The sequence below is a fragment of the Minwuia sp. genome (assembly GCF_048263705.1).
Lineage (GTDB): Bacteria > Pseudomonadota > Alphaproteobacteria > Minwuiales > Minwuiaceae > Minwuia.
Genome location: NZ_JBLXDV010000004.1, coordinates 1 through 56,630, shown reverse-complemented (window position 1 = coordinate 56,630; position 56,630 = coordinate 1). Strand labels below are relative to the sequence as shown.

The 56,630-nt window shown below is 66.0% G+C and carries 54 protein-coding genes and 1 tRNA gene (1 of these 55 running past the window's edge); 19 read left to right on the top strand and 36 right to left on the bottom strand.

The window, feature by feature from the left end; all coding sequences use genetic code 11:
• The 13 genes from tolB to ykgO all read right to left on the bottom strand — a co-directional run.
• A protein-coding gene (tolB, locus tag ACN0X7_RS07400) for a Tol-Pal system beta propeller repeat protein TolB (protein ID WP_417515692.1) crosses the window boundary here: on the bottom strand, positions 1–105 show its 5' portion. It extends 1,263 nt beyond the left edge of the window; 105 of the gene's 1,368 nt are visible here — the first part of the coding sequence; it begins with the start codon at positions 103–105; the stop codon falls past the left edge of the window.
• Positions 106–116: 11 nt separating this feature from the next.
• Positions 117–1,184 (bottom strand): TonB C-terminal domain-containing protein, encoded by a 1,068-nt coding sequence (locus tag ACN0X7_RS07395; RefSeq protein ID WP_417515690.1) that lies wholly within the window; start codon positions 1,182–1,184, stop codon positions 117–119.
• An 18-nt stretch (positions 1,185–1,202) separates the two neighbouring features.
• Complete coding sequence (locus ACN0X7_RS07390) at positions 1,203–1,637, bottom strand: biopolymer transporter ExbD (protein ID WP_417515688.1); 435 nt, start codon at positions 1,635–1,637, stop codon at positions 1,203–1,205.
• On the bottom strand, positions 1,637–2,368 hold the full coding sequence (tolQ, locus tag ACN0X7_RS07385; protein WP_417515686.1) for a protein TolQ: 732 nt from the start codon (positions 2,366–2,368) through the stop codon (positions 1,637–1,639). Before tolQ ends, ACN0X7_RS07390 begins: the two co-directional genes overlap by 1 nt.
• The gene (gene ybgC / locus ACN0X7_RS07380) at positions 2,365–2,820 is read right to left on the bottom strand and encodes a tol-pal system-associated acyl-CoA thioesterase (RefSeq protein ID WP_417515684.1); all 456 of its coding nucleotides are present in this window, start codon (positions 2,818–2,820) and stop codon (positions 2,365–2,367) included. The genes tolQ and ybgC overlap by 4 nt, the downstream gene beginning before the upstream one ends.
• The gene (gene ruvB, locus ACN0X7_RS07375; protein ID WP_417515682.1) at positions 2,813–3,880 is read right to left on the bottom strand and encodes a Holliday junction branch migration DNA helicase RuvB; all 1,068 of its coding nucleotides are present in this window, start codon (positions 3,878–3,880) and stop codon (positions 2,813–2,815) included. The genes ybgC and ruvB overlap by 8 nt, the downstream gene beginning before the upstream one ends.
• On the bottom strand, positions 3,877–4,482 hold the full coding sequence (ruvA, locus tag ACN0X7_RS07370) for a Holliday junction branch migration protein RuvA (protein WP_417515680.1): 606 nt from the start codon (positions 4,480–4,482) through the stop codon (positions 3,877–3,879). Before ruvA ends, ruvB begins: the two co-directional genes overlap by 4 nt.
• 87 nt (positions 4,483–4,569) lie before the next feature.
• Positions 4,570–5,880 carry a glycolate oxidase subunit GlcF gene (gene glcF, locus ACN0X7_RS07365; RefSeq protein ID WP_417515678.1) on the bottom strand — a complete coding sequence of 437 codons (1,311 nt, stop codon included), beginning with the start codon at positions 5,878–5,880 and terminating at the stop codon, positions 4,570–4,572.
• 145 nt (positions 5,881–6,025) lie between these two features.
• A complete protein-coding gene (locus ACN0X7_RS07360) occupies positions 6,026–7,240 on the bottom strand; it encodes an FAD-binding protein (RefSeq protein WP_417515676.1) in 1,215 nt (404 codons plus the stop codon).
• 238 nt (positions 7,241–7,478) lie between these two features.
• Positions 7,479–7,838, bottom strand: coding sequence for an endonuclease domain-containing protein (locus ACN0X7_RS07355; protein WP_417515674.1), 360 nt, complete (start codon positions 7,836–7,838; stop codon positions 7,479–7,481).
• 12 nt (positions 7,839–7,850) lie between these two features.
• Complete coding sequence (locus ACN0X7_RS07350; protein ID WP_417515672.1) at positions 7,851–9,338, bottom strand: FAD-linked oxidase C-terminal domain-containing protein; 1,488 nt, start codon at positions 9,336–9,338, stop codon at positions 7,851–7,853.
• 34 nt (positions 9,339–9,372) lie between these two features.
• On the bottom strand, positions 9,373–9,984 hold the full coding sequence (locus tag ACN0X7_RS07345; RefSeq protein ID WP_417515670.1) for an HAD family hydrolase: 612 nt from the start codon (positions 9,982–9,984) through the stop codon (positions 9,373–9,375).
• 43 nt (positions 9,985–10,027) lie between these two features.
• Positions 10,028–10,153 carry a type B 50S ribosomal protein L36 gene (gene ykgO / locus ACN0X7_RS07340; RefSeq protein ID WP_416898323.1) on the bottom strand — a complete coding sequence of 42 codons (126 nt, stop codon included), beginning with the start codon at positions 10,151–10,153 and terminating at the stop codon, positions 10,028–10,030.
• A gap of 211 nt (positions 10,154–10,364) precedes the next feature.
• Between ykgO and ACN0X7_RS07335 the strand changes: the two genes are divergently transcribed.
• A tRNA-Val gene (locus tag ACN0X7_RS07335) sits at positions 10,365–10,439 on the top strand.
• Between the two features lie 164 nt (positions 10,440–10,603).
• Here ACN0X7_RS07335 and ACN0X7_RS07330 read toward each other — a convergent pair.
• From ACN0X7_RS07330 to ACN0X7_RS07280, 11 genes are all read right to left on the bottom strand, one after another.
• On the bottom strand, positions 10,604–11,704 hold the full coding sequence (locus tag ACN0X7_RS07330; RefSeq protein ID WP_417515668.1) for a TonB family protein: 1,101 nt from the start codon (positions 11,702–11,704) through the stop codon (positions 10,604–10,606).
• Positions 11,701–12,048, bottom strand: a complete 348-nt coding sequence (locus tag ACN0X7_RS07325) for an ExbD/TolR family protein (RefSeq protein WP_417515666.1) — start codon at positions 12,046–12,048, stop codon at positions 11,701–11,703. Before ACN0X7_RS07325 ends, ACN0X7_RS07330 begins: the two co-directional genes overlap by 4 nt.
• A gap of 53 nt (positions 12,049–12,101) precedes the next feature.
• Complete coding sequence (locus ACN0X7_RS07320) at positions 12,102–12,530, bottom strand: ExbD/TolR family protein (RefSeq protein WP_417515664.1); 429 nt, start codon at positions 12,528–12,530, stop codon at positions 12,102–12,104.
• Positions 12,484–13,152 (bottom strand): MotA/TolQ/ExbB proton channel family protein, encoded by a 669-nt coding sequence (locus ACN0X7_RS07315; protein WP_417516130.1) that lies wholly within the window; start codon positions 13,150–13,152, stop codon positions 12,484–12,486. Before ACN0X7_RS07315 ends, ACN0X7_RS07320 begins: the two co-directional genes overlap by 47 nt.
• A gap of 111 nt (positions 13,153–13,263) precedes the next feature.
• A complete protein-coding gene (locus tag ACN0X7_RS07310; protein ID WP_417515662.1) occupies positions 13,264–13,686 on the bottom strand; it encodes a Tat pathway signal sequence domain protein in 423 nt (140 codons plus the stop codon).
• Positions 13,687–13,832: 146 nt separating this feature from the next.
• Positions 13,833–14,621: a heme ABC transporter ATP-binding protein gene (locus tag ACN0X7_RS07305; RefSeq protein WP_417515660.1), complete on the bottom strand. Its 789-nt coding sequence runs from the start codon at positions 14,619–14,621 to the stop codon at positions 13,833–13,835.
• On the bottom strand, positions 14,612–15,712 hold the full coding sequence (locus ACN0X7_RS07300; protein ID WP_417515658.1) for a FecCD family ABC transporter permease: 1,101 nt from the start codon (positions 15,710–15,712) through the stop codon (positions 14,612–14,614). The genes ACN0X7_RS07305 and ACN0X7_RS07300 overlap by 10 nt, the downstream gene beginning before the upstream one ends.
• A complete protein-coding gene (locus ACN0X7_RS07295) occupies positions 15,699–16,604 on the bottom strand; it encodes a heme/hemin ABC transporter substrate-binding protein (protein ID WP_417515656.1) in 906 nt (301 codons plus the stop codon). The genes ACN0X7_RS07300 and ACN0X7_RS07295 overlap by 14 nt, the downstream gene beginning before the upstream one ends.
• Before the next feature lie 55 nt (positions 16,605–16,659).
• Complete coding sequence (locus tag ACN0X7_RS07290) at positions 16,660–18,789, bottom strand: TonB-dependent receptor domain-containing protein (RefSeq protein ID WP_417515654.1); 2,130 nt, start codon at positions 18,787–18,789, stop codon at positions 16,660–16,662.
• A gap of 145 nt (positions 18,790–18,934) precedes the next feature.
• Positions 18,935–19,114, bottom strand: coding sequence for a hemin uptake protein HemP (gene hemP, locus ACN0X7_RS07285; protein WP_417515652.1), 180 nt, complete (start codon positions 19,112–19,114; stop codon positions 18,935–18,937).
• Between the two features lie 4 nt (positions 19,115–19,118).
• Positions 19,119–19,427, bottom strand: coding sequence for an antibiotic biosynthesis monooxygenase family protein (locus ACN0X7_RS07280; RefSeq protein ID WP_417515650.1), 309 nt, complete (start codon positions 19,425–19,427; stop codon positions 19,119–19,121).
• Positions 19,428–19,794: 367 nt separating this feature from the next.
• On the opposite strand from ACN0X7_RS07280, the gene ACN0X7_RS07275 reads away from it, so the two are divergent.
• From ACN0X7_RS07275 to murJ, 7 genes are all read left to right on the top strand, one after another.
• Positions 19,795–27,459, top strand: coding sequence for a S8 family serine peptidase (locus ACN0X7_RS07275; RefSeq protein ID WP_417515648.1), 7,665 nt, complete (start codon positions 19,795–19,797; stop codon positions 27,457–27,459).
• Positions 27,460–27,607: 148 nt separating this feature from the next.
• Positions 27,608–28,816: a CaiB/BaiF CoA transferase family protein gene (locus ACN0X7_RS07270; RefSeq protein WP_417515646.1), complete on the top strand. Its 1,209-nt coding sequence runs from the start codon at positions 27,608–27,610 to the stop codon at positions 28,814–28,816.
• 27 nt (positions 28,817–28,843) lie between these two features.
• Positions 28,844–29,923 carry a DUF2855 family protein gene (locus ACN0X7_RS07265; protein WP_417515644.1) on the top strand — a complete coding sequence of 360 codons (1,080 nt, stop codon included), beginning with the start codon at positions 28,844–28,846 and terminating at the stop codon, positions 29,921–29,923.
• 118 nt (positions 29,924–30,041) lie between these two features.
• Complete coding sequence (locus ACN0X7_RS07260) at positions 30,042–30,839, top strand: hypothetical protein (protein WP_417515642.1); 798 nt, start codon at positions 30,042–30,044, stop codon at positions 30,837–30,839.
• Positions 30,840–30,902: 63 nt separating this feature from the next.
• Positions 30,903–31,136, top strand: coding sequence for a glycine zipper domain-containing protein (locus tag ACN0X7_RS07255; protein ID WP_417515640.1), 234 nt, complete (start codon positions 30,903–30,905; stop codon positions 31,134–31,136).
• 108 nt (positions 31,137–31,244) lie between these two features.
• Complete coding sequence (locus ACN0X7_RS07250) at positions 31,245–31,478, top strand: YMGG-like glycine zipper-containing protein (RefSeq protein ID WP_417515638.1); 234 nt, start codon at positions 31,245–31,247, stop codon at positions 31,476–31,478.
• A 206-nt stretch (positions 31,479–31,684) separates the two neighbouring features.
• Positions 31,685–33,259 carry a murein biosynthesis integral membrane protein MurJ gene (gene murJ / locus ACN0X7_RS07245; protein WP_417515636.1) on the top strand — a complete coding sequence of 525 codons (1,575 nt, stop codon included), beginning with the start codon at positions 31,685–31,687 and terminating at the stop codon, positions 33,257–33,259.
• 6 nt (positions 33,260–33,265) lie between these two features.
• Here the strand turns inward: murJ and ACN0X7_RS07240 are convergent, their stop codons facing one another.
• The 3 genes from ACN0X7_RS07240 to ACN0X7_RS07230 form a co-directional block, all read right to left on the bottom strand.
• A complete protein-coding gene (locus ACN0X7_RS07240) occupies positions 33,266–33,697 on the bottom strand; it encodes a DUF4399 domain-containing protein (RefSeq protein ID WP_417515634.1) in 432 nt (143 codons plus the stop codon).
• 60 nt (positions 33,698–33,757) lie between these two features.
• Positions 33,758–34,768 carry a DUF2125 domain-containing protein gene (locus tag ACN0X7_RS07235; RefSeq protein WP_417515632.1) on the bottom strand — a complete coding sequence of 337 codons (1,011 nt, stop codon included), beginning with the start codon at positions 34,766–34,768 and terminating at the stop codon, positions 33,758–33,760.
• A gap of 102 nt (positions 34,769–34,870) precedes the next feature.
• Positions 34,871–35,515: an NUDIX hydrolase gene (locus ACN0X7_RS07230; protein WP_417515630.1), complete on the bottom strand. Its 645-nt coding sequence runs from the start codon at positions 35,513–35,515 to the stop codon at positions 34,871–34,873.
• Positions 35,516–35,597: 82 nt separating this feature from the next.
• Between ACN0X7_RS07230 and dapB the strand changes: the two genes are divergently transcribed.
• The 6 genes from dapB to ACN0X7_RS07200 all read left to right on the top strand — a co-directional run bounded on the left by dapB (position 35,598) and on the right by ACN0X7_RS07200 (position 44,351).
• Positions 35,598–36,398, top strand: a complete 801-nt coding sequence (gene dapB / locus ACN0X7_RS07225; RefSeq protein WP_417516128.1) for a 4-hydroxy-tetrahydrodipicolinate reductase — start codon at positions 35,598–35,600, stop codon at positions 36,396–36,398.
• A complete protein-coding gene (locus tag ACN0X7_RS07220) occupies positions 36,395–36,745 on the top strand; it encodes a hypothetical protein (protein ID WP_417515628.1) in 351 nt (116 codons plus the stop codon). Before dapB ends, ACN0X7_RS07220 begins: the two co-directional genes overlap by 4 nt.
• Before the next feature lie 480 nt (positions 36,746–37,225).
• Positions 37,226–38,101: a glycine--tRNA ligase subunit alpha gene (locus ACN0X7_RS07215; RefSeq protein ID WP_417515626.1), complete on the top strand. Its 876-nt coding sequence runs from the start codon at positions 37,226–37,228 to the stop codon at positions 38,099–38,101.
• A 145-nt stretch (positions 38,102–38,246) separates the two neighbouring features.
• The gene (glyS, locus tag ACN0X7_RS07210; protein ID WP_417515624.1) at positions 38,247–40,322 is read left to right on the top strand and encodes a glycine--tRNA ligase subunit beta; all 2,076 of its coding nucleotides are present in this window, start codon (positions 38,247–38,249) and stop codon (positions 40,320–40,322) included.
• A gap of 183 nt (positions 40,323–40,505) precedes the next feature.
• Positions 40,506–43,187 carry a pyruvate, phosphate dikinase gene (ppdK, locus tag ACN0X7_RS07205; RefSeq protein WP_417515622.1) on the top strand — a complete coding sequence of 894 codons (2,682 nt, stop codon included), beginning with the start codon at positions 40,506–40,508 and terminating at the stop codon, positions 43,185–43,187.
• 243 nt (positions 43,188–43,430) lie between these two features.
• On the top strand, positions 43,431–44,351 hold the full coding sequence (locus ACN0X7_RS07200; RefSeq protein WP_417515620.1) for an alpha/beta hydrolase family esterase: 921 nt from the start codon (positions 43,431–43,433) through the stop codon (positions 44,349–44,351).
• Positions 44,352–44,552: 201 nt separating this feature from the next.
• Here ACN0X7_RS07200 and ruvC read toward each other — a convergent pair whose 3' ends face one another.
• The 3 genes from ruvC to ACN0X7_RS07185 all read right to left on the bottom strand — a co-directional run bounded on the left by ruvC (position 44,553) and on the right by ACN0X7_RS07185 (position 47,159).
• Positions 44,553–45,053: a crossover junction endodeoxyribonuclease RuvC gene (gene ruvC, locus ACN0X7_RS07195; protein WP_417515618.1), complete on the bottom strand. Its 501-nt coding sequence runs from the start codon at positions 45,051–45,053 to the stop codon at positions 44,553–44,555.
• Between the two features lie 4 nt (positions 45,054–45,057).
• Positions 45,058–45,807 carry a YebC/PmpR family DNA-binding transcriptional regulator gene (locus tag ACN0X7_RS07190; protein ID WP_417515616.1) on the bottom strand — a complete coding sequence of 250 codons (750 nt, stop codon included), beginning with the start codon at positions 45,805–45,807 and terminating at the stop codon, positions 45,058–45,060.
• A 113-nt stretch (positions 45,808–45,920) separates the two neighbouring features.
• A complete protein-coding gene (locus ACN0X7_RS07185; protein ID WP_417515614.1) occupies positions 45,921–47,159 on the bottom strand; it encodes a Zn-dependent hydrolase in 1,239 nt (412 codons plus the stop codon).
• 298 nt (positions 47,160–47,457) lie between these two features.
• Between ACN0X7_RS07185 and ACN0X7_RS07180 the strand changes: the two genes are divergently transcribed.
• Both ACN0X7_RS07180 and ACN0X7_RS07175 read left to right on the top strand, forming a co-directional pair.
• A complete protein-coding gene (locus ACN0X7_RS07180; RefSeq protein WP_417515612.1) occupies positions 47,458–48,321 on the top strand; it encodes an EamA family transporter in 864 nt (287 codons plus the stop codon).
• 83 nt (positions 48,322–48,404) lie between these two features.
• A complete protein-coding gene (locus tag ACN0X7_RS07175) occupies positions 48,405–49,589 on the top strand; it encodes an aromatic ring-hydroxylating oxygenase subunit alpha (RefSeq protein ID WP_417515610.1) in 1,185 nt (394 codons plus the stop codon).
• Between the two features lie 60 nt (positions 49,590–49,649).
• Here the strand turns inward: ACN0X7_RS07175 and grxD are convergent, their stop codons facing one another.
• The 6 genes from grxD to purC are packed head-to-tail and all read right to left on the bottom strand — an operon-like array spanning position 49,650 to position 54,198.
• Positions 49,650–49,988, bottom strand: a complete 339-nt coding sequence (gene grxD, locus ACN0X7_RS07170; RefSeq protein WP_417515608.1) for a Grx4 family monothiol glutaredoxin — start codon at positions 49,986–49,988, stop codon at positions 49,650–49,652.
• Positions 49,989–50,019: 31 nt separating this feature from the next.
• Positions 50,020–50,253, bottom strand: coding sequence for a BolA family protein (locus tag ACN0X7_RS07165; protein WP_417515606.1), 234 nt, complete (start codon positions 50,251–50,253; stop codon positions 50,020–50,022).
• Between the two features lie 14 nt (positions 50,254–50,267).
• Complete coding sequence (purL, locus tag ACN0X7_RS07160) at positions 50,268–52,493, bottom strand: phosphoribosylformylglycinamidine synthase subunit PurL (protein ID WP_417515604.1); 2,226 nt, start codon at positions 52,491–52,493, stop codon at positions 50,268–50,270.
• Positions 52,490–53,158: a phosphoribosylformylglycinamidine synthase subunit PurQ gene (purQ, locus tag ACN0X7_RS07155; RefSeq protein WP_417515602.1), complete on the bottom strand. Its 669-nt coding sequence runs from the start codon at positions 53,156–53,158 to the stop codon at positions 52,490–52,492. The genes purL and purQ overlap by 4 nt, the downstream gene beginning before the upstream one ends.
• 5 nt (positions 53,159–53,163) lie before the next feature.
• Positions 53,164–53,406, bottom strand: a complete 243-nt coding sequence (gene purS / locus ACN0X7_RS07150) for a phosphoribosylformylglycinamidine synthase subunit PurS (RefSeq protein ID WP_417515600.1) — start codon at positions 53,404–53,406, stop codon at positions 53,164–53,166.
• Between the two features lie 30 nt (positions 53,407–53,436).
• Positions 53,437–54,198 carry a phosphoribosylaminoimidazolesuccinocarboxamide synthase gene (gene purC / locus ACN0X7_RS07145; RefSeq protein ID WP_417515598.1) on the bottom strand — a complete coding sequence of 254 codons (762 nt, stop codon included), beginning with the start codon at positions 54,196–54,198 and terminating at the stop codon, positions 53,437–53,439.
• 262 nt (positions 54,199–54,460) lie between these two features.
• On the opposite strand from purC, the gene ACN0X7_RS07140 reads away from it, so the two are divergent.
• From ACN0X7_RS07140 to ACN0X7_RS07130, 3 genes are all read left to right on the top strand, one after another.
• A complete protein-coding gene (locus ACN0X7_RS07140) occupies positions 54,461–54,781 on the top strand; it encodes a DUF1476 domain-containing protein (RefSeq protein WP_417515596.1) in 321 nt (106 codons plus the stop codon).
• Positions 54,782–54,996: 215 nt separating this feature from the next.
• Positions 54,997–56,394 carry a TolC family protein gene (locus tag ACN0X7_RS07135; protein ID WP_417515594.1) on the top strand — a complete coding sequence of 466 codons (1,398 nt, stop codon included), beginning with the start codon at positions 54,997–54,999 and terminating at the stop codon, positions 56,392–56,394.
• 36 nt (positions 56,395–56,430) lie between these two features.
• The coding region (locus ACN0X7_RS07130; RefSeq protein ID WP_417515592.1) for a hypothetical protein at positions 56,431–56,630 on the top strand (200 nt) is incomplete at its 3' end.

Here is a 56,630-nt window from a genome sequence, read left to right as displayed (position 1 = left end):
CTGCGCGGCGGCAGGTGCCGCCAGCAGGGCACATCCGGCGGCGACCACCAGCAGCAGGCCCGCAAGCCGGCGCGTCGTTCGATAGGCAACACTGTTGTTTTTCATCTCAGATGACCTCACCCGTACATTTCCCTGAGGTTGAAATTGATCTCGATCTCCCGCCAGTCCTGATATTTCTCGGGCGGCAGGGGGAACGGTTGCGACTTCTGCACCGCGCGGATGGCGCTTTCCGAAAACGCCTTGAAGACGCGCCCGGCCTGTCCGGCATCGAATCCGTCGATGATCTCGGGCCGTCGGGCCAGGGTGCCGTCCGGATTGAGATGGATGCGGATGATGACCTGCATGCGCTCGACGCCGGGCGCGCCATGGTTCGGACTCCAGTTGTCGCGCAGCCGTCCGCGCAGAAAATCGACTTCCGTCACCGATAGCTTCTGATTGAGCCGATTTTGTGACACGCCGCCCTCGCCCACGCGAATGTCGCTCAGGGTCCGCTTGTCGGGGTCCCGCTGACGGTTCGGGGTCTTCTCGGCCAGCTTGTCGATCTTCGCCGACAGGCGGGCGAGGTCCAGCGATTTCTTCTTTTCCGGCTCGGGCTTCTGCTTCGGCGGTTCCGGTCTGGGTTCGGGCTTCGGCTCCGGCTCCTTCTTCGCCACCTCCGGCTTGGGCTCCGGTTCCGGCTGCTTTTCCGGCTCGGGCTGTTTCTCGGGTTCGGGTTTCGGCTCGGGCTTGGGCAGCGGTTCCAGCGCGGCCAGCTTCTCGGCCTCCTCGACGACCTTGTCGCGCGGGGTCAGCTTCTCGTCGGCAGTGCGCTGCTCGACCGGGCGCGGGGCCGGCGGCGGGGGCGTGGCCTCGACCTCTTCCGGTTCGGCGGGCGGCTGCGGCGCGGGCTCGTCCTGCACGAGCGTATTGGTCTCGGGCAGCGGCTCGGGGGGCTGTTCGGGCGGTTGAACGGCCTCGGGCGGCGGCACCGGCTCGTCCTTCGCCGTGGCCTCGGGCGGCGGGGGCGTGTCGTCCTTCTCGCCCGCGACGGCCTGATTGGTCTCCTCGCCCAGCACCATCAGCTCGACCGGGATCATGGGCGGGCTTTCCAGCGGTTCCGGACCGCCGAAAAAGGCAAGATCGAGCAGCACCGCCCCGGCGATCAGGGCATGCAGGCTGACCGATAATACGCCGCCCCTGAACATGACTCCCTTTCCGTTATCCTAGCGTTCGACGCGCGGGGCCTGGGCCACCAGCGCGACCCGCGTGAACCCCGCGGCATTGATGGCACCCATCGCCTCGATCACGACGCCATAGGGCACCGACTTGTCGCCGCGCACGAAGATGCGGCGTTCCTGATTGCCCGCCGTGATCGCGATCAGTGCCGGCACCAGATCGCCCAGCGAGACTTCCTTCTCCTGCAGGTAGATGGTGCCTTCCTCATCGACTGTCACGGCCAGCGGTTCATCCAGCCCCTGCAGCGTCGGCGCGACCGCCTTGGGCAGTTCCACCGGCACGCCGACCGATAGCAGAGGCGCCGCGATCATGAAGACCACCAGCAGCACCAGCATCACATCGACGAACGGCGTGACGTTGATCTCCGACATCGGCGTGTAGCGTTTGCGGCGGTAGCGTCCGCCATGCACCTGGATGGCCATCAGTCGCTGCCTCCCTCGTCCAGCTGACGGGACATGATCGCCGAGAACTCGCCCGCGAAGCCTTCCAGCCGGGTCGCATAGCGCGAGATGTCGGAGGCGAACTTGTTGTAGGCGACGGTGGCGGGGATCGCCGCGACCAGGCCAAGCGCGGTCGCGAACAGGGCCTCGGCGATGCCCGGTGCCACCACGGACAGCGAGGTGTTGTTGGTGGCGGCGATGGACTGGAAGCTGTTCATGATGCCCCAAACCGTACCGAACAGGCCCAGGAACGGTGCCGTCGAGCCGACGGTCGCCAGCACGCCCAGATAGCGCTCCAGCCGGTCGACCTCACGGTCGATGGTGATGCGCATGACCTGGCTGATGCGTTCCTGCAGGCCCGCCCGCAGGTTGTCGCGCTTGGCCAGTCCGCGCTCGGCGGTGCGCCGCCATTCCCGCATCGCGCCGGAAAACAGCACGGCCATCGGGTGCGTCGCGTCCGCCCCGATCTCGTCATACAGCGTTTCCAGATTGCCGCCCGACCAGAACTGGCGTTCGAACTCGTCGGCCTGCTTCATGACGCGGCGATAGCGGATCCACTTCTCGAAGATGATCGCCCAGCACCAGATCGACGCAAAAAGCAAGGCGACCATGACAATCTGCACCACGATGTCGGCGCGCAGGAACAGCCCCCACATCGACAGGTCGATGCTGCCCGCATCCGCGAACTGTTGTGCAATGACGTCTTGGTTCATGTTTCTTCTTCCCCATCCCTCGCCGCCAGCCCGGCCATTGCGGTCCGGATATCCGGCGGAATGCGCCTGGGTCCACCCCCAAGGCCAATAAACGCGGCGCGCACGCGCGTGTGAACCAGAACGGTTTCCGCACGCAGAACGTCCTGTTCCAGTGTGATCGTTGCGCCCTTTAACGCGATGAGACGTGTCCGGACAACCAGATCGTCGTCCAGGCGCGCCGGGCTGAGATACTCAACCGTGACATCGCGCACCGCAAACATCGCGCCATCGTCGGCGTCCAGCATGGCCCGCTGGTCGATGCCCAGCAGGCGCAGCATGTCCGATCGCGCCCGTTCGGTGAACTTCAGATAGTTGGCGTAATAGACGATGCCGCCCGCGTCCGTGTCTTCCCAGTAGACCCGGACCGGGAACAGGTGCGCGTCGCCCTGAATGCGCCCGCTCGCCTCACCCATCGCCGGATCCTTCCGGTTCGCCGTCCAGCATGTCCATCTGGCCGGGCACGGCGGCACGCGGCGGGGTCAGGCCCAGGTGGCCCCAGGCGGCCGGCGTCAGCATCCGGCCGCGCGGCGTGCGGATGACCAGCGCCTTCTGCATCAGATAGGGCTCGATGATGTCCTCGATGGCGTCGCGCGGCTCCGACAGGGCGGCGGCCAGATTGTCCACGCCCACCGGTCCGCCGCCATAGTTCTCGGCCAGGCAGGCCAGATAGCGCCGGTCCATGGCGTCCAGCCCGACCTGATCGACCTCCAGCCGGCGCAGCGCCGCATCGGCCTTCACGGCATCGACCACATCCGTGCCCGCCACGTTGGCGAAATCACGGACCCGCCGCAGCAGCCGTCCGGCCACGCGCGGCGTGCCGCGGGACCGCCGGGCGATCTCGGTCGCGCCGTCCTTCGTCAGGTTCAGGCCCAGCACGCCTGCGCCTCGCGCGACGATGCTTTCCAGTTCCTCCGGCGTGTAGAATTCCAGCCGGCAGGGAATCCCGAAGCGGTCGCGCAGCGGCGTGGTCAGCAGGCCCGACCGCGTGGTGGCGGCGACCAGGGTGAACGGCTGCAGGTCGATCTTCACCGACCGCGCCGCGGGGCCTTCGCCAATCACCAGATCCAGCTGAAAGTCTTCCATGGCGGGATATAGGATTTCTTCTACGGCAGGATTAAGGCGGTGAATCTCGTCGATGAACAGAACGTCGCGCGGTTCCAGATTGGTCAGGATCGCGGCCAGGTCGCCGGCCCGCGCGATCACCGGGCCCGATGTGGCGCGGAAGCCGACGCCCAGTTCGCGTGCCACGATCTGCGCCAGCGTGGTCTTGCCCAGTCCGGGCGGGCCGAAGAACAGCGTGTGGTCCATGGCCTCGGCGCGGCCGCGGGCGGCATCGATGAAGACGCGCAGGTTCTCGCGCACCTTGGCCTGCCCGACGAAATCCGACAGTTCCTGCGGGCGCAGGCTCATCTCGCCGCCGTCCTCAGGGCGGCGCTCGCCGGTGATCAGCCTCTCCTCGCCCGCATCGCTCATCGCGCGAGTTCCTTCAGCCCGGCGGTGATCAGCGTCTCGACGGTCGCATCGTCACCGGCACCGTTGGCCGCCCTTGCGACGGCGGCCTCGGCCTCGTGACGGCGGTAGCCCAGATTGACCAGCGCCGAGGTCGCTTCCTCGAAGGTGCCCGCCGCCGTCGGTTTCAGCGCCGACGCCGCCATGCCCGCCGGCAGCGACACCGCACCGACCTTCTCGCGCAGTTCCGTGGTCAGGCGCTGGGCCAGCTTCTTGCCGACGCCCGGTGCGCGGGTGATGGTGGTGACGTCGCTGGCGGCCAGCGCGTTGCGCAGTTCGTCCACCGGAAAGGCCGACAGGATCTGCAATGCCAGCTTCGCCCCGACGCCCTGCACGGTCTGCAGCAGGCTGAAGAATTCCTTCTCGGCGCCGCTGGCAAAGCCGAACAGATGGATGTGGTCCTCGCGGACATGGGTTTCGATCTGCAGGCTGACCGGTTCGCCCGCCTGCCCGATGCCCGACAGGGTGCGCGCCGAACAGAACACCAGATAGCCGACACCGCCGACGTCGATGACGGCGTGGTCGGTGCCGACCGTGTCGACGATACCCTTGAGTCTGGCGATCATGCGTGTTGAGCCTGTTGTGATTCGGTCAACAGCCGTTCTAGCAGATTTGCCCGGTTTGGGCAGTTTCGCTGCAAAGCCGCCGGCGCTTCAACGGCGGACAGGCGACACCTGTTCCAGCGCCGCCGGCTTCGGCCCACCCGTGGCCCAGTCCAGCAGTTCGACCGTGTGCACGACCGGCACATCCATGCCCGATCCGATCTGCGTCATGCAGCCGATATTGCCCGCCGCGATCACGTCCGGCTGCGTGCGGGCGATGTTGGCGATCTTGCGCGCCTTCAGCTGGCCCGCGATTTCCGGTTGCATGATGTTGTAGGTACCGGCGGAACCGCAGCACAGGTGGGGCTCGGCGGCTTCGGCGACGCGGAATCCCGCGCCCTTCAGCAGCAGTTTCGGTGGATCGACGATCTTCTGGCCGTGCCGCAGGGAACAGGCGGAATGGTACGTCACCGCCAGGTCTTCCGGCGCATAGGCGTCGTCGGGCAGGCCCAGATCGGTCAGGAACTCGGTGATGTCCTGGGTCATGGCCGAGACCTTCGCGGCGCGCTCGGCCCAGTCGGGGTCATTGCGCAGCATGAAGCCATAGTCCTTCACCGTCGTCCCGCAGCCCGAGGCGTTGATGACAATCGCGTCCAACCCCTCGTCCGCCATCTCCTGTGACCATGCGGCGACATTGGCCTTCACGCTGGCGAAGGCCTCGTCTTCCAGCCCCATGTGATGGGTCAGTGCGCCGCAGCAGCCCGCGCCTTTCGCCACCACCACCTCGACGCCCAGCCGCGTCAGCAGCCGCACGGTGGATTCATTGATCGCCGGGTTCAGCACCTGCTGCGCACAGCCCGCCAGCATGGCGACGCGTTTGCGCCGCGTGCCCTCGGCCCTGTGCGCCTGCGGGCGGTCCACCGGCGATGGGCCGGGCAGCGATTTCGGTGCCAGTTCCAGCATCGCTTTCATGCGGCCCGAGAACAGGCCCGCGAGCGGTCGCGCCGCCATCGCGCCCAGCAGCGCCAGCCGGAAGCGGTTCGGATGGGGCAGCAGCATCGCCAGCAGCTTGCGCAGCGCGCGGTCCATGAATCCGCGCGTGTGGTGTTCCTGGATGTGCGCCCGCGCGTGATCGACCAGATGCATGTAGTGCACGCTGGCCGGGCAGGTGGTCATGCAGGACAGACAGGACAGACAGCGGTCGATGTGGGTCACGACCTGCGGGGCCGGCGCGCCGCCCGTCTCCAGCATCTCCCGGATCATGTAGATGCGCCCGCGCGGGCTGTCGCGCTCGTCGCCCAGCGTCACATAGGTCGGGCAGGTCGCCGTGCAGAAGCCGCAATGCACGCAGGCCCGCAGGATCTCGTTGGAGCGTTCGATGGCCGGATCGGCAAGCTGCGCGAGGGAGAAGGAGGTCTGCATCAGCGTCCATCCCTGTTCAACGGTGTCATGCCGGGCGTGTCCCGGCATCCGGCCAAGCCCAGATCTTGCGGTAAAGCCGCTTGGGACCCCGGCACAAGGCCGGGGTGACAGGCTCGCGTCTCTGCCGCACGGTCTGACAGCATCATCACCACGCCTCCACCATGCGGCCGGGGTTCAGGATGCCCTTCGGATCGAAGCCTTCCTTCACCCGGCGGCTGAGCGCTGCGATCCCGTCAGGCTGCGGCTGGAAGACCGGCACAGCGGCACGCAGGGAATCGGCACCGCGCATCAGGGTCGCGTGACCGCTCTTCAGGGCACCGCGCACCGCCGCCGCACCGCCGTCGTCGGCCTTGTCCAGCGCCAGCCAGGCCAATCCGCCCGCCCAGTCGAGATAGCCGCTGCCCGGATGGCGCGACAGCACATCGTCCAGATAGGCCCCGCCCTCGGTCGGCGTCAGCGACACGCGCCAGACCGTCAGGTCGCGACCCAGCAGCGGCTGCACATCGCGCACTTCCTGCCAGAAGGTCGTCGAGCGTGTGGAATGCAGTTCCTCGATCGCGCCGTGCTCCTTGAGCGACTCCTTCAGTGCGCCGCAGCGATGCTCGACCGACGGGCCCGGCCCCTCGACCCGCAGGGCGGTCACGGACCGGCCCGCATCTCGGACGAAATCGACGCCCGACTCCGCGGCCACGTCGGGCGGCAGGTGGCAGATGCCGGAGACCTCGTGCGGCGATCCGGCCGCCTCGGCCATGACTTTCGCTGCGCCCGCATTGCTCAGGCCGAAGAGCAGCACCGTCCAGGTCTTCTCCGGTGCGGGCAGCACCTTGAAGGTCACCTCCGACAGCGCGGCGAGCGTGCCATGGCTGCCGCAGACCAGCTTGGACAGGTCATAGCCGGTAACATTCTTCACCACGCGCCCGCCGGACTTGAAGATTTCCGCCCGGCCCGACACACCGCGAAACCCCAGCAGATGGTCGCGCGCCGCACCCGCCTTGAACCGGCGCGGGCCCGCCAGATTGCAGGCGAAGGCCGCGCCGATGGTCCCGCCGAAAGGCTCCGTGCCGTAAAGGCGTCCCAGATGCGGCGGTTCGAACATCAGCATCTGCCCGCGTTCGCGCAGTGCCGCCTCGACCTCTTCCAGCGGCGTTGCTACACCGGCGCTCATGACCAGTTCTTCGGGTTCGTAGAACTTGATTCCCGCAAAGGCCGACATGTCGAGCTGCCCCGCCGCCTGCGACGGCCGCCCCAGCCCGCGCTTGGTGCCCAGCCCGACAATCTCCAGCGGCGCCCCCGCACCCAGCGCATGCGCCACGCACTCGCGCAGATGCTCCTCGTTCAGGGGGCGAAACTGCATGCTCATACCAAAACACCCTCTGGTTGAAATCCGGAGAGGATTGCAAGGTTGCTGGCGGCACTTTTTCCTCCCCCTAGAGGGGGGAGGGTCAGGGAGGGGGTGAATCGGGCAAAGCCCGAGCTGTTGAAGAACCGATGCAGAAAGCCTTCGGCTTGCCCCCCCATCGACCGCTGCGCGGCCACTTTCCCCTCGAGGGGGGAAGAGGATCGAGAGTGACGGTCACCCCGGGACAAGAAGAGACAACTCATCGGTCATATCCTCCCGTCAACCGTGCTTCGATCTCCCGCAACACGGAATCGATATCTTCGAATACCTGCCGGTTCCAGAATCGAACGACGGTGTAGCCCGCACTGTTCAGACGTTCCGTGCGCCGTTTGTCCCGCTCAGTTTGACGTGCGTGTCCGCCGCCATCCAGCTCGACGATCAGCTTCTTTTCCAGGCAACAAAAGTCGGTGACGTACCGATCAATCGGATGCTGACGCCGGAACTTGCACCCCAGCATCTGCCGGGAGCGAAGTCGGTACCAGAGCTTTCTCTCAGCCTCTGTCGCATCAATCCGGAGTCGACGCGCCATGCCGTGAGGACGGGAGGATTTTTCAGGCAATCCGTGCAATGCTCAAAACCGCGGCAGGTCGGGGAAGGGCATCTGGCCGCCGTGGATGTGCATCCGGCCAAGCTCCGCGCAGCGGTGCAGCGTCGGGAACACCTTGCCGGGGTTCAGCAGCATGTCAGGGTCGAAGGCGCATTTCAGGCGCTGCTGCTGCTTCAGGTCGATCTCGGTGAACATGGCGGGCATCAGGTCGCGCTTCTCGACGCCGACGCCGTGTTCGCCGGTCAGCACGCCGCCGACCTCGACGCACAGCTTCAGGATGTCATTGCCGAAATCCTCGGCGCGTTCCAGTTCGCCCGGCACGTTGGCATCGTAGAGGATCAGCGGGTGCAGGTTGCCGTCCCCCGCATGGAACACGTTGGCGACGCGCAGGTCGTATTTCGCGCTCATCTCGGTCATGCGCTTCAGCACCAGCGGCAGCTGGTTGCGCGGAATCGTGCCGTCCATGCAGTAGTAATCCGGCGAGATGCGCCCCACCGCCGGAAAGGCCGCCTTGCGCCCGGCCCAGAAGTTCAGCCGCTCTTCCTCCGACTGGCTGACCTTGACCGAGACTGAATTGCAGCCCGCGCAGATCTCGCGCACCACCTCGGTCAGATGCTCGACCTCCGCTGCCGGACCGTCGAGCTCGATGATCAGCAGCGCCTCGACATCCATCGGATAGCCGGCGTTGCAGAAGGCCTCGGCGGCGTGGATCGCAGGTCTGTCCATCATCTCCATGCCTGCCGGGATGATCCCCGCGCCGATGATCTTGGCGACGCAGGCCCCGCCTTCCTCAACCGTGCTGAAACCCACAAGCAGGCCCCGCGCGATCTCAGGACGGCGCAGGATGCGGACGGTCACCTCGGTCACCACGCCCAGCAGGCCTTCCGATCCCGTCAGCACGCCGATCAGGTCATAGCCTTCCGAATCCTGATGCTTGCCCCCCAGCCGGATGACCTCGCCGTCCATCATCACCAGTTCCAGGCCCAGGATGTTGTTGGTCGTCAGGCCGTACTTCAGGCAATGCACGCCGCCGGAATTCTCGGCCACATTGCCGCCGATGGAACAGGCGATCTGGCTGGACGGGTCGGGCGCGTAATAGAAGCCCTCGTCCTCGACCGCCTGGGAGATCGCCAGATTGGTGACCCCCGGCTGCACCACGGCGGCGCGGTTGGCGTAGTCGACCTCCAGCACGCGGTTGAACTTGCCCAGACCCAGCAGCACCCCGTCGGCCAGCGGCAGCGCGCCCCCGGACAGTGACGTCCCCGACCCGCGCGGCACGACCTTGATGTTGTTCGCCTTGCACAGCTTCAGCACCCGGCTGACCTGTTCGGTCGTCTCGGGCAGGACCGCGATCATGGGCGGCTGGCGATAGGCCGTCAGCCCGTCGCACTCGAACGCCTTCAGCGCTGTCTCGTCCACCACGACGCTGTCATCGGGCAGGAAGCTGCGGAAGGCGGCGATCAGATCGCTGCGCTTCTCGAAGGCGGCGGCATCGGGTTCGGGCATCTTCATCGGTGGCGGCTCCGTTCAGCGGTCACCCGGCACCTTACAGCAGACCGTGCGCTTTCAAACAGGCTTCCAGTCCCGCAGGCTCGCGAAACAGATGGGTGTGGAACCCGAGCCGGTCCGCGGCATCCGTATTCCGCTGCCCGTCGTCGACGAACAGGGTCTTCGCCGGTACCAGGCCGCAGGCCTCGACCGCATGGAGAAAGATCTCGGCGTCCGGCTTCTTCATGCCGATGCGCCCGGACACCACGATATGGCCGAACAGGTCCAGCCAGTCGAATTTCCGTTCGGCAAAGGGGAAGGTCTCGGCGGACCAGTTGGTCAGGGCATGCACCGCCGTGCCCCGGTCGTGCAGCCGCCGCAACAGGGTGACCGTGCCATCGACGGGCCCGTTCATGGTCTCGTGCCAGCGGTCCCAGTAGGCCCTGATCTCGGCGGCATACCAGGGATGCTGCGCCGACAGATGCGCGACATTATCCTGGAACCGCTCGCCCGCATCGTGGCGCTCGTTCCAGGCCTGATTGCAGATGTGGGCGAGGAAATATTCCATCTCGTTCGGACGGCCGTGAAAGACCTTCCGGTACAGATGGCGGGGGTTCCAGTCGACCAGCACGTTGCCGAGATCGAACAGGACCGTGTCGGGGGACGTCATACGATGACCGCGTGCGGATGCGGCGGTCGGACCGGCGGTCCGGTCAGCCCTGGCGTGCCTTCATGCGCGGGTTGCGCTTGTTGATCACATAGACCCGGCCCTTGCGGCGGATGACGCGGCAGTTGCGGTCGCGCGTCTTGGCGGATTTCAGTGAACTCAGGACTTTCATCGTGCTCTCTCCAGGGCGCGCCCGTGCGCAGCCGTCTGATCCATTCCGAAGCGCGGGTTCTAGTGGGGGGCGGGTGGCCTGTCAACCGCTGCGGCGGTCCTGGCGGACGTTCCCGTCAATTCGTCCTTGCGGGCACCTTCCCGCGCGGCTATAGAACCGACCGCGCAGCCCAAATCCCACCGGGCTGCGGCCATGGCCTGACCGCCATCGTGGGCGCGTAGCTCAGTGGGAGAGCACTACGTTGACATCGTAGGGGTCGCTGGTTCAATCCCAGCCGCGCCCACCATCCTCCGCTTGATCCTGAACATGAGGCTCCACCGACCGGTCTGACCGGTGGCGGGGCCATTCCGGGTCGGGTGGTCTGCGATCGGATTCCGCGTTCATGTGATCGGGCATCCGACGGGTCCTGGCTGGTTCACCGTTCCATGCCGATGGCCTGACGCGGATGGCCTAAGGCATGGCGAACACCACCGGGACGATCAGTTCGAGGCGGGCCTGCGGCATGAAGTCGGGCATGGCCGGCAGAGGCTGGGCGCGTTTGATCATGGCCTCGACTTCGCGGTCCAGGGTGGTGTGGCCCGAGCTCTGCTCGATCCGGAAGTACAACACCGTCCCGTCGCGGGCCATGCGGAAGTACAGCATGGCCGTGCCCTCCTGACGGCGGCGTTGCGCGCGTCGCGGATATGCCTTGTGCCGCTCCAGCCAGAGCTGGAGTTGCGTGAGATAGTCCGCCTGCTGACCCGGCGTGCCGCCGCCGCCCTGATCGCCCGTGTCGCTCGCCGTGCCGGTGTCATCGTTCCGGCCCGCCTTGCCGCCCGCCCCCGACGGTGTGGCCCGCGCCGTTTCCCGTTCGTCCGTCGAAGCCGCCTGGTCGGGTGAGCCGCGCGACCGGGCCTGTTCGGTCGCAGGCGCGGTCGCGGGGGCTGGCACGGTTTGCGCCCGAGGCTCTGGTTCAGGCCGGACACGCACGACGCTGCGTGGCGGTGCAGGCGGCGGCGGGGGCGGTGGTGCGGCCGCGGCGACCGGTTCCGCGCGCGCGGCATCCGGTGGCGCGGCTTCCACGGCGACCTCGGGTGGCACTGCTTCGACGATCTCTGGCGGGTGCCCTGTTTCGATCACCGGCTCTGCAGGCGTGACGGGCAGTTCTGTCACGTGAGGTACAATTGCCGTCGGGACAGGCTCTGTCCGGATCACGGAAGGCTCAGGGGGCGTTGCAGCTTCGATAGGCGTTTCAGGCGTCACCTCAGCGGCCGCGATAGGAACGGTCGCGGTATGGGTGACTTCGACGGGAGCCTCGGCGATCGTCTCCGGCTGCACGGTATCGACGGCTTCGGGCGCTTCGGGCACCGCTTCCGTCAGGTCGCCTGACACAGATGCGGCGTCACCCGGCGCGGCACCGGACATTGCAAGTCCGACCTGCAGACCGGCAGCGCCCGGCGCGGCGGCCCCTTCGGCTTCAGGCTGCCACAGCAGGGCGGCCCCGATGCCGATGTGGATCGTCGCGGCGATCGGCAGGGCGAACAGCCATGTGCGCTTGCCGACGGGTCTCATTCGGTGGTCGGCACGGTCAGCAGGTGCAGGTCCCGCAGCCCCGCGTCGCGCAGCCGCTCCATCAGCGCGATCACCGTCGTGGCAGGCACCGCCCCGTCCGCCTTCAGCCGGACGGTCGACAGTCCGGCGTCGCGGAACCGTGCCAGCAGCGTGGCCTCGTCCAGCGCGACGCCATCGAGGGCGAGTCGCCCGTCGCGGCCGATCAGCAGCAGCTTCGGTGCGAGGTCCGGATCGCCGCCGGTTGCCGACCGGAGCGGGGTGATCGGGAACGGATCGGTGGTGGTGAGCTGGCCTGCGATCATGAAGAAGATCAGCAGCAGGAAAACCACGTTGATCAGGGGCATGATGCGGTCATCATCGCTCTGCCGGCGGGGGCGGACATGCCTGAAGCGGACCATCACCGGCCCCCCGCCCGGTTCAGCGACAGGCGCGAAACGCCCGCGGCAGACAGGCGGTCCAGCACCATGACCGTCCGCTGCAACGAGACGTCTTCGGCGGGGCGGACGATGACGGCCTGATCCGGCCTGTTCCGGACGATGCCGCCCAGCCGTCGGGCGATGGCGTCCAGCGACAGTATCTCGCCCGACAGTCTGAAGCTGTCCGGCCGGATGTCGACCAGCATCGACCCGCTCAGCCCGCCGCCGGCATCGGCCGTCGCGGGCGGATCCAGCCGTAGCGACCGCCAGTCCAGGAAGGACGACGCCAGCATGAAGAAGACCAGCAGGATGAAGACGACATCGATCAGCGGGGTCAGGCCGATCAGATGGCGCCGACGACCGTCACGTGCCGCCAGGAGCGGCGGCGGGCCGGGTGTATGCACCGGCATCGCGGACCTCCACTGACGGGCGTGAGGGCAGTTCCCGGGTGAACAGCCGCGTGATGGCGCTGTCCATCTCGTGCGCCAGCCGTTCGATCCGGCGTTCGAGCCAGTTCAGCACGGCGACGGCGGGGATGGCCACGGCGAGGCCGACGGCAGTGGTCAGCAGGGCTTCCCAGATGCCACCGGAAAGGATGGCCGGATTGACCTGATTGCCCGCCGCCTCCAGCTGCCGGAAGGCCTCGATCATGCCCAGCACGGTGCCGAAGAGTCCCAGAAGCGGGGCCAGCGTGGCGATCACCTCCAGCGGGCGCAGCCAGCTCCTCAGGGCTTCGAGGGTATCGCCGCAGGACCGGGTGACCTCCTCGCGCACGACGGCGGCGGGCATGCCCTGGCGCAAGCCGTTCATCGCCGCCATGACGGCATTCGCCAGCGGGCCGCGGCACGCAGCGAGGGCGGCGATGGCAGCGCCCGCGCGTCCGGCCTGCCATTGTGTCAGCGCCGCGCGCGTGGATGCCGTCTCCGTCATGTACAGCTGGCGGAACTGCCACAGTTTTGCGAGCGCGATGGCCAGCGCCGCGATGGACATGGCGATCAGCAGGCCGACCACCGGACCGCCGGCGCGCAGCATCTCCAGCAAGCCGTCGACCGTGCCCCGGGCCGGGTGCACCGCGCCGGATGCGATCGTGTCGATATCCTTCATGTCTTCATGCCAGTCCTGTGGTTTCGAGAGGGGTCATGCCTATCGGATCAGCGGCGTGCCGGTGCGGCTGCCCGGCTCGACGAGCGGCAGGCAGTCCTCGCGCCTGCCGGTACCGTCGGCGCACTCCAGAACGTCATTGATCAGGATCCGCCCGATCCGATCGCAGGGCAGGCCGGCGAGGTCGAACACCTTCAGGCTCGTCTTGCCTGCCGGAAGCGGACCTGTTTCCAGCGCCAGCCGGCGCGAGACAATCCCGTCACTGTCAAAGATCACCAGGTCGTAACGGAAGCGGGTGAATGCGGCCGGCGTCCGGTTCTCGATCACCAGATAGGCGCGGCAGGCGTCATCGGCCGGTTCAAGCCTGTTCAGCTCCAGTTTCATCCCGGCGTCCGTGTCCTGCGCCCGGGCCATGCCGGCGACGGCAAACACCGCCAGACCGATCAATATCCACCATCTGTTCAAGGTCCCGTCCCCTTCTTCACCCCCGCAGGGCGACCGCATTCATCGTTTCGAATTAATAATGCAACTGACTCTCAATCGCAATAACAGCTTCGCGATGCGGCGGAAGCGGCAGACGTGCCGGGAGAATTGCGTGCGAGAGGATGGACCTACCGCGCGAACAGCAGCGGCGTCCCCCGCGCCGCATGTCCGATGGTCTGAAGCGTGATGCCGTAGACCTCTGACAGCAGTTCAGGCGTGAGCACATGGGCGGGGGTGCCCGATGCGGCGATCATGCCGTTGTTCAGGACGGTCACCCGGTCGGCATAGCCCGAGGCGAGATTCGGATCGTGCAGCACGGCGCCGATGGCCAGCCCCTGTGCGGCCAGCGCGCGGGCGTGTTTCAGCAGCCTGTGCTGGTGCGCCAGGTCCAGGTTGTTCGTCGGTTCGTCCAGCAGCAGGATCTTGCTCGCGCCATCGCGTGAGAACGGCCAGAGCTGTGCCAGCGTCCGGGCCAGATGCACGCGCTGCTTCTCCCCGCCGGAGAGGGTGGTGAAATCCCGCTCGGCGAGGTGAAGCAGGCCGGTCGCCCGCATGGCGGCCTCGATCGCGCGCAGGTTCTGCGCCCTGTCGCTCCGGCCCGTATGCGGAATCCGTCCCAGCCCGATGACCTCGATGACCGAGAAGGCGAAACCGAGACGGCTCTCCTGCCCCAGAACGGCGCGGCGGGTGGCGAGAACGGCGCCCGGAACGCCGGCCATCGGTGCGCCGTCCAGCCAGACATGGCCGTCGTCCGGGACCAGCGTGCCCGAGAGGCATCTGAGCAAGGTGGACTTGCCGGCCCCGTTGGGACCCAGGATGACGGTGACCTCGCCGGCGGCCATGCCGAGCGACACCCGGTCCAGCAAATGACGTCCGCCGCGGATCACGCTCAGGTTCTCCGCCCGGATCACGTCCATCCCGACAGCCCCCGCTTGCGGCAGAGCAGCCAGACGAAGAACGGCCCGCCCGTCAGGCTCATCACGACCCCGATGGGCAGATCGGCGGGCACGGCGACGGTGCGCGCCAGCAGGTCCGCGGCCACGATCACGAAAGCACCGGCGAGCGCACTGGCGGGCAGCACGATCCGGTGATCCGGTCCGAACGCCATCCGGACCATGTGCGGCACCATCAGGCCGACGAACGCGATCACCCCGCTCATCGCCACGGCACCGCCCGTCGCCAGGGCGACGAACAGGATGCTCAGCCGTTTGGCCGTCTCGACCCGCAGGCCGAGGTGCTCGGCGGCTTCCTCGCCCAGCAGGATGGCGTTCAGAAAGCGCGCCAGGGTCATCAGGCCGACCAGTGCGACCACGACTCCGGGCAGGATGATGCCGACCCTGTCCCAGGTCGCCCCGGCGAGCGAGCCGAGCAGCCAGAAGTTCAGGTCGCGCAGTTCCTGATCGGTGCTGATGAAGATCATGACACCCACGACGGCGGCGGTGATCGCATTCATTGCGACGCCGGCCAGCAGCAGGATTGCCACATCCGTGCCGCCCTGACGCTGGGCCAGTGCGTAGACCAGCGCCGTGACGACCAGCCCCCCTGCGAAGGCGGCGACCGGTATCAGATAGACACCCAGACCGGCGGGCAGCAGCAGGATCAGCGGCGCGCCGAGCACGATCATCAGAACGGCCCCCACCGCCGCGCCGCTTGACACACCGATCAGTGCCGGGTCGGCGAGCGGGTTGCGAAACAGCCCCTGCAGCACGGCACCGGCAACGCCCAGCGCGCTGCCCACGATCAGGCCCAGCGCCAGCCGGGGCAGCCGGATCGCCATCAGCACCGTTTCCTCGCGCCGGCCATATGGGATCCCGGTCTCCAGGCCGGTCACCTCTTCAAGCAGGATCGCCGCGACCTGTGCCGGCGAGATGGCAACCGCGCCGATGCAGACCGACAGCAGGCAGCCGAAGACCAGAACCAGCCAGAGGGCAACAAGCTGGATCTTTCGCCGGTGCAGGCGGCGGTCTTCGGCTGCACGCAGGTCGATGCTGTCGTCAGCGATGCCCACGATGCCCGGCCTGGTCGACAGGGTTCAGGCCGGGATGCAGCCGCAGCGCCAGCTGCCAGACCGCGTCGGGGGTGCGCGGGCCGAATCCGAGCAGCAGCAGGCCGTCCATGGCGACGATCGCGCTGTTCCGGGCCGCCGGTGTGCCCTGGATGCCCGGCAGGTCCCTGACGCGATCCATGCCGCCGAGCAGCTTCAGCGTTCGTTCGGTGACCAGAATGACGTCCGGCTGTGCATTGATGCCCGCTTCGGGCGTCATGGGCCGGTAGTCCGGAAAGCCGTCGATCGGGTTCTGTCCGCCGGCCATTTCGATGATCGCGGTCGCCGATGTCCCGGTTCCGGCCACCAGGGGCGCGCCCTTCCCCGCCGACAGCACGAACATCACCTTCGGCCGGGCCGCGACGCGCGCGACCCTCTCCCGGACCCCGGCGTATCTGGTGGACACGCGCCGCGCCAGCTCGGCCCCCTTCTCGTGCAGACCGAGCGCGGCGGCGACATGGTCGATCTTGGCCAGAACGCCGCCGATGTCGGGCTCGTCGGGGACGGAAACGATGGCCACGCCCGCCGCCCGCAACTGCGCCAGCGCCTCGGGCGGACCGGCATCGGCTTCGGCGATGATCAAATCGGGCGTCAGCGCCAGGACCGGCTCGGCGGACAGCCGCCGCAGGTAGCCGACGTTAGGCAGGGCCTGCGCTGCTTCGGGAAAGAAGCTTGTCGAGTCCACGCCCACCAGCCGGTCCTGCGCGCCCAGCGCATACACGATCTCCGTGACCGACCCGCCGAGCGACAGCAGCCTTCCGGCTGGCTCATCGGCGGATGTCGCTGGCGGCCAGGCGAAGGCGAGGCCGGTGACCAGACTGGTGGCGAGCACCTGACGGCGGGAGATCGTGAACATGCTTCAGCTTCCTTCCTTGCCGCCCGAACCGGCGGTCACGCGCAGCGCGCTTCGGTTACCAGCGGGCGGTGATGCCGACCCGCCCCTTGAAATTCCGGCCCGGTTCGAACGCGTCATTGAAGACGCGCGCGTAGGCCCGGTCGGTGATGTTGTCGATGCCCAGATCAAGCCGGAAGTTCACGCCCTTCGTGACCGGCTGCTGCCAGGCGAAATAGACGTCGTGCACCACGTAACCGGCACGGACATCCGCCGCGTCGTCGACCTTGTCGAAATCGAATGCGGCCAGCGTCCGGAAGCCGGCGATCATCCCCTGGTCCGGGAACTTCGCGGTCATGTCGAAGGTGACCTGTGCGGGCGTCAGCACGCCCAGCTTGTCCCCGCTGTTCAGATCGTTGCCGTCCAGATTGGAAAAGCCGAACGCGAATCGGGCGCGGCGGCTGTCATAGCTGGCCTCGATCTCGTTGCCTTCCAGCAGGGCCTCGGGGATGTTGACCGCCTGCGTGGTGCCGTCGCAATTGCCCGGAATGAACGGGTTGCAGTCGACGAAGGGTGTCGGCTGGTTGATCTGCAGATCGATGAAATCGTTCGCCCGGGTGCGGAAGCGCGTGGCCTTGAAGAAGACCTGATCGCCCTGCTGCAGCACATTCTGGAAATCCAGGCCGAAGCCCACTTCAACCGTGCCGGTGCGCTGGGATCTCAGGTCGGGGTTGGGCACGAAGCGGTTCGTGATGCCCAGGCCGACCGGAATGACGAAATGCACGCCGTCCAGAAAGGCCTCGTCGAAGCCGGGCGCGCGGAACGCGCGGGCGTAGTTGCCGAACACCATGGCCCAGGGCACCGGATGCCACGTGGCGCCGATGCGCGGCGAGACCGCCGTTTCCGTGATATCGCCGCCGATCGCGCTTTTCGAGGCGAAATAGTCGAACCGCAATCCCGGCAGGATCAGGAAATCGCCCGTTCCCGCGCCGAACGGTTCCGACAGCCGGATTTCCGCCTGCCCGAAAGCGCCGGCGAACTGGTTGCGCGAATCCGGCACGCCGTCGCGTTCGCCGCCATTGAAGGTCCCGTCCTGTATGTCCTGATAGCCCTCCAGGCCGTAGACCAGCGTCGCCGCGCCGTCGCCCAGCCAGTCGACCTTCGAACGGTTGTCCGCACGGAAGCCGACGGTGTTGACCTCCCGCGTCAGGCGTTCGCCCTGCGCGCCCGCACCGTTGTTGTCCAGCCGCGTCTCGTCGACTTCGGAGCGCGTGTAGTAGACCTGTGCATCCAGATCGACCAGCGGATCGCCCGGCCGGTCGTAGCGCCAGTTCAGGCGTGCGGTGTCGTTGGCGATCTGCTTGTCGACGATGTCGTCTTCCGCACCGCCCTGACCGACATTCGGTTCTTTCGCATCGTTGCGGAACGTGAGGAAGGAGAATTCGAACTCGTGTCCGCGTCCCGCGTCGTAGCTGGACTTGAACAGGCCCGACAGGATGTCGTCGTCGGACCGCGTCAGTTCGCTGCCATCGCCAAGCTGGATGGAACCGGGATCGCGGTAGACCACGTTGGCGGCGATATCGACGCTGTCGAGGGGACGCCAGAAACCGGACAGGCTGACCGACTCCTCGCGGTCCACGGTCTGATAGCCGGTCGAGAACCGCAGCGCCGCCGTCTCGTCGCCCTCCAGTACGTCGGCGGCGTCCAGCGTCCTGAAGGCGATGACGCCGCCCGTGCCGCCGGAGCCGTACAGCGCCGAAGCCGGACCGCGCAGCACCTCGACCTCGCGCAGCATGGACGGATCGATGAAGAAGCGGCCGTCGTGACCGGCGTTCAGGTTCTGGCGCGCGCCGTCGACCAGGATCACCAGGTCGCTGCCCGAGAATCCCCGGATGCTGGGCACTTCGCCGGTCCGGCGCGGGCCGCCCGTGAATTCGACGTTGGGAATGTGGCTCAGCACATCGTCGGGGGACGATGCCTGACGCAGTTCGATCTGCTCCCTGTCCAGCACAGTGACCATGCCCGGATAGTCCGCCGCGTTGATCGGCGTGCGGGTGGCGGTGACGGAAATGGGTGCCAGACGCTTCGGCGAAAGCGCGTCTTCGTTCGCGTCGTCCGGTCCGGCGGCCTGCTGCGCCCAGCCGTTTCCGCTCCAGAGTGTGCCGCTGCATAGTGCGATCAGCGCTGCGCGCCGCCAGGTTCCAGCCATGTCATTGCCCTCACATCTGCTGAGAAGGACCCTGGCTGGCTGCCTGTGCCCCATCGGGGCGGGTGGCGGGCTTGGATCGGATTGGTCGTGTCTGTGCGCACCTGCTGTCCGGTCTGCGGGAACCGGGATCAGGTGCCTGGATCGATTACTTCACAAGGATGAGCTTGTTCGCGCCCGTCAGCCGGAGCCGGTAGATCTCGCCCCGGTGCCGGATCAGCATCTCGCGCCCCTCACGGAACAGGTCGGCGCTTTCGATCACGCGGCCCTCGGGACGCGCGGCCACCGGCACGCTCGCCGCAGATCCGGCATGGGGCAGTTCCGGCATGCGATCAGCTCTGCTGGACGACGTCGAAACCTTCGAACACCGGGTGTCCGAGGTAGAGTTGCCTGCGATCACCGGCCCCTTCGTGCGCACGGCGGAAGGCCTCGGACCTGGTCCAGGCTTCGAACGCGTCATGGTTCTGCCAGATCGTGTGCGAGGCATAGAGCGTGTGCGAGTCGGTGGGGGCCCCCTTGAGCAGCTTGAAATCGACGAAGCCGGGAACGCGCTCCAGCTGGCTGTCGCGTTCCTGCCAGACTTTCTCGAATGCGGCTTCCTCGCCGGGGACGATCTGAAAACGGTTCATTGCGATATACATGGCCTCGGGCCTCCAGAGTGGTTCGGGATTTGGACGACTTATATGATATTGCGAGTCATTTGCAATAAGGAAATTGCCTGAACCTCTCGACCCCGGGTCTCCGGCGTCCGGATGATCGCCCCCGCCCCGGCGGCTGAACCGCTCACCTCGCTGAGGTCCACCCGCAGCAGCCCCGCGATGCGCAGCCGGTCCCGGCGGGACGATGGAACACAGGAACCGGTTCGCCAGATGCGATCCTGCTGCATGGCTGCCATGTTCGTTGACCAGTCAAGTATCTCGTTTTGCTGGCTTTTTCGAACATTTCGCTTCCGGTCCGGGATGGCGCAAGGTAGGGTGCCGCCACCACCGCTGGCGTGCAGGACCCCGCGTGACGACCACCGACGATAAAAAGCCCGACAGTTCAGACGGCTCGGTCATCACCGGACCGGTAACGCATCACGTCCCGAGCGACCCGCTTTTCGGGGATCAGGGATATCTTTCGGTCGCCGGCAACTGGACCGTAGACATCAATGTCACAGATGTTTGGGATGACTACCGCGGCCGTGGCGTGGTCGTGGGTGTGGTAGATGATGGAGTCGAGTGGACCCACCCCGACTTGATCGCCAATTATGACACCAACTTGGACTACGATGCCGTCGAGCAGGACGGCGATGCCAACCACGACGCAGACGATGACGGTCACGGCACAGCTGTCGCAGGCATCATTGCCGCTGATGACAATGGCACTGGCACGGTGGGCGTCGCATCGGACGCGACGATTGCCGGTTTTCGCATCGGTTTCGATTCGAGTTCCCCCCTCTCTCAGATTCTCGACGTATTCCAGCGGCAGGTCGATGTGGATGTCTCCAACAATAGTTGGGGGTTCGTCTATCCGTTTCACGACAACTTCGACTCGCCGGGATTTCAGGCAATCGGCGACGCGATAGAGAACGCGGCGGCGAACGGTCGAGATGGTCTTGGTACAGTCTGGGTCTTTGCGGCCGGAAACGGGCGTCAGATCGGCGACAGGGCCGACTATCACAATTTGACCAACTCACGGTTCACGACAGCAGTGGCTGCGGTCGATTATGACGGCACGTCAAATCCCTATTCGGTTGGCGGTTCATCCATCCTGATCTCTGCTCCCACCAACAACAGCAGGTACGGTGCTCAGACCACGACCGACAGAACCGGCAGTGCCGGGTACGCCGATGGTGCCTACACGGATGATTTTGGGTTCACCTCCGGGGCAGCGCCCCAGGTCAGTGGCGTTGTGGCTCTGATGCTGGAGGCCAACCCGGAACTCGGCTATCGCGATGTGCAAGAAATTCTCGCGTACAGCGCCACCCGCGACGGCATTCCGTACAGCCCGCCGAACGCAAACAGTGCGGGAACGTGGAATGGCGGGGGGCTCCATCACGAGCAGCATAGCGGTTTCGGCCTACTAGACGCCCATGCCGCAGTACGTCTGGCAGAGAGCTGGAACCGGCAGTCAGTGACCGACAACGAAGCGTCGCTGTCTTTAACCAACAGCACCAATCATGGCATTCGCGACAAGATGCGGACCTCTTCGGAGATTGAAGTCGAAGGTGCTTTGATCAATCTCCAATGGGTCGAAATCGACATCAAGATTGATCACTCCTGGATCGGTGATCTGGTGATCTATCTGGATCACATCGCCGATGGGCAGAAGTCCACATCCTTGCTCGTTTACCGGCCGTTGAAGTCGTCCGGCAACTTTGGTCTGTCCGATGACGATATTGATTTCACCTTCACCTCGGCGGTGCATTGGGGCGAAGATCCGAACGGTCTCTGGCAGCTTCGGATCTACGATCAGGAATACGGTGATCAGGGCTATCTGGATGAGTGGACCTTAAGGTTCTTCGGCGATGAGGCATCGGCAGATCAGGATTATATTTTTACCGATGACTACGCGATCCATGCCGGGTCTGACCCGGGTCGTCGGACAATTTCGGATGATGACGGGGGTATCGACCGGATCAATGCGGCGGCGCTGACGGGCGACGCGTTCATTGATCTGAACGCAGGACGTTCGGGACTGATCGCCGGAACCGATTTCGGCATCGCAGCGGGCACAGTCATCGAGGATGTCTATTCTGGTGACGGTGACGACACGCTGATCGGCAACGCCGCAGCAAACCACCTCGTCGGCGCGCGTGGTGACGATGATATCTTCGGCGCGGATGGTGACGATACGCTGGCCGGCGGTGCAGGCGATGACACGCTCGCTGGCGGCAATGGCGGCGACCTGTTTGTTTTCACGCCCTTTTCCGGCAACGATGTCATCGCCGATTTCGAAGCTGGAAATGATTTCATTGAGTTTTCAGGATTCGGAATCGACTACACGGACCTCCAGTTCTCCGGCTCGTTGATCGATTTTGGCGGTCTTGGCACCGTTGACTTGCTGGCAGTCGACCCGACAACGCTGGGTCTGGATCGGTTCCGGTTTACCGGCCCCGACGCCGTGGATTTGCCGGAACCTGAGCCAGAACCCGAACCTGAGCCAGAACCCGAACCCGAGCCAGAACCCGAACCTGAGCCAGAACCCGAACCTGAGCCAGAACCCGAGCCTGAGCCAGAACCCGAGCCTGAGCCAGAACCCGAGCCTGAGCCAGAACCCGAGCCTGAGCCAGATGTGAATGCCGGGTCGAATGGCCGAGACACCATCTATGGCACTGACGATGCTGACTTGATTGATGCTCTTGGCGACCGTGACGTCATCAGGGGTCAGGGTGGCGATGACACTCTTTTTGGTGGTGCCGGAACGGATACCGTCTATGGCGGTGCCGGTGACGACGAACTCAGATCCGGGACGGGTGACTTTGATTTTCTGTTCGGGGGAGAAGGCGAAGATACGCAGTTCCATAGCTCCACTGCCGGGCGCAATGACGGCGGCGATGGCGACGATGTGCTTCATACGTCTGGGCCGGATTCCATTTCCTATGGCAGGGCCGGCGACGACCTCATCTTCGTTTCGGGTCCCGTCAGCAACAGCATTCACAAGGGCGGCGATGGCGACGACACAATCGTCACTTCACCCGCGGCTTACATCAACGCTGAAGCTGGCGATGATCTGCTCATCGGTGGCGCGTTGCGGGACACGCTGATCGGCGGTGATGGCGACGATATCCTGTTCACGGGTCATCAGTCCGGTGCGCAGGGCGTATTCGCAGATCACGTGGTCGGCGATGCAGGCGATGATCGGCTGTTCGGCGGAAATGGCCAGGACCGATTGAGAGGTGGTGAAGGCAATGACTACCTCATGGGCGGGGAAGGTAGTGATACGCTCTACGGACACGCGGGCAACGACGTCTATTCAATGCGCGGCGGTGACAATACTGTCGCATATTTCGCGAAAGGCGAAGATCTTGTTGAAATCGGCATTGCCGGCTTCAAGTTCGAAGATCTTCAGATCACCTACGGCGAAGATGCGATCGACATCGTTGCGGATTCAGGCCATTCGGCAAGGCTGCTGCTGCGATTCGATATGGAACCTTTCGAACTGTCGGCGACTGACTTTGTCGACGTTCATGACGGTTTCCGAAACATTATCTCCGGAACGGCTGCTGGCGACATCGTTGTCGGGACCGACGAGGAAGATCTTTTCGTCGGCCTTACCGGGAATGATCGCTTTACGGCCATGGGAAACAGCGACGACGAGATATTCGGCGGTCGCGGATCCGACACGCTGGTGGGCGGGGCCGGTTCGGACACATTGAATGGCGGACGTGGGAACGACGTGCTGATCGGTGGCGAGGGCGATGATCTGTTTGTCTTCGATACAACGTTTGGTACGGACTCGTTGGCTGATTTCGAGATCAACAGTGACCGCATAGACATCTCTGCTTTGGACATTGCCTTCGCAGACCTGCAGATCGAAGCCGACCGCATCGTCGTTGGCGAGTTCGGGAGTATCGTCTTTGCGACGGGTGATCCGCAGTCGATCAGTGCGGACAGTTTCGTTCTATTTGATCCGGATTCTCGCGTTGATCCCAATCCAAAACTGACATCCCAGCCGACAGTCGAATCCGATCCTGATCAATTGCCCGCGCCCGCGCCCGGTCCGGAACCCGATCCGGTCCCTGAACCAACGCCTGGCCCGGATGATATTGTCGGCTCGGGTTTGGGTGAATGGATCAGCGGCAGCAGCGCCGCAGATGTCATGAGGGGGCTCGCGGGCGCAGACACGCTGAGTGCTGGTCATGGCCAGGACGTGATATTCGGGGGTGCCGGTGACGATGTGGTCTACGGCGGGAGGGATACGGACGTCATTTTCGGCGGAAACGGGAACGACCGACTGATTGGTGGCGGTGGCGGTGACAGCATGTACGGCGGTGCCGGCAATGATGTCTTTGTCGTCTCCGGCAGCCGGGTCGTCGTCCATGATTTCGAGATTGGAGAAGATCTCGTCAGTTATGGCGATAATGTCGTGCGTGTCGATGATCTCATTTTCTCGGAAGTGAATGGCAATCTGCGAATTTCCAGCGATGATGATCAATGGGTTGAACTGCGCGGCGTTGCGCAATCAGACCTGAGCTTCGACCTGTTTCTTGACCTAGCCGAAATCGAGACTCGGATCGACGGCACCCAAGGGGATGAAACGCTGCGTGGATCGTCTGGTCGAGACTTCATCGTCGGCGGCGATGGCAACGACGAGCTTTTCGGCGGGGTCTATGGTGACGACCGGCTGTTCGGCGGCGTTGGCAATGACCGTTTGTCGGCCTTGTATGGTTCCGACAGCATGTACGGCGGCGACGGCGATGACACCTTGTACGGGGCAAAAGGTACCAAGCATCTGTTCGGTGGTGCCGGGGCGGACCTCTTGAGCGGTGGCAGCGGCAACGAAATTCTGATCGGCGGCACTGGGACGGACAGTATCCGGGGACGGGATGGCAATGATCATATCTTCGCCGGGCCAGGTGGTGGCGAGATATTCGGTGGCGACGGCTACGACATCGCCTATTTCTATTTCGCGGAAACAGTTGCGATAGATCTGGAAAACGGTGTCGTCGTCGCGGATGGAGAGACCTATACCATTGATTCGATTGAACAGATCGTGACGGATGAGACGGATTCCGACGTCGCTCTGTCTGATCTCGAGCCCGTGCCTGGCCCTGGACCGGCGCCTCAACCCGAACCTGAGCCAGAACCGGAAAATTCCGCAACGCCGGCAAATGACCAGATCACCGGCACGCCCGGCGACGATGTCATCGATGCGCTTGGCGGCGACGATCTGGTCGACGGCGGGGCGGGGGATGACAGTCTGCTGGGCAATGACGGCAACGACACGCTGACCGGCGGGGCCGGGGTGGACAGCCTGTTCGGCGGGGCCGGCGACGATGTGCTGAACGCGGGCACCGGCGGCGGGCGGCTCGATGGCGGCGCAGGCACCGACGCGGCCGATTTCTCTTTCGCGGACGATGCGGTTTTCAATCCCCTCACCGGGCTGGTCACATCAGGCGATCTGGTCTGGCAGGTCGAGGGGATCGAAAACATCACCGGCGTGCGGGCGGCCATCGACGAGGCGGCAAACCTTGTCGCCGGTACCGACGCTGCCGAGGCCATCGACGGGCTGGGCGGCAACGACACGATCGACGGTGGCGCGGGCGACGACACGCTGACCGGCGGCGCCGGCGACGACCTGCTGGGCGGCGGCACGGGCCAGGACCTCGCGGTCTTCTCGGGCGGGCTGGAGAATTACGGGATCACGGCCATCGGCGGCGGCGGCTTCGTGGTGTCCGACACGGTCGGCGGCGACGGCACCGACACGGTCGGCGGCGACATCGAACGCGTCCGCTTCGGCAACTGGACGGGACGCCTCGAATCGACCGGCGACGGGTCGAACCGCCTGGTGCTGGGCGGCGGCGGCGATGAGACGCTGACCGGCGAGGCGGGCAATGACAGCGTCTCCGGCGGTGCCGGCGATGACTGGCTGACCGGCGGCGAAGGTGCGGACACGCTGAACGGCGGTACGGGCATCGACACGGCCGATTACGGGGCGCTGGACGGCGGTCACTTCATCAATCTGCTGGCCGCGCAGGGGGCCGATGGCGACCGGCTGTACGGCATCGAGAACATCAACGCGGCATCGGGCAACGACACCATCTATGGCGGCAGCGATGCCAACCATGTCGCCGGCAACGATGGCTGGGACTACGTGCTGGGCCGGGGCGGCGACGACATTCTGGACGGTGGCGCGGGCCGGGATTCGCTGCTGGGCCAGGATGACAATGACACGCTCTACGGCGGGGCGGATGTCGACATGCTGCGCGGCGATGCGGGCGACGACAGCCTGATCGGCGGGGCCATCCTGGACTACCTCTACGGTGGCGACGGCAACGATACGCTGTACGGCGGCGACGGCAACGACCGCATGCAGGGCGGCGAAGGTGCCGACCTGCTGGACGGCGGCCTCCACAACGACCAGATCACGGGCGAGGCCGGTGCGGACACGCTGTATGGCGGCAGTGGCTACGACCGTCTGGACGGCGGCGCGGATGACGATGTGCTGGACGGCGGCGCGGACGGCGACGTGATCATCGGCGGGGCCGGCCACGACAGCGCTTTCGGCGGTGCCGGACTGGACCTGATCTTCGGCGGCGACGGCGATGACCTGATCGATGCCGGTGCGGGCAATGACTACCTGCGCGGCGGTCTGGGCGACGACACGTTGATCGGCGGGACCGGCGGCGGCTGGTTCAACGGCGAAGACGGCGACGACCTCATCACGGGCGGCGAGGGCATCGACGTGGTCGAAGGCGGCGCGGGTGCCGACAGCATTGACGGGTTCGCAGGGAACGATCGCATCTACAGTGAAGACGGCGACGACACCGTCGACGGCGGCGATGGCGACGACCGGATCGATACCGGTGATGGCGACGATCAGGCCGACGGCGGTCAGGGCGATGACGCCATGCTGGGCAGCTTCGGGAACGATCGGCTGGATGGCGGCGACGGCAATGACCTTCTGTACGGACAGGCGGATCGTGACACCCTGTTCGGCGGTGCCGGCATCGACCGGCTGGACGGCGGGAGCGGCGACGACAGCCTGTTCGGCGGTGACGGCGCCGACGTGATCATCGGGCGCGCCGGTGCCGATATCCTGTCGGGCGACGGCGGCGACGACCGCCTGTACGGTCTTGCGGACGCCGACAGCCTGACCGGCGGCGCGGGCGACGACATCGCGCTGGGCGGTCTGGGAAACGATACGCTCGATGGCGACAACGGCGCGGACCTGCTCTACGGTGAGGCGGGCGACGATTCACTGACCGGCGGCGCAGGTGCGGACCGGCTGGATGGCGGCGATGGCAACGATGCGCTGGACGGCGGTCTGGACAATGACACGCTGATCGGGCGCAACGGCGCGGACACGCTGTCGGGTGGCGACGGCGACGATCTGGTCTACGCGGGCGCGGGCGACGACAGTGCGTCCGGCGGCGCGGGCGATGACTGGATGGTCGGTGAGGCGGGCAATGACACGCTGCACGGCGGCGACGGCGCGGACGGGCTGGAAGGCCGCGACGGCGACGACCGGCTGGACGGCTGGGTCGGCAACGACACGGTCTACGGCGGCGATGGCGCGGATACGCTGATCGGCCGGACCGGGGTCGACGAACTCCGCGGCGGCGACGGCAGCGACCTGATCTATGGCGGCGAGGACGCGGACGTGGCGTTCGGCGGACAGGACCATGACCGGCTGGTCGGCGACGGCGGCCACGATGAACTGTTCGGCGGCGCGGGCAACGACATCCTGGAAGGGCGCGCCGGCAACGACACGCTGAACGGCGGTGCCGGGGCCGACGAGTTCCGTTTCTTCCTGTCGAATGACGGTCCGGACAGCCACGACACCCTGCTGGACTTCGATACCGGGCAGGACCGGATCAATCTCCGCGACGGCCTGACGATTGTCGATCAGACCGCGACGGACGCCGACGGTGACGGTCAGGTCGACGACATGCTGCTGACCCTTTCCAGCGATGCGACCATCACCCTGATCGGGGTCACCGATCTGGCGGATCTGGATATCGTCTGAAGGCGTCAGCCGTCGGCGCGGGCATGCGTCCGGTGAGGCGGCACGGCTATTCACAGCACGACTTCCCTGCGTCACTATGAAGGCGGGGAGGATACATCATCATGGAAAGATCTGACGGGACGGGCGCGCCGGCGCCTGCGGTGAACCTGTGAGCGGGCCGCTGGACGGCATCCGCGTGCTGGACCTGACGCGCTATGTCGCCGGGCCGCACGCGACGCAGATGCTGGGTGATTTCGGCGCCGACGTGGCCAAGCTGGAAGGGCTGGAGGGCGACGGCGCGCGCCTGATCGACGACAAGCTGGGCCCGGGCGACAGCCTGTTCTCGCTGATGTTCAACCGCTCCAAGCGCAGCCTGGCCATCGACCTGCGCACCGAGGGCGGGCGGGAGATGCTGACCGAACTGGCGGGCGTGGCCGATGTGGTGGTCGAGAATTTCCGTCCCGGGGTCATGGAGAGCATGGGCTTTGGCTGGGACCGGCTGCACGCGATCAATCCGCGCCTGGTCATGACCCGGATTTCCGGTTTCGGGCAGGACGGGCCGTGGGCCGGACGCGCCTCCTACGATCCGGTCATCCAGGCGCTCAGCGGCATTCAGGAACTGACCGGACAGGCGGACGGTCCGCCGACGGTCTGCGGCACCATCATCACCGACTATCTGACCGGCCTGTTTGCGGTGATCGGGACGGTCACGGCGCTGCAGGCGCGGGAGCGGACGGGCGAGGGCCAGATGGTCGACGTGTCCATGCTGGAGGGCGCGACCAGCCTGTTGATGACGTCGATCCCCGAGTATCTGCTGCACGGCGTCAAGCGCACCCGGCGGGGCAACAAGAACCCGATTTCGGTGCCTTCGCACAGCTTTCTGTGCGGCGACGGGCGCTATGTGCACATCACCGCCTGGAGCGACCCGGAATTCGCGAAGCTGGCCGTCGCGATGGAGATGCCCGATCTGCCGAAGGATCCGCGCTTCAACTCGATCCTCAACCGGTCGGCCAATGACACCGCGCTGGAAAAGATCGTCGGCGACTGGATGCAGGCGCTGACCGCCGAGGAGGCGGAACGCCGGATGCTGGCACAGCGGCTGGCCACGGCCCGCGTCGCCACCATGGATGAAGTTGCCACCAACCCGCAGCTGCAGCACCGGGGCCACATCATCGAACTGGACCATCCCGTGCACGGCAAGGTGCCCGTCGCCGGCCCGCCGATGCGCTTCTCGGGCACGCCGGTGGACAGCGACTACCGCGTGCCGACCCTGGGCCAGCATTCCGTGGAACTGCTGACCGAATGGCTGGATATCGATGAGGCGCGTCTGGAAAAGCTGGCGGCGGACCGGGTGATCGGTATAGCTGAGACGGGCTGACCGGATTCACCGACAGAGGCAGGGCACATGACCGACATCACCACCTTCGAGGTCCGCAAGGACGATCTGGCGACCAGCCGTGTCACCCGCCACACGGCCACCCTTGCGGAAGGACAGGTGCTGGCGAAGGTGGACCGTTTCGCGCTGACCGCCAACAATGTGACCTACGGCGTGGTGGGCGAGAAGATCGGCTACTGGCAGTTCTTCCCCACCGGCGACGACGGCTGGGGGGTCGTGCCGGTGTGGGGCGTGGCCGAGGTCGTCGAAAGCCGCCATCCGGAGGTGCCCGTGGGCGAGCGGCTGTACGGTTACTGGCCGATGGGCAGCCATCTGGTGATGGCACCCGTGCGGGTCGGTGACGGGACCCTGTTCGACGGGGCGGACCATCGCGCCGACCTGCCGCCGGTCTACAACCGCTACACGCGGCTGACCGCGGATCCGGCCTATGACCTGTCCATGGACGACGCGCGCATGGTGCTCTGGCCGCTCTATGCGACGTCCTTCTGCCTGTATGACTTCCTGAAGGACAACGGCTGGTTCGGCGCGGCGCAGGTCATCCTGCCGAGCGCGTCGTCCAAGACCGCCATCGGCACGGCCTACGCGCTGACCGCCGACCCGGACGCGCCGCGCGTCATCGGCGTCACCTCCCAGGGCAACCGCGGCATGGTGGAAAACCTGGGACTGTATGCGCAGGTTCTCACCTATGACGCCATCGAAGGCGATCTGGCGAACGTGCCGTCGGTCATCGTCGACATGTCGGGCAATGGAGATGTGCTGGGGCGGATGCACCGGCTGCTGGGCGACAACATGCGTTACACCTCGAACGTCGGCCTGACCCACTACGATGCGAACCAGATGGGCGGGGACTTCATCCGCGAACGCAGCGCCATGTTCTTCGCCCCCGGCCACATCCAGAAGCGGTCGAAGGACTGGGGCAAGGGCGAGTTCGACCGCAGGGCCGCGGCGTTCTGGGCACAAACGGCCCTGAAATCGCGCGACTGGCTGACCATCGACCGGCAGTCCGGGGCGGACGCGGTCGCCGCCGTCTGGGCCGAGACGCTGGCCGGGGACGTGCCGCCGGCGCAGGGCCGCGTCGTCGGTTTCTGAAACGGTTCGTTAACCGGTCACAGGCTTGCCACAGTCTCGCCGCTGACGGGTCACCGACACAGGTTCATCTTGATTTCACCGAACGGGACGGTCCGTCGGGCAATGATCGAGGCGAACCATGTATCTCAGAGTCAATGAACAGCGTGTCCACGCCAGTGTCCGGTCAGCGATCGGCGGCGAAAACATTGCGCCCTGCTCGCTGCGTGAAGCCGATCGTCGGCTGACCTACGATCCTTATGCGGCGGGTCTCGGCCGACAGAATGTACCGCGTGTCTTCGTGAAGCGGATCCCGAAGGATCTGGGATCGGTCCAGAGTGTGGCCGAAGCCCAGAAACACTTCGTGCGGCTGATGCTGCCGGTGGCCCTGCGTGCCAACGAAACCCTGTCCCTGCAGCGTTCGATGATGCGAGCCGCATCGGATGAGCGCGTGATCGAGGAAGAAATGTGGCACTACGATGCCACCGATGCGGAGCAGCTGGACCGGCGGTTCGATATCTCGCCGCCGTCGCTGATCATCGCACTGGCAGCGGCTGCGACGAACTGGGGCCGCGATCACCGGGCGATCGATTCCGGCATGATCTTCCCCGATGCGATTTCGACACCCGCGGATCTGCCGCCCAGCGTGGCGAAAGCCTCCGACGGGCTGCGGCGCACGCACCACCATGATCTGCTCGGACCGGTCCTGGATGCCCTCCACGGTCTGAACACGGTGCCTGGCGGTGCGGCACTGCGCCGGGAACGTGCGCGCCAGCGCCAGCGCCGCCGCTTTGACGGCTATCGCCTGGCCCTGTTGCTCAGCAACATCGACGGAATCACCGAGAAACACGTTCGTGACACCCTATATGCCATAGAAGGCGGCGCACTGACGCGGCTGGATACGGCACGGCTGGAAGCACCGGGTGCGGTCTTCCACTGACGACATCCGGTCCCGGAACCGGGGCCGGCGGCAATCATGACAATAAAACCAAGGAGACAGACAATGTTTCGCAAGACAGCAATCGCCGGGGTTCTCGGCCTCACTCTCGTCCTGGGTGCATGTGAGAACATGACCGACACCCAGCAGCGCACCCTCTCCGGTGGCGCGCTCGGTACCGCAGGCGGCGCAGCCCTGACGGCCCTGACGGGCGGCAGCGTCGTCGCCGGTGCGGTCATCGGCGGTGCCGTCGGTGCCGGTGCAGGCTATCTCACCGGCAAACAGAACGAGGACGACTGAGGAGGGGTAATCCCATACCGAAATCATGAGGCCAGTTGACGCAGTTGCTCGGCCTCCTGATCGCCCCCATCTGCTAACTGTGAAGCGCGACAAAGAAGGAGAAAAACAATGATTCGCAAGATTGCAGCTATCGGTGTCGTCGGAACCGCCCTTGCCCTGGGTGCGTGCGAAGGCATGAACGAAACCCAGCAGCGCACGCTTTCCGGCGGCGCGATCGGTGCCGCAGGCGGTGCCGCCCTTGGTGCCATCACCGGCGGCAGTGCCGCGACGGGTGCCATCATCGGTGGCGCGGCAGGTGCCGGTGCCGGTTATCTGACGAGCGACGGCGATCAGGACGATTGATCCAGAGCCGCTGATTGACCAGCGGAGCCCTCTGTAGTGTCACCAGCTTCGCGGTCAATTGGTGAGCGCCGATCCGTTCCCTGCCATTTCTGGCAATTGGTGTTCGCCGACCGGAGGCCCGGGTAAACCCCCCTCTACCCGCCCGGGCCTCCACTTCCGCTTCCCTCAGTCTTACTTTCGTGACAATGCCGTCGTAGAACGACGGCATGTCTGATTCTGAAGCCCCAACGCGTCCAAACACGCTCGTCCGCGCTGCGGCGACCGTTGGCGGCTTCACGATGATCAGCCGCCTGACCGGCTTCACGCGCGACATCCTGATCGCCGCGATCCTGGGGGCAGGCCCCATCGGCGACGCCTTTTTCGTCGCCTTCAAGCTTCCCAATTTCTTCCGCCGCCTGTTCGCCGAGGGCGCCTTCAACGCGGCCTTCGTGCCGCTGTTCTCGGGCCGCCTGCAGACCGAGGGGCGGCAGCGCGCCCTCCTGTTCGCCGAGGACACGCTGTCGGTCCTGCTGACGGTGCTGCTGCTGTTCACCGCCGTCGTGCAGATCGCGATGCCGGTGGTGATGCTGGGGCTCGCGCCGGGTTTCGTCGACGATCCCGCGACCTTCGATCTGGCCGTCGAACTGACCCGGATCACCTTTCCCTATCTGATGTTCATCAGCCTCGTCTCGCTGCTGGCCGGAATCCTGAACAGTACCGGGCGCTTCGCGGCGGCGGCGGCCACGCCGATCCTGCTGAACCTGTGCCTGATCGCGGCCCTGCTGGGTCTGGTCGATCATGTCCCCACCGCCGGTCACGCGCTGGCCATCGGCGTGTTCGTGGCCGGCGTCGTGCAGTTCCTCTGGCTGATGCTGGCGCTGCGGCGCGAAGGGTTGTCGCTCAATCTGCCGCGCCCCCGGCTGACCCCCGGTGTGCGGCGCGTGCTGGCCCTGATGGGTCCGGCCGCGCTGGGGGCGGGCGTGGTGCAGATCAACCTGGTGATCGATATCGTCCTGGCCTCGACCCTGCCCGACGGTTCGATCTCGTTCCTGTTCTATGCCGACCGCATCAACCAGCTGCCCATCGGCGTGGTCGGTGTCGCGGTGGGCACGGCACTGCTGCCGCTGCTGTCGCGGCAGGCGGCGGCGGGCGACGACGAGGCCGCGCGCCACAGCCTGAACCGCGCCATCGAACTGGGGCTTCTGATGGCCTTTCCGGCCGCAGCGGCATGTCTGGCGATGCCGGATGTCCTGGTCGGCACCCTGTTCGAGCGGGGGGCGTTCACCTCCGCGGACACCGCATCGACCGCCTGGGCGCTGTCGGCCTATGCGGTCGGCCTGCCCGCCTACGTGATGATCAAGGTGCTCGGCCCCGCCTTCTTCGCCCGGCAGGATACCGCCACGCCGGTGAAGATCGCCATCGCCGCCGTCGCGCTGAACATCGTGCTCAACCTGATCCTGATGGGGCCGATGCTGCATGCCGGGCTGGCGCTGGCCACTGCGATCAGCGCCTGGCTGAACGCCGGTCTGATGCTCTGGATCCTGATGCGGCGCGGACACATGAAATTCGACCGCAGGCTGGCGCTGGCCGTCCCGAAATCGCTGCTGGTCAGCGCCATCATGGCCGCCGCCCTGATCCTGGGCGCGATTGCACTGGATCAGCGGATGCCGGGCGGAGAACTGGGCCGCGCAGCCGGGCTGGCGATCCTGGTATCCGGTGGCATCGCGATCTACGGCGGGCTGGCCTGGCTGTTCCGGCTGGCCCGGCCCGCCGATATCAGGGCGCTGGCGCGCGGACGCTGAGTGCCGTCAGGGCTTGACCGTGATGGTCACGACGTCGGACACCAGCGGCGGATCGTGCGGCACGTGGTTGGCATCGCCCATGATCAGCTGCAGCGTGTGCGTGCCCGCGGGCAGCTCGATCTCGGTTTCGGTCTGACCGCCGCCGAAATGCACCAGCGTGTCCTCGGCCGGCAGATTGTACTGCAGGTCCTCGCCGCTCGGCACCGGATGGTTGATCAGCAGATGATGGTGTCCCGTCTTCGCGCGCTCGGTCCCGGCGGGGGCCACGCCCATGCCGCGCAGGCCGAAGACCACGCGCACCGGACTGGTCACCTCCGCGCCGTCGGCGGGGGAGACGATGTAGACCTCGGCCCCGTCGGGCCAGGGCGAGTCGGCCTGTGCAACGAACGGCAGGCCAAGGGCCAGGATGGCCGCAAGGGCAATCGCGAAACGCTTCATGTCGGTCTCTCCTTTAGAAATCTGAACGGGGGTGGATGCAGTCTATCAGGCCGCACAGGATCAGTAGAGCGGTTCGACATCCAGCAGGCCGATCCCCATGATCTTGAAACGGCCGTCCTGGATCGCGATCGGCAGGCGCACGAATTTCTGACCGTCGGCGTCGGTCTCTTCCAGCGCGGAAATCCCGAGGCGCAGGCCCAGCCGCGCGCCCGCCTGCAGCTGCCCCGCCGCCGAGACGGCGTCGACGAAGGCATCCGCGCCGCGCACGATCAGGGTGGCCGCACCCTCGGCCCGGCGCGCCGGATCCAGCGCGAACGTGCCCTTGCCGGTGATGGACAACTCGCCGGTGACGATCTCCAGCGCCGGGATCTGCAGCACCCCGCCCGCATCGCGCCAGGTATCCAGCGCCTGCGGACTGGTCGACGCGGGCAGCGGCTCGAAGGTGACCGAAATGCGGTAGAGGTCGATGTTCTCGCCCAGCGGCGAGGCGGCGGGGTCCACTTTCAGGCCATCGCCCCGGATTGAGAAATCGAAGTGCGGTGCCGCACCGGCGTCCTGGCGCAGCCTGCCGTGCGTCTGCAGCCGCTCGGCCTGGCGCAGGGCGACATCGCCGGTCACCTGCACGTTCTTCATGTCCGTGTCGAAGCGGGTGATCGCGCCGCGGTCGGTGAAGCGGAACGAGGACAGGGCCTGTTCCGACGTGATCGCGGCCTGCCGGCGGTTGCCGCCTTCGACCCAGCCCAGGTTCTGTGTGCCGCGGATCTCGGCGATTCCATGGCCGCGCTGCCAGGGCTGGAAATAGAGCACCACCGCATCGGCGGACCACGAAGGCTGATCGGTCAATTGAGGCGCGGCCAGCGACGGTGCCGCGATGGTCATCTCCAGCCGGTAGGGGAAGCCGTTCACCTCCACCGTGCCGTGCGCAACCTCGACACCTTCGGCCCGGCGGTCGGCCACCCAGCGGTCGAAACCGTTCTTCAGCCCGTCGGCCAGCGCGTTCCAGTAGAACCAGTAACCGCCCACGGCCAGCAGGACCAGCAGCAGGATGAGGGGGCCAATCCAGCGTTTCAAATCACCAACTCCCGACGAAACCGAATGCGAACCTGTACGCGCGTCAGATTAGTGCAGATCGCCATGGGCGGCACGCAGTCATTCTGAAGCAGCGCGACCGCCCTATTTCCAGGCGAAGACCGGTTGTTCGTAGTGCGCCACGCGGGTGTCGCGGCCATGCAGCGCCACATCCCGGAACTGGTAGAGCACTGCGGCCGTCGGCGCGTGGATGTGGTTGGTCATGAGCGGCATGCGGATCACCGGCTTGTCGCTTTCGGGAATGGTCACGAACTGCGGGCTGTCGTCGCGGTCCAGATCGGCCAGCGGGATCAGATGCAGCGCCTGCACCTCCGCCGGGCTGAGCGTGAACTCGGGCTTCGGGCCGATCCAGGCCACGATGGGCGCGATGCAATAGCCCGACCGGGTGACGTAGTCGTCCAGCCGCCCCAGCACATTCTCTTCGGGCACCGTGATCCCGATTTCCTCCGCCACCTCGCGCAGGGCGGCCTGCACGATGGTCTCGCCCGGATCGACGCGCCCGCCGGGCAGGGCCCACTGACCCTTGTGGCTGGACAGGGTCGACGCGCGCCGGGTCAGCACGAAACAGGGGGTGCCGTCATCGTCATGGGTGATCAGGCAGGACACGGCGGCCTGCTTGGCGATGGCGCGCGACGGCGGATGGCGTTCGAACGCCGACAGGTGGCGTTCGGTGTGGGCGCGCAGGGCATCGGCCTCGGCGGCGGCGGTCCAGTGATCGAATATGCTCATGGCACGCAGGATAGCCGTCCCGGATGACAAATGTGAGCCGATATGCGATGCCCCTGCCATGCAGGAGACGGGAACTGAGATGATGAAAGTTGCAATCGCGGGCGCGGGCGGTCGTATGGGCCGGACGCTGCTGAAGCTGGTGACCGAGACCGAAGGCGCGGCCATCTGCGGCGGGCTGGAAGCGCCGGGCAGTGAAACGGTCGGCAGCGACCTGGGTTCGCTGGCCGGGCTGGAGCCGATGGACATCGCGGCGACCGACGACCCTTCCGAGGCCTTTCGGGACGCCGACGTGGTGATTGATTTCACCCTGGCCGAGGCGACCTCGCACAATGCGCTGCATGCGGCGGACGCGGGCGCGGCCTTCGTCGTCGGCACCACGGGCCTGAACGCCGAGCAGCAGGCGCGGATCGACCGGGCGGCGCAGAAGGTCGCCGTCATCCAGGCCGGCAACATGTCGCTGGGCGTCAACCTGCTGGTGCAGACGGTGAAGCAGGTCTCGGCGGCGCTGGGCATCGACTGGGATGTCGAGATCGTCGAGATGCACCACCGCTGGAAGGTCGACGCCCCGTCCGGTACCGCCCTGATGCTGGGCCGGGCCGCCGCCGAGGGCCGGGGACAGGATCACGATGCGGTGGCGGTCAGCGGGCGCGACGGCATCACCGGCGAACGGACGAAGGGCGAGATCGGCTATGCGGCGCTGCGCGGCGGCAATGTCGTCGGCGAGCATTCGGTGACCTTCGCGACCGACAACGAACGCATCGTCCTCAGCCACCTTGCCAACGACCGGGCGCTGTTCGCGGCGGGCGCGGTGCGTGCGGCGCTCTGGGTCGGGGGCAAGCCGCCGGGGATCTACGACATGACGGACGTGCTGGGGCTGAAATGACGCAATCGCTCTACGCCGAGGCCTGCGCGGCCACGACCGCCGTGCAGCGGTTCTTCCGGATCGCCCCTGACGCCTTCACCGACTGGCTGACCTTCGGGGAGCAGATCGCCGCGAACGGCGTGCTGAAACGCGTCGCCGAGAACGATTTCCCCATGTCGAAGGGCGAACGCATGCTTTGCCTGACCATGGTCGCCAAGGCCGACTACGGCCACATCGCCGCCCAGGCCGAGCCGAACGTCTGGGGACAGGGCGGCTTCTGGTCGATGGACAGGGTGAACGGCCCGCTGGCGCTGCGCATCATCGCCGACGGGGTGTGGGACCCGGCACCCGACAATTCACCCGCCTGACGGCGGGTTGCTTCGCCGCCGCTCTGGGCACCGGGATCGGGCCTGTCCCCGGCCCGCACGGGGATTCCCCCTGCGCGTGATGGTTTGGAATGAACGCTGCCACACACTCTCCCGCGTTCCGGGACTCGATCCCGGAACCCAGCGGATGGCGAAACCTGTCGCGGTTCTCGCAGACGGGGACGCCGCACTGGGCAGCCCCGCATCGGGGTGCGGGGTAAACTCTGATCAAGCCTGTCCCCGGCTTGACCGGGGATCCCGCTGCGCGTGGTGGTTTTATTCAGACCTCGCCACACACTCTCCCGCGTTCCGGGACTCGATCCCGGAACCCAGTGGATGGTGAAACCTGTCACGGTTCTCGCAGATGGGAACACAGTGCTACGCCGGCGTAAGCGCAACGCGACGTTTCCCTCCTTGACCCTCACGGCGGCCCCCGCTACCTCTCCGCGCAGACGAACCCGCCACGTTCAGAGGCCATCCATCATGTCCGCCGCACCGTCCTTTCAGGAGCTGATCCTGCGCCTGCACCGTTACTGGTCGGCGCAAGGCTGCCTGATCCTGCAGCCCTATGACATGGAGGTGGGCGCGGGCACGTTCCATCCGGCCACGACCCTGCGCGCGCTGGGCCCGGAACCCTGGAAGGCCGCCTATGTGCAGCCGTCGCGCCGTCCCACCGACGGGCGCTATGGCGAGAACCCGAACCGGCTGCAGCACTATTACCAGTACCAGGTCATCATGAAGCCCTCGCCGGACGATTTTCAGGCGCTCTACCTGGGCAGCCTGAACGAGATCGGAATCGACCCGAACAATCACGACATCCGCTTCGTCGAGGACGACTGGGAAAGCCCGACGCTGGGTGCCTGGGGCCTCGGCTGGGAGGTCTGGTGCGACGGCATGGAAGTCAGCCAGTTCACCTACTTCCAGCAGGTCGGCGGCTTCGACTGTGCGCCGGTGTCCGGGGAACTGACCTACGGGCTGGAGCGGCTGGCCATGTATGTGCAGGGCGTCGACAATGTCTATGATCTGGACTTCAACGGGCAGGGCGTCAGCTACGGCGACGTGTTCCATCAGGCCGAACGGGAATATTCCGCACACAATTTCGAACATGCGAACACCGAGATGCTGTTCCGCCACTTCCGCGACGCCGAGGCCGAGTGCCATGCCATCGCGGCGCAGGGGCTGGCGCTGCCCGCCTATGACCAGTGCATCAAGGCGAGCCACGTCTTCAACCTGCTGGACGCGCGCGGGGTCATCAGCGTGACCGAGCGCGCCGCCTACATCGGCCGGGTGCGGGCGCTGGCCAAGCGCTGCGCCGAGGAATGGCTGGTCAGCCGTGGCCACCTGACGGTGGAGGCGTGAGCATGTATTTCCGCACGTTTCAGTGTGTCATCCCCGATGTCCCGCAGGGGCACTCGGGGATCGGGATCAGGACATGGCTGGTTCAGCCCGATCTCCGCGCAGCGCTCCGCGCTGACGGGGATGACACGAATTCGGGGACGGCACGATGACCGAACTTCTGCTGGAACTGTTCTCGGAGGAAATCCCCGCGCGCATGCAGGACCGCGCCGCCTCCGATCTGGCAAGGCTGATCGAGGCCGGGTGCAAGGATGCCGGTCTTGCGGTCACTGGCCTGAGCCACCACTCGACACCGCGCCGCCTGACCGTCGTGATCGGGAACCTGCCCGGCGCGACCGAGGACGTGCGCGACGAGCGCAAGGGCCCGAAGGCCGACGCGCCCGACAAGGCCATCGAGGGCTTTCTGCGCTCGACCGGCCTGACCCGCGATCAGCTTGAAGTACGCGAGACGCCGAAGGGCGATGTGCTGTTCGCCGTGATCGAGAAGCCGGGACAGAAGACCGCCGAGGTGCTGCCCGGCATCGTCGAGACGGCGATTGCAAGACTGCCCTGGCCGAAGTCCATGCGCTGGGGCGCGCACGGCGTCCGCTGGGTGCGGCCGCTGCATTCGATCCTGTGCCTGTTCGGCGGCGAGATCCTGCCGGTCAGCTTCGGCCCCGTGAGTGCGGGCAACATCACACGTGGCCACCGCTTCCACGCGCCCGACGCCTTCGCCGTCAGCGATTTCACCGACTATCGGACGAAGCTGCGCGACGCAAAGGTCGTGCTGGACCGGGACGAACGGAAAGACATGATCGCGCAGGGCGCGTCCGCGCTGGCCACCGCGCAGGGCGTGTCGCTGATTGAGGACGGCGGCCTGCTGGACGAGGTGGCCGGGCTGGTCGAATGGCCGGTGCCACTGATGGGCCGCATCGACGACGCCTTCATGGATGTGCCGCCCGAAGTGCTGATCCTGTCGATGCGCACGCACCAGAAATATTTCGCGACCCGGCACGCCGACGGCACGCTGGCCCCGCACTTCGTGACCGTCGCCAATCTGAGCGCCACAGACGGCGGTGCGGCGATCACGGCGGGCAACGAGAAGGTATTGCGCGCGCGCCTGTCCGACGCCCGCTTCTTCTGGGATCAGGACCGCAAGCGGACCCTGGAGAGCCGCATCGACGACCTCGACCCGATCGTGTTCCACGCCGCGATGGGGTCCGTGCGCCGCAAGGCCGAGCGCATCTCGGAACTGTCCACCTGGCTGGCCCCGCATGTCGGTGCCGACAGACAGCAGGCGAAGCGCGCCGGACTGCTGGCCAAGGCCGACCTGACCACGGAAATGGTCGGCGAGTTCCCGGAATTGCAGGGCCTGATGGGCATGTACTACGCCCAGGCCGACGGCGAACACGCGAACATCGCCCGCGCCATCCGCGATCACTACAGCCCCGCCGGGCCGAACGATCCGTGTCCGACCGAGCCGGTCTCGGTTGCCGTGGCACTGGCCGACAAGCTGGACAGTCTGGCCGGGTTCTTCGGCATCGGCGAGAAACCAACGGGTTCGAAAGACCCCTACGCGCTGCGCCGCGCCGCCCTGGGTATCATCCGGCTGGTGCTGGAAAACGATCTCAGGCTGGATCTGGCCGCCGCGATTTCCGAAGCCTATGGCGGGCTGGTCAATGATTTCGCCTCGACCGAAGCGGACAGACAGACGGTCGTGAACGACCTGCTCGATTTCATCGCCGACCGCATGACGGTCAGCCTGCGCGATCAGGGCGTGCGCCACGATCTGGTGAACGCGGTGCTGGCGCTGGGCCGGGACGGCGATCTGGTACGCCTGACACGCCGCGTCGCCGCGCTTCAGACCCTCGCCACATCGGACGACGGACAGAACCTGCTGACGGCCTACCGCCGGGCGGCCAACATCCTGCGGATCGAGGAAAAGAAGGACAAGACGGCCTACGCCGGTCCCGCCGACCGCGATGCCTTCGCCGATGCCGCCGAGAAGGCGCTGGGCACGGCACTGACAGAAGCGGTTGCGCAGGCCGACCGTGCGCTGGAGGCTGAGGATTTCGAGGCGGCCATGTCGGCGATGGCGGGTCTGCGCGGCCCGGTCGATGCCTTCTTCGAGGATGTGACCGTGAACGCCGACGATCCGGGCCTGCGCGAGAACAGGCTGAAACTGCTGGCGGAGATCCGCGAGACCCTGCACCGGGTCGCGGATTTCTCGAAGATCGAGGGATGAACCCATCAGTTCTCACCCGCTCCGGGACTTGATCCCGGAGCCCAGTGCGGCGCTGATTGTGTACAGAGGACGAAGAGTTTCTGCCCGGTTCCGATGCCGGTCTGGGCACCGGGATCAAGTCCCGGTGCAGGCAGGTGTTTCCCGAACGGTATCGGGCGACACATCCGAAAGGATACGAACGACATGACGCAATGGGTCTACAGCTTCGGGGACGGGTCGGCGGAAGGCCGGGCCGACATGAAGAACCTGCTGGGCGGCAAGGGCGCGAACCTGGCCGAGATGTCCAACATCGGCCTGCCGGTGCCGCCGGGATTCACCATCACCACCGAGGTCTGCACCCATTATACCGACCATGAGGGGGCCTTTCCCGACGGGCTGGCCGAACAGGTGAGCGCTGCCATCGCGCGGGTGGGCGAACAGGTCGGCGCGGGATTTGGCGATGCGGACAACCCGCTGCTGGTGTCGGTCCGCTCGGGCGCGCGCGCTTCCATGCCCGGCATGATGGACACGGTGCTGAACCTGGGCCTGAACGATCAGACGGTCGAGGGTCTCGCCGCCAGCGCCGGCGGCGAGCGCCGCTTCGCGCTGGACAGCTATCGCCGCTTCATCCAGATGTACGGCGACGTGGTGCTGGGCGTCGATCACGCCGGGTTCGAGGACCTGATGGAGGGCGTGAAGGAAACCCGCGGCATCTGGCTGGACAACGAACTGACGGTCGACGACCTGGAAAGCATCGTCGACCTGTTCAAGGAAGAGGTCGTCCGCGTCACCGGCAAGCCCTTCCCGCAGGACCCGGAAGAACAGCTCTGGGGTGCGATCCGCGCGGTCTTCGGATCGTGGATGAACGACCGCGCCAGAACCTACCGCCGCCTGAACGACATCCCGACAAGCTGGGGCACCGCCGTCAACGTCCAGGCCATGGTCTTCGGCAACATGGGCGAGAGTTCGGCCACCGGTGTCGCCTTCACGCGCGACCCGTCGACCGGCGAGAACATCTTCTACGGCGAGTATCTGATCAACGCGCAGGGCGAGGATGTGGTCGCCGGCATCCGTACGCCGCAGCTGCTGACGAAGGCCGCCCGGGAACGCTCGGGCGAGACCGACCCGTCGCTGGAAGAGGCGATGCCCGAGGTCTTCGGCCAGCTGGTGCAGGTCTACCAGACGCTGGAGAAGCACTACCGCGACATGCAGGACATCGAGTTCACGGTACAGCGCGGCAAGCTGTGGATGCTGCAGACCCGGTCGGGCAAGCGCACCACCAAGGCCGCCCTGAAGATCGCCGTGGACATGGTGGATGAAGGGCTGATCACCGAACAGGAAGCGGTGATGCGGATCGAACCGTCGGCGCTGGACCAGCTGCTGCATCCGACCCTGGACCCGGAGGCCGGCCGTACCGTCATCGCCAAGGGTCTGCCCGCCAGCCCCGGTGCCGCGTCGGGCCGGATCACCTTCACCGCCGACGAGGCCGAGCGCCTGTCGAAGATGGGCGAGAAGGTCATTCTGGTGCGCGAGGAAACCAGCCCCGAGGACATTCACGGCATGCACGCGGCGGAAGGCATCCTGACCAGCCGCGGCGGCATGACCAGCCACGCCGCCGTGGTCGCGCGCGGCATGGGCCGTCCCTGTGTGTCGGGCGCGGGCCATATCCGCATCGACTACAAGAAGGGCGAGATGTCGGTGCTGGGCGAATCGTTCCATGCGGGCGACGTGCTGACCATCGACGGCGCGACCGGCGAGGTCATGTCCGGCGAGGTCGCCACGATCCAGCCGGAACTGTCGGGCGATTTCTCGAAACTGATGGTCTGGGCCGACGGCATCCGCCGCCTGCGGGTGCGCACCAATGCCGAAACGCCTGCCGATGCGCAGACCGCGCGCGACTTCGGCGCGGAAGGCATCGGCCTGTGCCGCACCGAGCACATGTTCTTCGAGGATGAGCGCATCATCGCCGTGCGCGAGATGATCCTGTCCGACCGGGAATCCGAACGCCGCGCGGCGCTGGCCAAGATCCTGCCGATGCAGCGCCAGGACTTCATCGACCTGTTCCGCATCATGGCCGGCCTGCCGGTGACGATCCGCCTGCTGGATCCGCCGCTGCACGAATTCCTGCCCAAGACGGAAGAGGACATCCGCGCGGTCGCCAGGGCGATGGAGGCCGACCCCGAACGGATGCGCCGCCGCGCCAACGAACTGCACGAGTTCAATCCGATGCTGGGCCATCGCGGCTGCCGTCTGGGCATCTCGTTCCCCGAGATCTACGAGATGCAGGCCCGCGCGATCTTCGAGGCCGTGGCCGAGGTCTCCACCGTCGCCGAACCGGTGATACCGGAGGTGATGATCCCGCTGGCCGCCACCAAGCGCGAGATCGACATCCTGAAGGAACTGATCGACCGCGTGGCCGCGGAAGTGCGCCGGGAAAAGGGTGTGGAGATCGACTATCTGGTCGGCACCATGATCGAGCTGCCGCGCGCGGCCCTCAGGGCGCATGAACTGGCGCAGTCGGCGGCCTTTTTCAGTTTCGGCACCAACGACCTGACGCAGACGACGTTCGGCATCAGCCGCGACGACGCCGCCGCCTTCCTGGACGATTACGTCGAGCAGGGCGTGCTGGAGAAGGATCCCTTCGTCAGTCTGGACGTGGACGGGGTCGGCGAACTGGTGAAGATCGCCGCCGAGCGCGGACGCCGGACCATGCCCGACATCAAGCTGGGCATCTGCGGCGAACATGGCGGCGACCCGGCCTCGATCCACTTCTGCGAAAGCGTCGGGCTGGACTATGTGTCCTGTTCGCCCTTCCGGGTGCCCATTGCGCGGCTGGCCGCGGCCCAGGCCGCGATCTCGGAAACCAAGCCCGAAAGCGAGGCGTAGAGCGTTTTCGATTTCGTGGAATCAGCATCAGATCGAAATAACGCAACGCGCCCAGGTGGTTGCCATTCCTGAAACCGGCCTGAATGGTTCCATTCAGACTGTTTCCGCCCTGAGCGGGCACACGAACCGCCACTCCTGCTGAAGCGCCGGGGCGGCTGCTCTCGGTCCCGGGTCGAACCGCGCCGATGGAAAATCCCGGTTCCCGCTTGCGCCGCTGCCCGATCTGACGGTTATCATGCCGCCATGAGCAGGTTTCTTCTCCTGTTGTGCCTCATCGTCCTCGCTGGCCCCGCGCTGGCGGATACGCTGCGCCACGACGGTCGTGACCGGGACTATCTGATCGAGAGACCGCCGGGGCTGGCCCTGCCCGCGCCGACGGTGTTCGTGCTGCACGGCGGCGGTGGCACCGCCGAACGGACCCGACGGACGACGGCCTTTCACGCCAGCGGGGCGCGTGCAGGATATGTGACGGTCTATCCGCAGGGCATCGGCAATCAGTGGAACGACGCGCGCGAAGCAGCAGCCATCCGCCGGAAGCAGGGCGGCGAGGTGATCGACGATGTCGGGTTCCTGACGGCTCTGGCGCAGCAACTGGTGCAGGCGGGCATTGCGGATGCAAGACGGATATATGCCACCGGGGCATCGAACGGCGGCATGATGACCTTCCGGCTGGCCTGCGAGGCCGCCGGTGTGTTTGCCGCCTTCGCGCCTGTCATCGCCAACCTGCCCGAGAAGGCCGAACGGACCTGCCGGCCGGCAAGGCCGGTCCCGCTGATGCTGCTGAACGGCACGGCGGACGAACTGATCCTGTGGGACGGCGGTGCCGTGGCACCCATGTTTCCCGCAGATCGGGGCACGACCCTGTCGACCGACCGCACGCTCGCGGTCTTCCGCGCCCTGAACGGTTGCGCCGGACCGGCAATGCCCGGTCCCGAACGTGACCTCGGCGGTGGCATCCGCCTGACCGTGACGGGATCAGAGGGCTGCCGCGACGGCACGAATGTCATCCTCTACCGCTTCGACGGCATGGGGCATCGCTGGCCGGAAACCGCGAACTCGCGCCTGCCGGGCCGGTTCGGCGACCTGCTCGGACCCGCGCCCGCCAACTACCCGGCCAGCCGCGAGATCCGGGCCTTCTTCGCCCGCCACCCGATGCCGGAGTGAGAGCGGGTAGCGCATAGTGCGCCGCATGGAAATTTAGGCCATTCCGATATCGGATTGAGGGAGCCAGACACGCTGCGTGTCACCCCCGCCTCCGTGCGGGGGCAAGGAGCGCTCAGGCGGACGCGGCGTTGCAGCAAGGCCCCCGGATAAACCGGGGGTGACAGTCCGGGAGGCGGCGATTCAGTCAAACCCGGGACCGGATCAGCGCAGCGGCCGGTTCGAGCCCCGGTGGTGTGCGTGGCAGATGGCGGTGGCGAGCGCGTCGGCGGCGTGTTCGTTGGACAGTTTCGCACCCGGCAGCAGCGTGCGGACCATCATGTGGATCTGTTCCTTCGCGGCATGACCCGTACCGACGACGGCCTTCTTGATGGCGTTGGGTGCATATTCGGTCACAGGCAGATCGTTCAGCGAGGCCACCAGCAGTGACACGCCCCGTGCCTGGCCCAGTTTCAGCGTCGAGACCGGGTTCTTGTTCACGAAGGTTTCCTCGACCGCGGCGATGTCGGGCCGCCATTCGGCGATCACCTCCTGCAGGCCGTCGTGCAACTGACGCAGCCGTTCGGCCAGCGACGTCTTCGGATCGGACGTCACCGATCCGTCGGCGATCCAGATCAGGCGGTTGCCTTCCGAATCCAGGATGCCCCAGCCGGTGTGGCGCAACCCCGGGTCCAGACCGATCAGCCGGGTGCGGGCGCTGCTCAAACCGTCACTCCGCCAGCTTCGCCATGACCTCGTCGGAGACCTCGAAGTTGGCGTGCACCTTCTGCACGTCGTCATTGTCGTCCAGCACGTCCACCAGCTTCAGCAGCGTGGCGGCCTTGTCCTCGTCGACTTCGGTGGTGTTCTGGGGCCGCCAGACCAGACCGGCCTCGCGCGCCTCGCCGAAGGCTTCTTCCAGCGCATCGCGCACGTCGTTGAAGGCCTCGATGGCACAGATCACCTCGTGGCCGTTCTCGCTGCTGATCACATCGTCGGCGCCGGCCTCGACCGCGGCCTCGAACATGGCCTCGGCATCGGCGGCGTCCGCCGGATATTCCACCACGCCCACATGATCGAACATGAAGGACACGGAATTGGTCTCGCCCAGCGAGCCGCCGTGTTTCGAGAAGGCCGACCGCACTTCGGACGCCGTGCGGTTGCGGTTGTCGGTCAGCGCCTCCACGATCAGCGCCACCCCGCCGGGGCCGTAGCCCTCGTAGCGGATGTTCTCGAACACTTCCGCCGCGCCCTCGCCCGTCGCCCGCTTGATGGCGCGGTTGATGTTGTCGTTGGGCATGTTCTCCTTGCGGCCCGCGATGATGGCCGCGCGCAGGCGCGGATTGGCCGCCGGATCGTCGCCGCCTTCCTTCACCGACACGGTGATTTCCCGCGCCAGCTTGGTGAACAGCTTGGCGCGCTTCGCGTCCTGCGCGCCCTTGCGGTACATGATGTTCTTGAATTGTGAATGGCCGGCCATGCGCCCGCTCCTCTGCCGCAGATAGGAATTGAACGTGTCTTAGCAGAAATTGACGGCGCGCGGTCAAGGCCGCGCCGAAAACGGCACAGCCGCCTGCCGAACCGACTGCGTCGTCAGTTCGCGCGTTCCAGCATGGCGCGCAGCAGGACGTTGCCGCCGGCGTGGATCCATTCGGGTTTGGCGTCCTCGACCTCATTGTGGCTGATGCCGTCGATGCAGGGGATGAAGATCATGGACGTCGGCGCGACGCGGGCGATGTTGCAGGCGTCGTGACCGGCACCGGAAACGATCCTGCGTGACGAGAAGCTCAGGTCGTCGGCGGCTTTCTGCACGGATGCGACGCAGGCCTCGTCGAAGGGCAGGGGCTCCAGGTCCATGATCTGTTTCAGTTCAATCTCGACCTGGCTGCGCTCGGCGATCTCGGCGACCGCGCCGCGCATGGTCTGATCCATGGTGGCAAGCTGCGTCGGGTCGGGATGGCGGAAATCGATGGTCATGAAGACATGGCCGGGAATGACGTTGCGGCTGTTGGGATGCACGTTCAGCATGCCGACCGTGGCACAGCCGTCGGGCGCGTGCGCCAGCCCCACCTGATTGACCAGTTCGACCACCCGCGCCGCCGCCAGCAGGGCGTCCTTGCGCACCGGCATCGGTGTCGGTCCGGCGTGGCTTTCCTGGCCCTGGATGTCCAGTTCGTACCATTTCTGGCCCTGTGCGCCGGTCACCACGCCGATGGTGATATCTTCGTTCTCCAGGATCGGCCCCTGCTCGATATGGGTCTCGAAGAAGGCCTTGATCTCGCGGTTGCCGACCTCGTCCGGCCCCGCATAGCCGATGCGCTCCAGTTCCTCGCCGATGGTCTTGCCGTCCGCGTCGGCGCAGGCGAGGCCGTAGTCCAGATCGTAGACGCCCGCGAACACGGCGGACGAGATCATGGACGGCGCAAAGCGGCTGCCTTCCTCGTTGGTCCAGACCGCCACCTCGATCGGGTGTTCGGTCTCGATGTTCATGTCGTTCAGGCTGCGCACGACCTCCAGCCCGGCCAGCACGCCATAGACCCCGTCGAAGCGCCCGCCGGTCGGCTGGGTGTCCAGGTGGCTGCCGGTCATCACCGGCGGCAGGTCGTCGTTGCGGCCCGGACGGCGGGCGAAGATGTTGCCCATCTTGTCCACCCGGATCGTGCAGCCGGCCTCCTCACACCAGCGCACGAACAGGTCGCGGCCCTCGCGGTCCAGATCGGTCAGCGCCAGTCGGCAATTGCCGCCCTTTTCGGTTGCGCCGATCTTCGCCATCTCCATCAGGCTGTCCCACAGGCGGTCGCCGTTGATGGTCAGATTGTGGCCTTCGGTCATGTCGGTCGCTCCTGCTGCGGTGTGCCGGATGGGGCTGTGTCGGTCAGTGTCCATACCATCCCCCGCCATTGACGCCCAACTGGGCAGCGGGATCAAGTCCCGCTGCGCGTGGTGGTTTGTTGAGACGTCATCGCCCACTCTCCCGCGTTCCGGGATCCCCGGTCAGGCCGGGGACAGGCTCGATCCCGGAACCCAGCGGGTGGTCAAACCTGTCACGGTTCAGGCCGATGCAGGCGCTGCACCGGGTTTGCTGACGCGGCTGTACACCGCGCGGGCCGCTTGCTGTAGTGTGCCCGCCATGCCTGCGCGCGATGCCTTTCTGGCCGTCCTGGCCGCGCTGATCTGGGGCGCGACGTTTCCCTTTTCGGCGCTGGCGCTGGAGGAGACGCCGCCGCTGTTCTTCACCTTCCTGCGGTTTCTGGCGGCCGGTGTCTTCATCCTGACGGTTCCGAAACCGGCGATGCCGTGGCGCCACATCGTGACGCTCGGTGTCCTGCTCGGCGCGGGGCAGTACGGGTTGATGTTCTTCGCCATGTCCGGCGGCTTCCCGGCGGGGCTGGCCTCGCTGCTGATCCATACGCAGGCCTTCTTCACCGTGATCATGGCGGTGGTCTTCTTCCGCGAGACGCCCGGCCCGCGCCATGCGATCGCCGGGGCGGTGGCGCTGGCCGGGCTGCTGCTTCTGGCATCGGCGCAGTCGGAAACCGGGACCGCAGGCGGGCTTGCGCTGATTCTGTTCGGTGCGCTGTGCGCTGCGGGGGGCAACATGATCCTGAAATCCCTCGGCGGGGCGAACCCGCTGCATGTCGCGGTCTGGATGAGCGCGGCCGCGGCCGTTCCGCTGCTCGCCCTCTCGCTGCTGCTGGAGACCGCGAACCCGGTGTCGGCGACCCTGGGCGCCATGACCTGGAAGACCGCCGTCGCGGTGCTGTATTCGGCGCTGCTGGCGACGGTGCTGGTCTACACCATCTGGGGGCGGCTGCTGGTGCAGCACAGCGCAGCCATCGTCGCCCCGTTCTTCCTGCTGGTGCCGGTGTTCGGCATCTCGCTGTCCTGGCTGTTTCTGGGCGAGACCCTCTCCCGCTTGCAGGCCGTCGGCTGCCTGCTGATCTTCGCCGGTCTGGCGGCCGTCCTCTGGCCGGTGAGAACCGGTCGCGCCTGAAACAGCGCCTGACGGATTCAGGCGCAGGTTCCTGCCGTGTCCGGGCCTATCGTTTCCGCACCATTCCCTGTGAGGTGCCGATCATGGACAGCGGATTCTCAAGTGCCCGGCTTTCCGACGATCTGACCGGGCGGCTGCGTCGCGTGGCGGCGCGCGACAATGTCACCGCCGCCCTGCCCAACGAGGCTTACGTGGATCCGGCCTTCCACCGGGCCGAACAGGATGCCGTCTGGCGCAGGCACTGGATCGCTATCGGCTTCGAGGGCGACGTGCCGCGCAAGGGATCGACCATGCCGGTGGACATCGCCGGGCTGCCGCTGCTGCTGGTGCGCGGGCGCGACGACAGGGTGCGCGTGTTCCACAACATCTGCCGCCATCGCGGCATGAAGCTGGTGACCGAACCGGGGCGTACGGGATCGGTGATCCGCTGTCCCTATCACGCCTGGTGCTACAAGCTGGACGGGGCGCTGGACCGCACGCCCCACGTCGGCGGTGTGGGCGTGAACGAACATGAAGCCGTCCACCCCGGTGAACTGGGCCTGGTCGAAGTGCGCGCCGCCAGCTGGTACGGCGTGGTCTTCGCCGACCTGTCGGGCGAGGCGCCGGACGTGTCGGTTGCCTTCGACGAACTGGAAGCGCGCTGGCGGGAATTCGACGATGCCGCCTTCTTTGCGGGCGGCGCGGACTCGACGTTCGAACTGACGGTGAACTGCAACTGGAAGCTGGCCGTCGAGAACTATCTGGAGAGTTATCACCTGCCGTCGATCCATCCCGGCCTGAACAGCTATTCCCGGATCGAGGATCACGAACTTGTTGCCGGCGACAACGGCAACGCCGGGCAGGTCAGCCTGGTCTATCAGGCCGGTCTGGACCCCGAGGGCCGCGGTTTCCCGAAGGTGCCGGGCCTGTCGGACTACTGGTCGACGCGGGCGGAATATATCGCGGTCTATCCGAACCTGCTCTACGCCATCCATGCCGACCACTGGTACGGCATCCTGCTGATCCCCCAGAGCCAGGAAAAGACGCTGGAACGCGTGCGGATCGGCTATTTCACCGAAGAGGCGGCGACCGGCGGCGCATGGGCCGACCTGCGCCGCGCCAATGCGGCGCTCTGGCGGGGCGTGTTCGAGGAGGACATCAATCCGGTCGAGCGCATGCAGGCGGGGCGGCACTCGCCCGCGTTCGACGGCGGCGTGCTGACGCCCGTCCTGGAAACCACGACCCGCGATTTCCACGCCTGGATGGCGGAGAAGATGCTGGCCGGCTGATCGGTCAGGGCCGGAGGCAGCGAGGCGCTGCCGCCCGGATCAACCGCTCGGTCCGGCCGCTCAGTTCTGCGGGTTCAGTTCGATGCCGTTCTCGCGGAACAGGGTTTCCAGTTCCCCGGATTCGGCCATCTCGCGGACGATGTCACATCCGCCGACGAATTCGCCCTTCACGTAGAGCTGCGGGATGGTCGGCCAGTCGGAATATTCCTTGATGCCCTGACGGATGTCAGCGTCTTCCAGCACGTTGGCCGAGCCGAACTTGACGCCGTAATAGCTGAGAATCTGGACGGTGGCCGCCGAGAAGCCGCACTGCGGAAAGACCGGCGTGCCCTTCATGAACAGCATGACGTCATTGGACTTCACTTCCGCGTCGATGCGGTCCTGGGTGTTCTGATCCATCTGGGTACTCCGTGAACGAGATGTGTGGGCGTCAGGCCGGGGCCGACGTCTGAAGGGCCAGAGCATGCAGCTCTCCTCCCATACGGCCGCGCAGGGCCTTGTAAACCATCTGGTGCTGCTGCACCCGTGACTTGCCCGCGAATGCGGACGAGATGACATGGGCCGAGTAATGGTCGCCGTCGCCCGCCAGATCGGTGATGGTCACCTGCGCGTCCGGCAGGGCCTCGCGGATCATGGTCTCGATGTCGCTTGCGTCCATGGCCATGTCTCAGTCTCCCTTCAAACCGCCGCCCTGGCGGCAGCATCTGCCATATAGTCCGGCAACGTGCCCTCATGTGTGGCCGTCAGGTCGGCGACGGATATGGTGAACAGGTCTTTCACTGTCAACTCGGCACCGCCCGTCGTCCCGATGATCCGCGCCGGCACGCCCGCGTCGGCCGCGCGCGCCAGGATCGCATCGGCATCGGCGACGGCGATACAATAGCGCGCCTGGTCCTCGCCGAACAGGATGGCGTGGTCGTCGGCATCCGCCTCGGGCAGCGTGACTGCCGCGCCGATGCCGCCGGCGATGCACATGTCCGACAGCGCCAGCGCCAGGCCGCCGTCGGACAGATCATGGCAGGCACCGACGAGCCCGTCGTCGATCAGCCCGCGCACGAAATCACCGTTGCGCCGCTCGACCGTCAGATCGACCGGCGGCGGCGGACCTTCCCGGCGCCCCAGCACGTCGCGCAGATAGAGGCTCTGGCCCAGGTGGCCCTGCGTGTCGCCGATCAGGACGAGCGACAGGTCTGCGGCGGGGATGGCCAGCTTCACCATCTTCGCGGAGTCGGTCAGCAGGCCCACGCCGCCGATGGCCGGTGTCGGCAGGATGCCCGTGCCGTTGGTCTCGTTGTACAGCGAGACATTGCCCGACACGACCGGATAGTCGAGCGTCAGACAGGCCTCGCGCATGCCCTCGATGCAGCCCGCGAACTGGCCCATGATCTCGGGCCGTTCGGGATTGCCGAAGTTCATGCAGTCGGTGATCGCCAGCGGCGTTGCGCCGACGGCGGTGATGTTGCGCCAGGTCTCGGCGACCGCCTGCTTGCCGCCCTCGACCGGATCGGCGAAGCAGTAGCGCGGATTGACGTCGGTCGAGATCGCCAGCGCCTTGCTCGTACCGTGCACGCGGACGACGGCGGCGTCTCCGCCCGGCTTCTGGATCGTGTCGGCCATGACCGAGTAATCGTACTGTTCGAAGATCCAGCGGCGGCTGGCACTGTCGAACCCGCCGACCATCTTCAGCACCGCATCGCCATAGTCGTTGGGTGCGGGCGCGCTGACCGGGTCCAGGGCTGCCGGCTTTTCCGTGGCGACCCAGGGGCGCTCATACGAGGGCGCGTCATCGACCAGCGGGCGCACCGGGATGTCGCCCACGATCTCGCCCCCTTTCTTCAGGGTGAAGCGGCCCGTATCGGTCAGCGTGCCGACGACGGCGAACTCGACGCCCCACTTGTCGAAGATGGCGCGGGCCTCGTCCTCGCGGCCCGGCTTCAGCACCATCAGCATGCGTTCCTGGCTCTCGGACAGCATGATCTCATAGGCGCTCATGTTGGTCTCGCGCTGCGGGACGGCGTCCAGATCCAGTTCCAGTCCGACACCGCCCTTGTCGGCCATTTCGACCGACGAGCAGGTCAGCCCCGCTGCGCCCATGTCCTGAATGGCGACGATGGCGTCGGTCGCCATCAGTTCCAGACAGGCTTCCAGCAGCAGCTTCTCGGTGAAGGGGTCGCCGACCTGCACGGTCGGGCGTTTCTCCTCGGACTGGTCGTCGAATTCGGCGGAGGCCATGGTGGCGCCGTGGATGCCGTCGCGGCCGGTGCGGCTGCCGACATAGACCACCGGATTGCCGATCCCGGCGGCGGCGGAATAGAAGATCCTGTCGGTCTTCGCGGTGCCGACGCACATGGCGTTGACCAGGATGTTGCCGTCGTAGGCCGGATCGAAGTTCACCTCGCCGCCGACCGTCGGCACGCCCATGCAGTTGCCATAGCCGCCGATGCCCGCGACCACGCCGCTGATCAGCCGGCGCGTCTTCGGATGGTCCGGGCTGCCGAAGCGCAGCGCATTCATGTTCGCCACCGGTCGCGCGCCCATCGTGAAGATGTCGCGCATGATGCCGCCGACGCCGGTCGCCGCCCCCTGATAGGGTTCGATGAAGCTGGGGTGGTTGTGGCTTTCCATCTTGAAGATGGCCGCGTCGCCGTCGCCGATGTCGATGATGCCTGCGTTCTCGCCCGGGCCGCAGATGACCCACGGGGCCTCGGTCGGCAGGGTCTTCAGCCAGACCTTGGACGATTTGTAGGAACAGTGTTCGGACCACATCACCGAAAAGATACCCAGTTCCGTGATGTTGGGCGCGCGGCCCATGGCGTTCAGCACGCGGTCGTATTCTTCCGGCGTCAACCCGTGTTCGGCGACGATCTCCGGCGTGATCTCGATCTCAGGTTCGGTGCCGCTCATGCCAGCGCCTCCATCGCGGACCGGAACATGGCCCGTCCGTCCGTGCCGCCCAGCCGTTCGTCGCACACGCGCTCGGGGTGGGGCATCATGCCGACCACCCGCCCGTTCGCGGATGCGATGCCGGCGATGTCACGGGCCGATCCGTTGGGATTGTCGTTCTCGGCGTACCGGAAAACGATGCGCCCCTCGCCCTCCAGCCGGTCCAGCGTCGCGTCGTCGGCGAAATAGTTGCCGTCGTGGTGCGCGACCGGGATCGTGACGGGCTGGCCCGCGTCATAGCCGCCGGTGAAAGCGGTGTCCGTGCTGGCGACCGTCATCCCGACCGGACGGCAGACAAACCTGCCGGAGGCGTTGTTCATCAGCACGCCGGGCAGCATCCCGCTCTCGCAGGCGATCTGGAAACCGTTGCAGATGGCCAGCACCGCCCCGCCGCGCTCGGCATGGGCAACGACGGCCTTCATGATCGGGCTCAGTGCGCTGATCGCGCCGCAGCGCAGATAGTCGCCGAAGGAGAAGCCGCCGGGCAGCACGACAAGATCGTGTTTGCCCAGCTCGCTGTCGCCATGCCAGACCATCGTGGGTTCCCTGCCGGTGATCTGCCGAAGCGCCACCTGCACGTCCCGGTCGCAATTGGAGCCGGGGAAAACGATCACCGCCGATTTCATGACGATCAGCCCAGGATCTCGATCGAGTAGTTCTCGATCACCGTGTTGGCGAGCAGTTTCTCGCACATCACCTTCAGGTCGGCTTCCGCCCGCGACCGGTCGGTCTCGTCCAGCTCGACCTCGAACAGCTTGCCCTGCCGGACGGACTGGACACGGTCATGTCCAAGACTGTTCAGGGCGGTGTTCACCGCCTTGCCCTGCGGGTCCAGAACGCCGTTCTTCAGCGTCACGAATATGCGCGCCTGCATCGTCGCGGCCACTCCCTGATCGTTGGATGTCTAGTGGACCAGCTTCGGTCCGGTGAATTCGGTCGTGTTCTCGGACAGCACGCCCAGCCGCCGCGCGACCTCGCGATAGCCCTCCTCGACGCCGCCCATGTCGCGGCGGAAGCGGTCCTTGTCCATCTTCTCGTTCGTGTTCAGATCCCAAAGGCGGCACGAATCCGGGCTGATCTCGTCGGCCAGGATGATGCGCATGACGTCATTGTCCCAGACGCGTCCGAACTCGATCTTGAAGTCCACCAGCCGGATGCCGATCCCGTTGAACAGCCCGCACAGATAGTCGTTGATGCGCACGGTCTGCTGCACGATGTCGTCCAGTTCCGGGGGCGTGGCCCAGCCGAACGCGGTGATGTGTTCCTCGGTCACCAGCGGATCGCCCAGTTCGTCGTTCTTGTAGCAGAACTCGATGATCGAGCGCGGCAGGGGCGTGCCCTCTTCCATGTTGAAGCGCTTGGCGAAGCTGCCGGCGGCCAGATTGCGCACGATGACTTCCAGCGGCACGATCTCGGCCTGCCGGACCAGCTGTTCGCGCATGTTCAGCCGCTTGATGAAGTGGGTCTGCACGCCGATCTGGTTCAGGCGCGTCATCAGCACTTCGCTGATGCGGTTGTTCAGCACGCCCTTGCCGGTGATCGTGCCTTTCTTCTGGTTGTTGAAGGCCGTGGCATCGTCCTTGAAGTACTGGACGACGGTGCCGGGCTCGGGGCCTTCGTAGATGATCTTCGCCTTGCCTTCGTAAAGCTGTCTGCGGCGGGCCATGGCACCTGTCTCTCGCTGGGCGCCATCGCGGGCGCAGGGGGTGGGGCAGCCAGTGTCTGATTTGTATGATCTGGCGGAGCGGCGGAACATACAGAACAGGCACCACAAAGACAATGCGGCCCGCGGCGCGCGCCCATGTGTCGCGAATGCCCCGCCGACCGGTGAACAGCGATTGCCTGTGCCGCCGGGTAAGGGTAAAGAAAGCGCTGTATTTTCTGGCGCTGCCCATGGGGCGGCCGCCGCAACCATGACGGAGTTTCCGATGTCCGGTTTTGACGATCGAAAGAAGGCAGCTGAATCGAAGTTCGCCCTGGATGGCGAGAAGGAATTCAAGGCCCAGGCGCGGCGCAACAAGCTGCTGGGACTCTGGCTTGCCGAACAGATCGGCCTGACGGGGGACGATGCCGACGCCTACGCCAGACAGGTGGTCGCGTCCGATTTCGAGGAGCCCGGTGACGAAGATGTGTTCCGCAAGGTCTGGGCGGACGTGCAGGCCAACAAGCTGGACCTGTCCGAGCACCGCGTGCGCCGCCAGATGCAGGAACTGCTGGAGCAGGCCCGGGCACAGATCGCGCAGGAGTAGTTTCGACTGCCGTGAAGTTCGTCACAGCCGTGTGTGTGGCGGATATGTTTGTGTGATGCAATTGCTACAGTGTTGCGAATCGCAGTCGCGAACTGTTGGCGTTTGCTTGTGAATTGGCTTAAGCGTGGCGTATATTTTGTTGAAATAGGGGTGAAATCCCGTTTGCCGGGGGGCTGACGGGGTCGATCCGGGTGGATCTGACGGGGTAGAGGGTTATGATTTTTCGCTCGACGAAAGGCGGCTGGCGTTCTGCCATTGCCGCTGCTGCGGTGGCTCTGCTGGCACCTGCCGTGACGGGGGCAGAGCCCATGGACAGTGCGGTTCAGGCTCTGGTCGACGATCATCCGCAAATTCAGGCGGCGCGCCGGGCGCTGGAAGCTGCGAACCAGAACCTGCGCCGCGAGACCGCGCCGCTGCTGCCGCAGGTCAGCGTGACCGCCGCCGCCGGCTATGAGCACACCGATTCGCTCGCCACGCGGCAGGCCGGGCTGGAGAACGAGCAGCTTTTCGCGACCAATGCCACGCTGGAGGTGCGCCAGAACCTGTTCAACGGTTTCTCCACCTATGCCGGCCGCGACAGTGCCCGTGCGCTGATCCGCGCGTCGGACAACACGCTGGCCGCCGTCAGCCAGAACATCGTGCTCGAAGGCGTGACCGCCTACATGAACGTGCTGCGCAACCGCGAGCTGGTGCGCCTGAACAAGGGCAATGTCCACGCGATTTCCGAACAGCTTGAGCTGGAGGACGAGCGCGTCGAGCGCGGCTCGGGCATCAGCGTCGATGTGCTGCTGGCCAAGTCGCGGCTGCAGATCGCCAAGGAGCAGAGTCTCGCCTTCCAGGGCGCGCTGAAGGATTCCTACTCGACCTACCAGCAGGTGTTCGGCGTGCCGCCGACGCCGGACGACATGGTCGCGCTGGCACCCACGCCGGACATGCTGCCCGCCACCAAGGAAGAGGCGGCACGGCAGCTGGAGGGCGACAATCCGATTATCAAGATCGCCTTCGCCCAGGCCGACTCCGCCAAGGACGAGCGCCGCCGCGCCCTGTCGGGCTACTACCCGACGGTCGATCTGGTCGGCACCGCCAACGTCGAGAACAATCTGGCGGGTGTCGAGGACGTGCGTCAGGACTATTCCATCAAGCTGGAACTGACCTGGCAGCTGTTCGACGGGCTGCTGACGCCGGCGAATGCGGCGGAAGCGGGCGCGCGATATCAGGAAGCGGTGCAGAACGGACGCGACGTGACCAGAAAAACCATCGAACTGATGGAACTGTCCTGGCACGAAATGGAAGTTGCGCGGGAACGTGCTGAACTCTTGCGTAACGCGATGAATATCGCGGGTGAGGTATTTGGGTCCCGCATTGAGCTGCGAGAAGCCGGAAAAGAGACGGCCATCAATGTTTTGGATGCTGAAAATGAGCTTTATTCAGCATGCATTAACTTCGTGAATGCCTTTTATGACTCACAAGTGGCCGCGTTTAGAGTTTTGAACACACTGGGTCGGTTGGATGCGGGCACTGTTGCCCAGTCGGAACCGGTCCAGCAGTCGGCAGTCGTAGGTCAGTGCGGTTTCTCGGATGCGGGGGACGGGGAATACCGCAGGTCGAACTGACCCATATGTCTGCCGGCGCTTAGGGAGTGCCGGAACATGACGAGGGATCAATTACCGCCGCGTCTGTCTGACGGGTTTGGTCAGCAGGAATTTGCTGCTGTTCTGGACGCGTCGGGCGTTGACAGTCTTGTGGTTGACGGGATTGGCGGGAACGGTGCGTTTTTGCTGACGGCGGACTACGTCCGTTCGGGCCCGGACCTTGTTCTGGTGGGACCGAACGGCGAGAAGGTCCTGAT

What these genes read in the sequence shown, in the direction of transcription:
- ACN0X7_RS07290 (WP_417515654.1), bottom strand. Translation starts at nt 18,789, where the DNA reads ATGGCTGGAACCTGGCGGCGCGCAGCGCTGATCGCACTATGCAGCGGC.
- ACN0X7_RS07190 (WP_417515616.1), bottom strand. Translation starts at nt 45,807, where the DNA reads ATGGCCGGCCATTCACAATTCAAGAACATCATGTACCGCAAGGGCGCG.
- purS (WP_417515600.1), bottom strand. Translation starts at nt 53,406, where the DNA reads ATGCAGGCGCGCATATTCGTGACGCTGAAGAACGGCGTTCTGGACCCG.
- ACN0X7_RS07350 (WP_417515672.1), bottom strand. Translation starts at nt 9,338, where the DNA reads ATGAAGATGCCCGAACCCGATGCCGCCGCCTTCGAGAAGCGCAGCGAT.
- ppdK (WP_417515622.1), top strand. Translation starts at nt 40,506, where the DNA reads ATGACGCAATGGGTCTACAGCTTCGGGGACGGGTCGGCGGAAGGCCGG.
- ruvA (WP_417515680.1), bottom strand. Translation starts at nt 4,482, where the DNA reads ATGATCGCCAGACTCAAGGGTATCGTCGACACGGTCGGCACCGACCAC.
- ACN0X7_RS07135 (WP_417515594.1), top strand. Translation starts at nt 54,997, where the DNA reads ATGATTTTTCGCTCGACGAAAGGCGGCTGGCGTTCTGCCATTGCCGCT.
- hemP (WP_417515652.1), bottom strand. Translation starts at nt 19,114, where the DNA reads ATGCCGGAACTGCCCCATGCCGGATCTGCGGCGAGCGTGCCGGTGGCC.
- ACN0X7_RS07180 (WP_417515612.1), top strand. Translation starts at nt 47,458, where the DNA reads ATGCCTGCGCGCGATGCCTTTCTGGCCGTCCTGGCCGCGCTGATCTGG.
- ACN0X7_RS07175 (WP_417515610.1), top strand. Translation starts at nt 48,405, where the DNA reads ATGGACAGCGGATTCTCAAGTGCCCGGCTTTCCGACGATCTGACCGGG.
- ACN0X7_RS07260 (WP_417515642.1), top strand. Translation starts at nt 30,042, where the DNA reads ATGTATCTCAGAGTCAATGAACAGCGTGTCCACGCCAGTGTCCGGTCA.
- glcF (WP_417515678.1), bottom strand. Translation starts at nt 5,880, where the DNA reads ATGCAGACCTCCTTCTCCCTCGCGCAGCTTGCCGATCCGGCCATCGAA.
- ACN0X7_RS07295 (WP_417515656.1), bottom strand. Translation starts at nt 16,604, where the DNA reads ATGTTCACGATCTCCCGCCGTCAGGTGCTCGCCACCAGTCTGGTCACC.
- ACN0X7_RS07140 (WP_417515596.1), top strand. Translation starts at nt 54,461, where the DNA reads ATGTCCGGTTTTGACGATCGAAAGAAGGCAGCTGAATCGAAGTTCGCC.
- ACN0X7_RS07395 (WP_417515690.1), bottom strand. Translation starts at nt 1,184, where the DNA reads ATGTTCAGGGGCGGCGTATTATCGGTCAGCCTGCATGCCCTGATCGCC.
- ACN0X7_RS07360 (WP_417515676.1), bottom strand. Translation starts at nt 7,240, where the DNA reads ATGAGCATGCAGTTTCGCCCCCTGAACGAGGAGCATCTGCGCGAGTGC.
- tolQ (WP_417515686.1), bottom strand. Translation starts at nt 2,368, where the DNA reads ATGAACCAAGACGTCATTGCACAACAGTTCGCGGATGCGGGCAGCATC.
- ACN0X7_RS07265 (WP_417515644.1), top strand. Translation starts at nt 28,844, where the DNA reads ATGACCGACATCACCACCTTCGAGGTCCGCAAGGACGATCTGGCGACC.
- ACN0X7_RS07345 (WP_417515670.1), bottom strand. Translation starts at nt 9,984, where the DNA reads ATGACGTCCCCCGACACGGTCCTGTTCGATCTCGGCAACGTGCTGGTC.
- ACN0X7_RS07215 (WP_417515626.1), top strand. Translation starts at nt 37,226, where the DNA reads ATGTCCGCCGCACCGTCCTTTCAGGAGCTGATCCTGCGCCTGCACCGT.
- ACN0X7_RS07240 (WP_417515634.1), bottom strand. Translation starts at nt 33,697, where the DNA reads ATGAAGCGTTTCGCGATTGCCCTTGCGGCCATCCTGGCCCTTGGCCTG.
- ACN0X7_RS07315 (WP_417516130.1), bottom strand. Translation starts at nt 13,152, where the DNA reads ATGCTGCGCGCCGGCGGTCCGGTGGTCGGCCTGCTGATCGCCATGTCC.
- ybgC (WP_417515684.1), bottom strand. Translation starts at nt 2,820, where the DNA reads ATGGGTGAGGCGAGCGGGCGCATTCAGGGCGACGCGCACCTGTTCCCG.
- ACN0X7_RS07200 (WP_417515620.1), top strand. Translation starts at nt 43,431, where the DNA reads ATGAGCAGGTTTCTTCTCCTGTTGTGCCTCATCGTCCTCGCTGGCCCC.
- ACN0X7_RS07255 (WP_417515640.1), top strand. Translation starts at nt 30,903, where the DNA reads ATGTTTCGCAAGACAGCAATCGCCGGGGTTCTCGGCCTCACTCTCGTC.
- ACN0X7_RS07220 (WP_417515628.1), top strand. Translation starts at nt 36,395, where the DNA reads ATGACGCAATCGCTCTACGCCGAGGCCTGCGCGGCCACGACCGCCGTG.
- ykgO (WP_416898323.1), bottom strand. Translation starts at nt 10,153, where the DNA reads ATGAAAGTCCTGAGTTCACTGAAATCCGCCAAGACGCGCGACCGCAAC.
- dapB (WP_417516128.1), top strand. Translation starts at nt 35,598, where the DNA reads ATGAAAGTTGCAATCGCGGGCGCGGGCGGTCGTATGGGCCGGACGCTG.
- ACN0X7_RS07165 (WP_417515606.1), bottom strand. Translation starts at nt 50,253, where the DNA reads ATGGCCATGGACGCAAGCGACATCGAGACCATGATCCGCGAGGCCCTG.
- ACN0X7_RS07390 (WP_417515688.1), bottom strand. Translation starts at nt 1,637, where the DNA reads ATGGCCATCCAGGTGCATGGCGGACGCTACCGCCGCAAACGCTACACG.
- ACN0X7_RS07325 (WP_417515666.1), bottom strand. Translation starts at nt 12,048, where the DNA reads ATGCCCCTGATCAACGTGGTTTTCCTGCTGCTGATCTTCTTCATGATC.
- ACN0X7_RS07330 (WP_417515668.1), bottom strand. Translation starts at nt 11,704, where the DNA reads ATGAGACCCGTCGGCAAGCGCACATGGCTGTTCGCCCTGCCGATCGCC.
- ruvB (WP_417515682.1), bottom strand. Translation starts at nt 3,880, where the DNA reads ATGAGCGATGCGGGCGAGGAGAGGCTGATCACCGGCGAGCGCCGCCCT.
- ACN0X7_RS07185 (WP_417515614.1), bottom strand. Translation starts at nt 47,159, where the DNA reads ATGACCGAAGGCCACAATCTGACCATCAACGGCGACCGCCTGTGGGAC.
- purQ (WP_417515602.1), bottom strand. Translation starts at nt 53,158, where the DNA reads ATGAAATCGGCGGTGATCGTTTTCCCCGGCTCCAATTGCGACCGGGAC.
- purC (WP_417515598.1), bottom strand. Translation starts at nt 54,198, where the DNA reads ATGGCCCGCCGCAGACAGCTTTACGAAGGCAAGGCGAAGATCATCTAC.
- glyS (WP_417515624.1), top strand. Translation starts at nt 38,247, where the DNA reads ATGACCGAACTTCTGCTGGAACTGTTCTCGGAGGAAATCCCCGCGCGC.
- ACN0X7_RS07280 (WP_417515650.1), bottom strand. Translation starts at nt 19,427, where the DNA reads ATGTATATCGCAATGAACCGTTTTCAGATCGTCCCCGGCGAGGAAGCC.
- ACN0X7_RS07250 (WP_417515638.1), top strand. Translation starts at nt 31,245, where the DNA reads ATGATTCGCAAGATTGCAGCTATCGGTGTCGTCGGAACCGCCCTTGCC.
- ACN0X7_RS07305 (WP_417515660.1), bottom strand. Translation starts at nt 14,621, where the DNA reads ATGGACGTGATCCGGGCGGAGAACCTGAGCGTGATCCGCGGCGGACGT.
- purL (WP_417515604.1), bottom strand. Translation starts at nt 52,493, where the DNA reads ATGAGCGGCACCGAACCTGAGATCGAGATCACGCCGGAGATCGTCGCC.
- grxD (WP_417515608.1), bottom strand. Translation starts at nt 49,988, where the DNA reads ATGGATCAGAACACCCAGGACCGCATCGACGCGGAAGTGAAGTCCAAT.
- ACN0X7_RS07320 (WP_417515664.1), bottom strand. Translation starts at nt 12,530, where the DNA reads ATGCCGGTGCATACACCCGGCCCGCCGCCGCTCCTGGCGGCACGTGAC.
- ACN0X7_RS07230 (WP_417515630.1), bottom strand. Translation starts at nt 35,515, where the DNA reads ATGAGCATATTCGATCACTGGACCGCCGCCGCCGAGGCCGATGCCCTG.
- murJ (WP_417515636.1), top strand. Translation starts at nt 31,685, where the DNA reads ATGTCTGATTCTGAAGCCCCAACGCGTCCAAACACGCTCGTCCGCGCT.